Source organism: Parabacteroides sp. MSK.9.14 (assembly GCF_019041495.1).
GTDB classification, from domain to species: Bacteria; Bacteroidota; Bacteroidia; order Bacteroidales; family Tannerellaceae; genus Parabacteroides; species Parabacteroides merdae.
Window position 1 is genome coordinate 1 of the sequence record NZ_JAHPXO010000008.1, and the last position, 57,671, is coordinate 57,671.

The following is a 57,671-nucleotide window of genomic DNA, read 5'->3' on the forward strand; positions in this document are numbered from 1 at the left end:
TTGATATTCAATTGATAAAAGGAAATTAGTGATAGTATGACAGTTGTTTTTCAAATTAATCCTAATGATAGGATAAAGCTGGCCGATGAAGGCTATGCAAAATTTATTTCGGGGAAATTTAAACAGGCTCTTAGTTTAATTCATACCTTTACACCAAGAACAAATAATAATTACAAACATGAATAAAACACTTATGGCTGCTGGACTTGCAGTTGTTTTAGGGGCATGCAATTCATCAAAGAAGAGTGATGGAGTTGATACTTCCGCCGTGAATCCATTCTTTACCGAGTACACGACACCGTTCGGCGTTCCTCCTTTTGAGCAAATCAAAGTAGAACATTACAAACCGGCTTTCCTAAAAGGAATGGAGGAACAAACAGCAGAAGTAGAGGCGATCGTAAACAATCCGGACAAAGCTACTTTTGAGAATACGATTGTTGCACTGGACCGTAGTGGAGAATTGCTTATGAAGGTCGCTTATGCCTTCAGCGGTCAGGCGAGTGTCAACACAAACGACGAGATTCAGGCTCTTGAACAGGAACTTTCACCGTTGCTCTCCAAACATAGTGACGATATTAGCCTGAATCCGAAACTTTTTGCCCGTGTGAAGTCTGTATATGAGAATCAGGCGAAGTTGAACTTGGATAAGGAGCAGAAGAAACTGCTTGAAGAAACTTATAAAGGGTTTGTCCGGGGCGGTGCTAACTTAGATGCCGACGAACAGGCGGAGCTTCGTAAACTGAACGAACAGATTTCCATGTTAGAACTGACTTTCGGACAAAATTCGTTAAAGGAGACGAATGCTTTCCAGCTCGTGGTCGATAAGAAAGAAGACTTGTCCGGTCTGCCTGAAACATTGATTGCCGCCGCCGCTACTACAGCTAAAGAGGCCGGACTGGATGGAAAGTGGGTTTTCACATTGCATAATCCGAGTGTGATGCCTTTCCTGCAATATGCCGACAATCGTGCTTTGCGTGAGAAAATCTATAAAGCCTATGTTTGTCGTGGCAATAACAATAATGCAAACGACAACAAGAATGTAATCAAGAAGTTGGTTGTCGCCCGTTTGGAAAAAGCCAAATTATTGGGCTATGAAGACTTTGCCGCATACGTGTTGGAAGAAAACATGGCGAAGAATGAAAAGAATGTATACGATTTGTTGAACAAGATCTGGATTCCCGCTCTTGTAAAAGCGAAGGAAGAGCTGGCGGATATCAATGCCGAGATTAAGAAAGAAGGTGGAAACTTCGAAGCGGAAGCCTGGGATTGGCGTTATTATTTCGAAAAAGCCAAGAAAGCGAAATTTGACTTGGACGAAAACGAAGTTCGTCCATACTTGGAGCTTAACAATGTCCGGGAAGGTGCTTTCTATGTGGCGAACAAACTGTATGGCATCACTTTTACTTCGTTGCAGGACATGCCGCTTCCCGATCCGGATGCCCAGGTTTTCGAATGTAAGGACAAGGATGGTACATCTTTAGGTGTACTTTATATGGACTTCTTTACTCGTCCGGGAAAGAGTGGTGGAGCATGGTGTGGTGGTTATCGCGACCAAACGTATAAGGATGGTAAGCGCATAACTCCGGTAGTGACGACTGTGTTTAATTTCTGTAAACCGGCAGATGGACAGCCTGCCTTGTTGAGTGTTGACGAGGCTGAAACTGTTTTCCACGAGTTCGGACATGCTTTGAACGGACTTTTTGCTGATGTCCATTATAATGGAGTGGCTGGTGTTCCCCGTGATTTCGTTGAACTTCCTTCGCAGATAATGGAGCATTGGGTGTTCGAACCGGAAGTCTTGAAAGTTTATGCCAAGCATCATGAAACAGGCGAAGTGATCCCGCAGGCTATTGTCGATAAAATAGTGAAGAGTGGTAGATATGGACAAGGTTTTGCGACAACTGAATATGTGGCTTCTTCTTTGTTGGATATGGACTATCATGTTCTGAAAGAGGTTCCGGTGGATTTGAATATAGAAAAGTTTGAATTAGATGCTATGTATGGTCGAGGTTTGTTGAAGCAGATTGCTCCTCGTTATTGGGGCACATATTTCGGTCATACGATGGAAGGTGGTTATACAGCTGGCTACTACAGCTACATTTGGGCGGAAGTGCTGGATTGTGATGCTTTCGAGGCGTTTAAAGAAACGGGGGACATCTTCAGTCCCGAAGTGGCCGCCAAATTTCGTACATACGTTTTGTCTCCGGGCGGTATTGATGAAGGTATGGATATGTACAAAAATTTTCGAGGTAAGGAACCGGACACGGAGCCTTTATTGAAGAACAGAGGTCTTAAATAATCTTATAATCAGATATTAGAAGATGAAACAGACAGGATATAAGATGAAAGAATATGGTATACCAACAAAGCGGTATTGCCAGACATTGGATCTGAAAGATGATCCCGAACTGATCTCTGAATATCGGAAACGGCATACGGAGAACGAAGCATGGCCGGAGATTCTGCAAGGTATACGGAGTGTCGGTATTTTAGAAATGGAGATTTATATCTTGGATAACCGTCTTTTTATGATCGTGGAGACTCCGTTCGATTTTGATTGGGACGAGGCTTTTGCACGGTTGGCTACTTTGCCTCGCCAGGAGGAGTGGGAAACGTATATGTCCATCTTTCAGGTTGCCCGCCCGGGTGCAACATCTGCCGAGAAATGGCGGATGATGGAGCGGATATTTCATTTATATTGATCCCGAAATGGCTGATCTGGCTTAAGAAAATATAGGCGAAATAAAAGAAAAGGGGGCACTTCAATTTTGATGTCCCCTTTTACTTTTTTATTTGGATTTGAATTTATTTTATTGTTACAGTCAGTGGTTCTTTCAGATTTTGCGCGAATTTCTGTACATAATCGAACCATTTGCTGGAGTTTTCAAATCCCCATTTGCTCCAACCGGCACCACTATAATATGTATAGCTACAACCAGGGGTGTAGGTGCTGTAAGCCAAAACATGGCCGTCTGCGCCTCGTTCAGCCTTTTCTTTGTCGGAGAATGTGATAGCTTTAGCTTCGTTAACCTTCTCCGGGAATACGGCTGCTACATAAATTTGTCCGTTTACGGGATCAGCAGGATCGGCATAGGCAATGTAACCTTTTGCTGCATCGGCCTGATAGTCTTTGCTCGGCTCGTGCAAAACGATACCGGTTACAACCGGGGTCGCTTCGGTCAGATTATCGTAAGTGATTGTGAACTTATTCATTTGGGAACCTGCATCGAGAGAAATTATGCGGTTTTCGATCACATTATTGTTTCCTTTCACAGTCAGAGGATTGTAAACCAGCTTTACAGTGAAACGTAACGGACCGTTGTCTAAAATTTGGTAGTCTTTGTAGCAATACGGATAGACGATAGAGTCGTTTGCTAATAGAGCGGAAGTTCCGGCTCCCAATGTTGGGCCTACCTTATAGTAATCCAATCCGTTACCATGATCGATATGATAGGAAACAGATTCGGACAATTGCTGTGCTGCTTTCGGGTCGGTCTTGCGCAGTTCTGCAATCTTAGCTCTTGTTTCCGGATCTAGTTCGGTTTTGTAACGCATGTCGACAATCGGTTCGGATACACATTTTACCCAAATATCGCAACCATAAGCTTTCTCGCCGGTAGCTTGCAAGGCCGGACCGTAGGTACGGAAGGCGATACGGTCGTTTTCCCAGGCAATATCGTCCACTCGTTCGGGATATTGTTTACCGCAGGCAATTGTTTTGAACGCTTCAGGTGTTCCTGGGGTGATCTTGTAGGTCACGTTTTCACCCCCCTTGACGGAGACAGGAAAAATAATCTTGTTGTCATACGTTATCTGATAGGGAACTTGCGAGCCTGTATTGTCAGAAATGATGAATGTCTCACCCTTCAGTTTGGTGATGGCGTCCGAAGTGATTTCGGTGATTTCGTTTGTGCGGTCTGTGGTAGACGGATTACTGATGGTTATCTCGACCACCTTCTCTTGCGTGCACGCAAACGCGGAGGCCGCTAACAATAAGCTGAAAATCTTTTTCATAAATTTGTTATGTGTTTAATTTTAATGTATTTGTTGATACTGGTTTCTCAAAATCCGGTTGTAAAAGTAGGAATATTCATTAAGTTTTCAAAAGTAACCATCAGTTTGTTGAGCCGATTTCGGAAATTATCCGCTTGAGTGAAGAAATTTGTTCCAGAAACAAGAATCTTTTCCTCACTCATCAATGAACGGTAGCTGAAACGGGGTTGATCGTCGATTTCGATTGGTGCAATCTTTCCCGATAGAGTCCGGCATACATCTCCTAACAGAATCTGATCTAAGGTCATAAGTCCGTACAGAATGGAACCCTGTGTTGCCCCTTTTATGGAAACTGTTTTCTCGGATACGGATAACAGGTAATGTCCATCTCCTTTGACTGAAGGATCCAGTATGAGGCGAATGACGGAACTGCCGGATCCGGAAGAGGATAGAGTTGGTGTTTTCCCTGTTCTTTGTCGCAAGATGTCTTTTAACTCTGCAATGCAAAAAGCATCCTCCGGCAGATTCGTTTGTATGGTCGTCTTTCCGCTTATGATGAAATCTTTCTTACTTTCGATTTGTTTGACTTGGTTCGGCATAGGAAGCAATGCTGACAAATTATCTTGCGCCGACAAGCATCCGGCAAACAGCAACATGTATGTGATAAGTTTGTATTTTTTCATGAATTTAATTTGGACATTTGAAAAGCAAAAATACATAAATAAAGCGGGGCGTGATCTTTGGTTTTTGTAAAAAAGTTGAATTAATTGGTCTATTTGATATATTCTTGGCTTTCGAGGGATAATATCTCGGAAATATTTCTATCTTAGAGGCATAATCATTAAATCGAAAGATCATGGGAGCAAAGAAGAATTTTGTGCTTGACACGAATGTCATATTGCACGACTACAAGTGTATTGAGAACTTTCAGGAGAATGATATTTATCTTCCGATCGTCGTGTTGGAAGAGTTGGATAAGTTTAAAAAGGGGAGCGACCAGATCAACTACAATGCCCGTGAGTTTGTACGCGAGTTAGATACGTTGACCAGCAATGACCTCTTTTTGAAAGGAGCTTCACTGGGACCTGGCAAAGGCACTTTGCATGTGGTGACCGGGGACAAGTATCAGGAGAAAATTTACCAGTCGTTTCCGGAAAAAACCGCAGATCATCGTATTCTGTCGTGTACGCTGTCGGTTGCTGAGTCTGAAAAAGACCGGAAGGTGAAAACCATTCTGGTGACAAAGGATGTGAACCTGCGTATGAAGGCGCGTTCGTTGGGTATCGAAGTGGAAGATTATATAACCGACAAGGTTATTAATGTCGATATTTTCAAACGTGCACAAGACATTTACGAGAATATAGATCCGGATTTGATTGATAAGATGTATGCATCTCCTGATGGCATCGATGCTGATCTGTTCGATATAAAGTCGAAGCTGGAGCCGAACGAATGTTTTATTTTAAAGAGTGTGCGTAATTCTGTCCTGGCCCGTTATAATCCGTTCACCAATAAATTCAAAAAAGTGGAAAAAGCCAGCAATTATGGTATTCAGCCTCGCAATGCGGAGCAGAGTTTTGCTTTTGAGGTGCTGAATGATCCGGATGTAAAACTTATCGGGTTGACAGGAAAGGCCGGAACCGGTAAAACCTTGCTGGCTTTGGCTTCTGCATTAAAACAGGCGAATGTTTATAAACAGATTCTGCTGGCACGTCCTATTGTTGCTTTGGCAAATAAGGATTTAGGATTCTTGCCTGGCGATGAGAAGCAGAAGGTGGCTCCTTATATGCAGCCCTTGTTTGATAATCTGAATGTTATTAAGGGACAGTTTGCACCCGGTGGATCAGATGCTCGTAAAATAGATGATTTGCAAAAGAACGGGCAACTTGTGATTGAAGCATTGGCTTTCATCCGCGGTCGAAGTCTTTCGGAAACGTTCTGTATTATCGATGAGGCGCAGAACCTGACTCCGCATGAGATTAAAACGATTATCACCCGTGCAGGAGAGGGAACGAAAATGGTATTTACCGGGGATATCCAGCAGATAGACTCTCCTTATCTGGATGCACAGAGTAATGGTCTCGCTTATATGGTTGATAAAATGAAAGGGCAAGAATTGTTTGCTCACATCAATCTGATCAAAGGAGAACGTAGTCAATTGTCCGAATTAGCTTCTGACTTACTCTGATAAAAGAAATATTGAAAAGGAGGTGTGCCATATTATGAATTTTGTCACACCTCCTTTATTATAGTAGTGTTTTTGGAATGGTTAAAGGATTATAACAGACGATGAAACAATTGATTGCATGTTGCGGGTTGGATTGTGAAGGTTGTGATGCTCGCATAGCCACAGTCGGAAATGACAATGAATTAAGAGAAAAGACTGCCCGGAAGTGGAGTGAGATGAACAACGCACCCGAGATTACGGCTGCAACCATAAATTGTATGGGATGTCGGGCAGACGGTGCTAAATTTGCCTATTGTAGCGATTATTGCGAAATCCGTAAATGAGTAAATAAAAAAGGATTGAATACTTGTGGCGACTGTAAAGAGTTGAATAGTTGCCCGATAGTTGGTGCCGTTTTCCTGCATGCCCCTGATGCAAAAGAAAATCTTCTCTTTCGTTAGATACGGATAATGCGACTGTTAAAAAGGATGAAGTGTTCACCGCCAACCTGTCCCTGTTTATGGTGGGTGAGGCAGCACTGAGAGGAAAACGATTCGGATTTATATTTTACTGTTTTCGTGTTTTTTCGTATTATTGCATATGAATACTTATACAGCTAAAATATAACTATATGGATATCTTTCTTATTATTTTGGGGGTACTTTGTTTGCTGGCCGGGCTGGCAGGTTGTTTTTTGCCTGTATTACCCGGTCCGCCTGTTTCTTATGTGGGTTTGTTGCTTTTGCACTTTACGGACAAAATCCATTTCAGTACTACACATTTGATTTTATGGGCTTTTTTGGTCATTATTGTCCAGGTGATGGATTATGTGACGCCCATGTTGGGCACAAAATACAGTGGAGGCGGTAAATGGGGGAATCGGGGATGTATGATCGGGACGATCGCCGGTCTTTTCGTCTTTCCACCCTGGGGTGTGTTGATCGGTCCGTTTGCAGGAGCCGTAATTGGCGAATTGTTTGGAGGGAAGAAGTCTGCCGAGGCTTTTAAAGCCGGGTTAGGGGCTTTTGTCGGTTTTCTGTTCAGTGTGGTGGTGAAAGTGTCGGTTTGCGGCTATTTTATTTACAGCTTTGTTGCGGCGCTATTTTAATAAACCTTATTTCTGCTTTTTGTGTTACCTTTGTAAATTAATAGGGCTGTGGTAAAAATTATCAAATATGAAAAAGATTATTAATCCCTGGGAAGGATTGGATGGATATATGTGTTTTGGCTGTGCCCCGAGCAATCCGATGGGACTTCATATGGAGTTTTATGAGGATGGCGACGATATTGTAGCTTATTGGGAGCCGGAAGCTCATTATCAGGGGTGGTTGAATACGTTGCATGGTGGAATCCTGACAACATTGATGGACGAATTGGCAGGTTGGGTAGTGCTTAGGAAGTTACAGACTTCAGGAATGACCTCACGCTTGGATGCCCGCTTTCTGAAAAGTCTTTCTACTTGTGAGCCCAGGCTGACAATCAGGGGGCGTATCAAAGACCGTAAACGAAATGCAATCTTTATTGAAACGGAGATCTATAATTCACAAGATGAGTTATGTACGCGTGCCGACTTGGTCTATTTTATAGTTACACAAGAACAGGCGACAGAAAAATTTCATTTTGCAGGATGCAAAGCAGAAGGTGAATAAACAATAAAACATAAATAACATAATGAAGTATATTGGAGCACATGTGTCGGCATCGGGTGGAGTTGAGAATGCTCCAGTGAATGCGAATGCGATTGGGGCGAAGGCATTTGCTTTGTTTACCCGTAATCAGCGTCAATGGAAATCTTCTCCGCTGACAAAAAAGAGTATTTCTCTTTTCAGAGAGCGTTGTGAGGAATTTGGTTATGCGGCAGAATATATTCTTCCGCATGACAGTTATCTGATCAATCTGGGACATCCGGAAGCAGAAGGTTTGCAGAAGTCACGGGATGCTTTCTTGGATGAAATGCAACGTTGTGAGCAGCTGGGATTGAATCGTTTGAATTTCCATCCTGGAAGTCATTTGAACCAGATGGAGGTGGAGGACTGTCTGACGCGCATAGCTAATTCGGTTAATTGGGCATTGGATCAGACTTCGGGTGTATGTGCCGTATTAGAAAATACAGCCGGACAGGGAACCAATCTGGGATATACTTTTGAGCAACTTGCTTACATTATCGATAAAGTGGAAGATAAATCCCGTGTCGGAGTTTGTATAGATACTGCTCATACATTGGCTGCGGGTTATGATATCAAGACTGTCGAAGGTTTTACGGAGACATTCCGACATTTTGACGAGGTAATAGGTTTTTCTTATTTGCGTGGCATGCATATAAACGATTCCAAAAAAGATCTGGCTACCCGTGTGGATCGCCATGATAGTATTGGGAAAGGAGTGATGGGATTGACTACATTTAAGATGCTGATGGATGATCCCCGGTTTGATAACATTCCTTTAATTCTGGAAACACCGGATGAGTCTATTTGGTCGGAAGAAATAGAATATCTGTATTCTATATAATAAAAACGAAAGGAGGGGTCTTTTCAGACTATTCTTTTGTTTAACTAAAATTTATAATGCTTTTTGGTATGCAAGAGCTTGGAATGAAAAATTCTTTCTTTTGTGATTTGATAATAAGTTTAAATATATTGTACTATGTTTATTTTAATGCCTGTCATCTTTGTTTTAGGGATTCTTGCAATCGCGCTGGAAGATAAGATAAAGATAAATAAAGCTGCGATAGCTCTGTTTATGGCAATATCACTGTGGATGATATTGATGTTTGACGCCTATGATATTTTTGTCGAACGCTCCAGTCCTTTGTTTCAAGAGTTTCTGACCCAAAACCCGGAAATGGCAAATGCTCCTCTGAAAGATCAGTTTATTACATTTATTACAAACCGTTCGATTGTTTATCATTTAGGGAATGTATCCGAAACGCTTTTCTTTGTTATGTGCTCCATGCTGATTGTCGATATCGTGGATAAGCATGGTGGTTTCCGGGCTGTTACCGGATATATCCGTACTGCCAATAAAAGGAAATTATTGTGGTATATAAGTTTTGCCGCTTTTTTCTTTTCTGCCTTGTTGGATAACTTGGCTGCTGCTATCGTGATTATGGCCGTGTTACGGAAACTGGTTCCGGACCGGACAGATCGTTTAAAATATGCTTGTATGGTGATTATTGCTGCGAATGCAGGTGGTTCATGGTCTCCGATTGGTGACGTGACGACCATTTTGCTTTGGGTGGGCAAGAACGTCACGGCTATGCACCAGATTTCGCATGTATTCTTTCCGGCATTGATAAACTTGCTTGTGCCTCTGACGATTGCTAATTTTTGGTTGTTTAAGAAAGATGCGACTTTACGTGTGATGAGCGAGGAAGAAATGGCAGACGAATATGCACCGGAAATACCGAATCATTCGCGTCGGGTGATCTTTGTGATTGGTGTACTTTCGTTGGCTTTGGTTCCGGTCTTTCAGATGGTGACAGACCTTCCACCTTTCTTAGGTGTTTTGTTGGGCTTGGTGGTCCTGTGGTTTTATACGGATATCATGTATAGCAAACTGCATATGCACGAATCTAATAAGTTACGTATTTCTCAGTTACTTCCGAACATCGACCTAGCGACGATCTTTTTCTTTTTGGGTATCCTGATGGCGGTAGGGGCTTTGGAAACCTCCGGCCAGTTAGGGTTGATGTCTGCTTTTCTGGATAAGCATGTACATGAACCTTATCTGATCAGCTTTGTGATCGGTGTTTTGTCTTCCTGTGTGGACAACGTAGCTTTGGTTGCGGCAACAATGGGTATGTATCCGATTGTACCGGATGCGGCCAATCTGACTCCTTATGCTCAGTTCTTTGTATCGGACGGAGGTTTCTGGACATTCCTTGCCTACTGTGCCGTGACTGGCGGTAGTATCTTGATTATCGGTTCTGCAACAGGTGTAACGGTAATGGGATTGGAAAAGATCGATTTTATGTATTATACCAAACGATTTTCAATTTTGGCGTTGATCGGCTATTGCTGCGGTGCCGGCGTATATATGTTATTATTTGCATAAACTTTATTTATATGGGAAAAACATGGATTTTGATGGTAACCTGTGCTATTATGCTTTCCGGAATGGAAGCCTTTGCATGTACAGGTCTACTGGTGGGAAAGAAAGCTTCGGTTGACGGCTCTGTTATGATCAGTTATGCGGCAGATTCGCATACGTTATATGGTGAACTGTATCGCTGGCCGGCTGCGACTTGGCCGAAAGGGGCGATGTTGGATATCATCGAGTGGGACACCCATAAACCGTTAGGACAGATTCCACAGGTTGAACAGACCTATTCTGTAGTTGGTAATATGAATGAACATCAAGTTGCGATTACGGAAAGCACTTTCGGGGGGCGTCCCGAACTAGTTGACACGACCGGTATCATGGATTACGGCAGTCTGATTTATGTCACTTTGCAACGTTCCAAAACGGCGCGGGAGGCTATTCGGATTATGACTGACCTGGTGAAGGATTATGGCTACTATAGCAGTGGAGAAACGTTCTCTATTGCTGATAAGAACGAAGCTTGGGTGATGGAAATGATCGGTAAAGGTCCGGGTAATAAAGGAGCTGTCTGGGTTGCTATTCGCATTCCGGACGATTGTATTTCGGCTCATGCCAATCAATCTCGTATTCAGCAGATCCCGTTTGATGATAAGGAGAACTGCATTTATTCACCGGATGTTGTCTCTTTTGCTCGTGAAAAGGGATATTTCAGTGGCAGGGATAAGGATTTTAGTTTCCAGAAAGCCTATTGCCCGTATGATTTCAGTGCTCTGCGTGGTTGTGAAGCCCGTGTGTGGTCTTTCTTTCGCAAATATGATAAATCGATGGATCAATATATGGATCTGATTAAGGGCGATGTAATGAAGAAGCCTATGCCTTTGTATGTCAAGCCTGATCGTTTGTTATCCGTTCGGGATGTGCAGAACGGTATGCGCGACCATTTCGAAGGAACTGATTTAGATATGACGAAGGATGCCGGTGCAGGTCCTTACAAAGTTCCGTATCGTTGGCGTCCGATGACTTTCGAAGTGGACGGTCAGGAATATACGAACGAGCGTGCGATTGCTACGCAGCAGACCGGTTTTGTGATTGTTCCTCAGATGCGTAATTGGCTACCGGATGCCGTCGGTGGTATTCTTTGGTTCGGTGTGGATGATGCAGACATGGCTGTCTTTACGCCGATCTATTGTTCGGTGACAGCTTCTCCCGAATGTTATCGTGTCGGAAACGGTGATATGATGAATTTTTCTTGGACATCCGCTTTCTGGATTCATAACTGGGTGGCTAATATGGCGTATGGCAAATATAGTTATATGATTCAGGATATCCGTCTTGTTCAGCAGGAGTTGGAGAACAGCTATCAACAGACAATTCCGGCTGTCGATAAGGCTGCATCGGAACTGTATGCCAAGAATCCGGCGGAAGCGGTCAAGTTCCTGACCTGGTTTAGTTCTACTACTGCCGACCAGGCAACAGCCCGTTGGAAGAAATTAGGAGAATACTTGTTAGTCAAATATATGGATGGTAACGTGAAGAAGGAAGAAAACGGACATTTTAAGCAGAATGGTTACGGATTATCCGAATATCCGGATTTCCCTGGCTATGATGAAGACTATTATCGTAGCATTGTAAAAAGTGCAGGTGATAAATTAAAAGTAAAGTAATATGCTTTTGTTAAGGAAAAATACTATATTTGGCGATAGATATTGTTGTACTAAATAAGAAAAGTATGAAAAAATTAATTGTTATGTTGATGTTGACGCTGTTTAGTATAGGTGCATATGCACAGACGCAGCAAGGTCAATCCTCGTTTGGCTTCAACTTGGGTTATAATTTTAATGATGTCGGCAATGCTACTATCGGCATCGATTATCGTTATTGTGTAACGGATGCGTTTCGTTTGACCCCGTCTATTACTCATTTAGTAAAGAATGATGGGTTAAGTGCATGGGCAATTGATATGAATGCTCATTATGTATTTAAATTGAGTGAGATGTTCGGTTTTTATCCGTTGGCAGGCTTAAGCCTTTCGTTTTGGAAAGCAGGTCCTTGGGATGCAACTCGTTTTGGAGCCAATATCGGCTTAGGAGGTGAAGTGTATGCGACAGATCGGGTTTCTGTCGGCTTGGAAGCCAAGTATAATATTATAAAGGATTTGGATGCCGCAGCGTTGGCTGTCCGTGTCGGATATAATTTTTAAGTAATCGGATTTTTGTACAATAAGAAGGGGAGTGGCGGCACATCCCCTTTTTATTTTTATGTCCGTTCTACCACTGTTTGTATTCTTCGAACGTAATGTTTTGGAAGTCGGGTATGACCTGATAAACTTTGTCTTTTAAAGACTCTTCGGAATTGGTCGTGCTAAGTCCGATAACCCGCATACCCGCATTGGTCCCGGCCTGTATTCCGGCAAAAGAGTCTTCAAATACCAGACTGTCGGAAGGTGATACATGCAGGTCGGAGGCGGCAAGCAAATAACACATTGGATCGGGTTTCCCTTTTGTGATCCGGTCGGCACTCACGACCGTATCGAACAGATTGTCGAGTTTCAAAAGGCGGAAAGCCCGTTTTAGCTTGGCATCGTCGGAGCTGGTGACCAAACCGACTTTTACATCTTTACTTTTCAGAAGATGGATAAACTCCATCGCACCCGGAACCGGTGGAAAAGGCATCTGCTGTTCGAATTCCATTGATTCGCGGATTACCTTTTCCTTAAATTCTTCAGATCGGTCGGAAAAATACTTCTCCAATATATAAGGTAATGTCGTTCCTTTGATGTGGGATGCGAAATTGGGGATTCCCGTCTGATAGCGTTTTCCTGCTTCATTCCAGTAAATATCGTAAATAGGTTCTGTGTCTACAATCACACCGTCGAAATCAAAAAAGGCAGTCTTCATAAACTGTTGTTTCATAAAAATCAATTCGTTTATAATAAGGTCATTTGTCTGCAAATATACTTCTTATTGGGATACAGGAGAACAAATTTGTAAATCTTATTTACTTTATTCTTTTATTGCGTAATAAAAAATGGCCTTACTGCCATATTATTCTTAAATCAATGGCAGCGACTATGTAATTGGCTGCAGTGATTATATAATCGCCGACTCTGATTTTAAAATAATAGCAGGGAGAGTGGGAAATAGACGGCTTGTAAAGAGCTATTTTAGTGTAGTTATTCTAACTTTTTTGAGATTTAATGCAATGATAGTGCAAAAACTTATATCTTTGTGCACGTACACATGTTTGTTAACTAAAGGAAATTATTGTCTAACTAATTATAGTATCAGAAAGCAAATGAAAGCGTATTTGAAATTAGCAGCTTTGTCTCTGACTTTGCTGTGTGGTGCCTGCCTACCTAACGACGGATGGCAGCAATTGTTTAATGGTAAGGATTTTACTGGCTTCAAGCAGTTGAATGGTAAGGCTCCCTATCGTGTAGAGAATGGATGTATGGTCGGCCAGACTGTGGATAAAGAACCGAACAGTTTTATGGCGACAGAACAAACGTATGGTGATTTTATTCTGGAGTTTGAAGTGAAATGTCATCCAGACTTGAATTCCGGGGTGCAGTTTCGAAGCGAAAGTAAGCCGGATTACAACAATGGACGTGTGCATGGCTATCAGTGCGAAATTGACCCGTCCGACCGTGCTTGGAGTGGTGGGCTTTATGATGAAGCGCGACGCGGTTGGCTGGCTCCTTTAACGAATAACGAAGCTGGACGAGCCGCCTATAAGAAAGATGATTGGAACAAGTATCGAATTGAAGCTATCGGCAACAGTATCCGCATCTGGCTGAATGGTGTGAACACTTCGAATGTAGTAGATGATATGACACCGGAAGGCTTTATCGCTTTCCAGGTACATGGTATTTTCGGGAAAACGGAGAATGTCGGCAAGGAAATTTGGTGGCGTAATATCCGTATTAAGACGGAAAATTTAGAGGCAGAGCGCATGCAAGGCCCGTTAGCTCCGGAAGTGAACTGTATTCCGAATACGCTGACAGAAGCAGAAAAAGCGGCTGGTTGGAAACTGTTGTTTGACGGTAAGACTTCTAACGGATGGCGGGGTGCCGGACAGGAAACATTCCCTGAAAACGGATGGAAGATCGAAAATGGTGAATTGACTGTTATGAAGAATGGCGGTCCGGAAGGTAAAAGAGGGGGTGATATCCTGACAGTCGATGAGTTTGGCGCCTTCGAGCTGAGCTTTGAGTTCAAGTTGACGGCAGGTGCAAATAGCGGTATGAAATATCTGATTCAGGAAAGCAAGAAGAATAAAGGTTTTGTGATCGGTCCGGAATACCAGGTTCTGGATGACAAACAACATCCGGATGCCAAACTGTACACGACTTATCCTGGTAGCCGTACGGTTTCCAGCTTGTACGATATTATCCCTGCGAAAAACAAACGCTTCAATGGTGTCGGACAGTGGAATAAGGGAGTTATCAAAGTATTCCCTAACAAACATGTCGAACATTGGATGAACGGCTTTAAGACCGTTGAGTATGATTGGGCTTCGGATGCATTCTTGGAAGTCGTGAAGGGAAGCAAATTCGCGAAGAAGGAATATGCCGAATTTGGACCTTTTGGTACTGCTGAAAAAGGTCATATCCTTTTGCAGGATCACTGGGACGAAGTCTCTTTCCGGAATATCAAGATTAGAGAACTCAAATAGTTAACTAAAAAATAGGAACCATGACAACACGTAGAGATTTCCTTAAACACAGTGCCTTAGGTGCAGCAGGTCTGACTATTGGCGGACTGGGATTCAGTACAGAGAGTTTTGCTAACATAATGGGCGCAAACGAGAAGATTCGTGTGGGTATCGTCGGCTTTTCAGACCGTGCCCGCCATTCTTTGATTCCTGCTTTTATGGCCTGTGCCGATGAGTTAGGCTTTGAAATCGTCGCTATTTCCGACATTTGGAAACGGCGTAGAGAAGAAGGTGTTGCTTTCTTCCAGGAGAAATATGGAAAGAAAGTGAAAGCATTCCGTAACAACGAAGAACTGTATGACGCAAAAATGTGTGATGCCGTGATCGTTGCCACTTCCGACTTCCAGCACGCCTTGCACTGCATCGAAGCGGTTCAAGCCGGATGTGATGCCTATGTAGAGAAACCTTTTGCTGAAACGATGGAAGATGCTCGTGCCGCCCGCAAAGCTGTGTTGGAAAGTGGAAAGATCGTGCAGATTGGTTCCCAACGTCGCTCGGCCCCAAACTATCATGCTGCCAACGACTTTATCCGTTCCGGTAAGTTTGGCAAGATCACGATGGTGGAAATGTGCTGGAACGTTAACCAGCCCGGACGTTGGCGCCGTCCGGCTTTGGTTGCACAATGTTTTGAGAAGGATACTGACTGGAAACGTTTCCTGCTGAATCGTCCGTACGAAGAATGGGACCCGCGTAAATATTTGGAATACCGCCTGTTCTGGCCGTATTCTTCCGGTATTCCCGGCCAGTGGATGTCACATCAGATCGATACGGTACATTGGTTTACGGGTTGCAACCACCCGAATAGTGTTGCTGCCAATGGCGGAATATATCAATGGAATGACGGACGCCGCAGTTATGACACGATGACGGCGGTGTTCGATTATGGGAAAGCCGGAGAAAATTTCCAGGTCGTATATTCTTCCCGTATGCATAACTCGGCAGGCGGAACAAAAGAATTGTACTTCTCCAATGGCGGTACGTTGAATCTGGACACGAATAAAGTGACATCGGAAGGTGGATTGACCAAGCGTTTCGCAGATGAAATGGGAATGCAACCGAACCTGTTGGAAGAATTCAAATTACCTTCTATCAAGGTGGAAACGGGTTCCAATACAGGAGCCGATCCAATGACAAACCTGCATATGCGTAATTGGATGGAATGCGTGAAAAGCCGCAAGCAACCGAATGCTCCGGTAGATGCCGGCTATAATCATTCTATTGCCAACATCATGTGTACGGCTTCTCTTCGGACAGGAGAAAAAGCTACATTCGATGAAGCAAGACAGGAAGTGCTTGCCGGTGGCAAAGTCTTTAAATATTGATTATTCGTTTCGTAAGAAGCTGCATAGTACGATTCTTTGACGTACGTCGGCAATAACATTCTTTGTGGAGGTAAGTAGACTGAATGTGTACTTATCTCCATAATTTTTTTGTACAGTTTCCAAGTCTTTCACGGTACAGAAAAAGAAGCCGCTTACCGGCTGTTCCTGCCCGAAATTATGGAACTTGTTGCCCAAATAGAAATTCAGCCCGTAAAGATTAGCATATGTCTTCAGATCATTCATTACATACATATTCATGTCGTCCAACGGATATTCTTTCTGAACCTGCTTGGCAAACGGACGGGCGGAGCTTCCTTGGCGTATACCGCGCATGACAACCCCATCGATCAATAAGTTAATGGCAAAGGCCAATGCAATCGTCGCATACAGGATCTTGATGTTGATCTTCTTGAACATCTGATAATAGACAGTCGCCAGAATAGCCAAAAGGACTATCAGGATACAAATTGTCAGCCCGCAGGGATACGCGAACATATTCGACACCAACTCGACCGTTTCCAGTGTCGATTGACGGCTTGTGTACTGGCTTGCGATCTTGACAGGATCGATTGCTCCGGCCATTGTCAGGGCGACGGCAATCACGACGACGGCAGTAATGGAGGCCATGAAAGCGGCAAATACTCGGGTTACCTTCGTCCGGTATTCCGTAATGTATAATGTATATTGAGCCAAGAAAATAGCAATAAACGGATATGCCGGCATCAAGTATACGCTTCGTTTGCTGGATGGTATCGAATAGAAGAAAATTATACAAACCAATGCAACTAAGCTGAACAGTTTCTCTTTTTCCATCGATCGAATATTATTCCAAGTGCTAGCCAGTATCTCTTTCACCGACTTTTCTGGTTTGTGCAGTTTTAATCCGAATAAAGAGAAAAAGAAGAAGATCGTCCAGGGAACAAATCCCGCAGCCAGTGTCATGAAATTATACCAGACTCCGTTTTCATGCCCTAAATTGTAATGGATATCAGGCGTGCTGAGGTGGAAGAAACGACCGAAATTCTCTGCTAACATTACATTCAGGAACGTATCGCCTCCCTGTTTCCAGGCAGCGACATACCACAATAGAGGCAGGAATATCGAAGAAATACCAGCATAAAGAAGTGCTTTGAATATCACTAAATAAGAGTATTTACGAAGCATCAGCAAATAGACACCGAAAACAAATAGCGGCAGAATAATACCTACAGGTCCTTTTGTCAGTACGGCACATCCCAATAAGGCCGGAATAGCGATCGGCACCCCTTTTAACTCCAGTTTGTCTTCCCACCTGTATAGCTGATAAAGCCCGATCACGATAAAGGTTGTCAGCAGCATGTCCACACGCGTGGTCATAGCAGCCCGGTGTATCTCGATACAGGTGATGAGCAATAGCGTGGCGATGAATGCCTGCTGGAACCGCAACCGCTTGCCAAAGAAAACCAGTGTGAAACCGATCAGTATAATAAAAGCCAACGCAGACGGCAGGCGGGAGGTGAACTCTGAAACATATCCCTGCGGCAGGGAAGCGGCTGCCATCAGCCAATGCGCCAACGGTGGTTTGTAGGCAAATTCGTTCGCATAGACCTGTGGCAAAACCCAGTTGCCGGTTTCGAGCATGGAAACGGCAACCGCCGCTTCGCGAGGTTCTCCCTTAGTCGAAAAATCTCCCAGCCCGATCCAGGGAAGGACTGAGATTATGCAAATGACAATAACCATCGTTATCGGCTTTTGCAGATAAAGATATTGAAGAGTAGGTGTGCGCATAGTTTAAATCGGTAAGGAGCTTCCGCCCCGTTGCATATATTTTTCTAAGTTACAAAAGAACGACTTTTTACGGACTTTTTGTTCATTTCGGGAAACTTTTTTATGTCCCTAAACATTCTTTGATGGAAGTCCGGATGACAATCGCATCTTCTTTATTCTCTTTCAGAATGGAAAGGACGAGGTTTAAATAACTCTCCTTATTGCTGATACCACAATATTTGCAGAGTTGGGACTGAGGCAACATCCCTTTCTGATTGTAAACGCGAAGGATGTTTTTGTAATCTCCGGTTTCGGCAAACCGAATGAATTTCTCCTTGATTCCCGCATATATTTCGTCTACATGTACGGTGTTGTGGATGCTTTCCACATGTTCGGTCAGTTCATCCACCGTACTCATCTTCCGGTTCAGAGCCGTTTCCAGCTTTTTCTGTACGCGATGGCGGGCATGAAGCAAAACCTGGCTTTCGAGATCTTTTAGGAAAAGCTTGATGACGTTTTCTTTGACCTGGCTGAAGACCTGTTCCGGATCTTTCATCAGACGGGCGGCAACGGTCTTGATAACAGGCTCCAGCATCAGCAGGTTTTCCACTTCGGCAACGTTAGGAACATAGATATGCTGTTCGCGCAGGTAAGCTATTTCTCCTTCCGTGCGACGGTCACGGTCAACGATCCCTTTGGAATCCAGCGTATGGAAATCTTTCAACTGGGCGAATGCCTTTGTTGTTTCGATTACTTTCTGGCAACCTCCCATCGGTTTTACCTTGTAGTCGGGAAAGATAAGCGGGTAGAGGCGGCTGTCTATGCTGTTGGAGTCGGTCCCTTCGATGAATAAGATTGGTTTGCGGCTGCCTAAGATCTCCATATAGACCTCTTCCGGGAAGCTGTCATTGTTTTCGATCAGTTCGTAGTCCCATATCCGGGCGTCTCCATTGTAAGAACGTATCCAGAGGCGCTTGCTGTTGTCGCGGGAGGCGGCGAAGTCGATGTCGTGCGTCAGATACACGTATGTGCAGTCCGGGCGCATGGCTTCTACCTCGTCCCACAAAGGATTTTTGATGGAGTCGTGGAGCAGGACTTCCGGCTCTTCAATGATTAATAATGCATTTTCAGGAGCACAGAGTACGGCTCCTATCAGATAGAATACCAGCTTTTCGCCGTCGCTCATCCGGCCGGCCGTATAAGAGTCTCCGTCGATGCTGGTGGAGGCCAGTTCAATAAAACCCGATTTGCGTACCAGGCGGTTATGCGGGAACATCTTCTCCCAAATCGTCTGGATACGATCTATCTTGGTGACCGGCGGTAATAGATCGGGTGTCAGCTTGCTTTCTTCCTTATACTGGACGGCAGCTTCAAATTCTTCTGTTTGCAGGTGCAGGATCAACTTTTCATATTCTGACATACGTGGTATGAAAAGTCGCTCCGCAATCATGGACTGAAGCCGTGTTAGCTCGTTGCCGTTGACAGGAGCCTTGTTCTCTTCGCTGCTAAGGAAGAGGGAATGCATTCCGGATATCCATACGCTTTGCCCGGCGTAGCGTTGGTGTAAGTTTCTGCCGAAGGAGCTTTTACCGGCTCCGTTAGCCCCGATTACGACCAGCACTTTCGTGTCAAGGGTAACGGGGGCTGAAGTATTTTGATTGGTAGGAAGAATTAAATCCATAACAGGTCTCCAATTAGTTTCCCCAAAGGTAAATAAAAATTTCATTGGTAGGAAACAAAAATTCCATAAGCATGGAACAAGAGTTTCGTGCTTATGGAACTTTATTTTCTTTTGTATGTACGGACGGTTTAGTAAGCTCGTGCGAACAATACGCGCTGTGCGGAAGGTCTGCCGGTCACCATGCATTTGCCCGGAGTCTTGTCGCCTTCCAGCGGAATACAGCGGATCGTGGCTTTCGTTTCGTTCTTCACCTGCTCTTCCGTTTCGGGAGTTCCGTCCCAATGAGCCATGATGAAGTAACCTTCTTCGATCTTTTCCTTGAACTCTTCGTAGGTATCGACTGTAATTGTTTTTTCCGTACGATGATCGAGTGCTTTCTGGAAGATGTTCTTTTGGATTTCTTCCAGCAGGTTCTGAACGTATGTTTCGATGTTGTCGCAAGTCACAGTTTCTTTTTCCAGTGTATCGCGACGCATCACTTCTATCGTGTTGTTCTCCAAATCGCGTCCTCCCATAGCTAAACGTACGGGAACGCCTTTCAGTTCGTATTCGGCGAACTTCCATCCTGGCTTCTTGTTGTCGGCGTCGTCGAATTTTACGGAGATACCCAACGCTTTCAGCTTGGCAACGATGCCGTTTACCTTTTCGCTGATCTGCGCCAACTGCTCTGTGCTGCGGTAGATCGGGATGATTACCACCTGGATAGGAGCGAGGTGAGGCGGCAATACCAGACCGTTGTCGTCGGAGTGGGACATGATCAGGGCGCCGATCAGACGGGTTGAAACCCCCCATGAAGTCGCCCAGGCGTAGTCGCTCTTTCCGTTCTTGTCGATAAAGGTAACGTCGAACGCCTTGCCGAAATTCTGTCCCAAGAAGTGGGAAGTTCCAGCTTGCAGCGCTTTTCCGTCCTGCATCATCGCTTCGATCGTGTAGGTGTCCAATGCACCTGCGAAACGTTCGCTTGCAGATTTGACACCTTTGATGACCGGCATCGCCATATAGTTTTCGGCAAAGTCGGCATAGACTCCCTGCATCTTCTTTGCTTCGATTTCGGCTTCTTCGCGTGTCGCGTGAGCAGTATGTCCTTCCTGCCACAGGAATTCTGCGGTACGGAGGAAGAGGCGGGTACGCATTTCCCAACGCATCACGTTTGCCCATTGGTTGCAAAGAATAGGCAGGTCGCGGTAAGACTGGATCCAATTACGATAGGTGTTCCAGATAATTGTCTCGGATGTCGGACGGATAATCAGTTCTTCTTCCAGCTTGGCGGCCGGGTCGACCACGACACCTGTACCGTCATGATTTGTTTTCAGACGATAATGTGTTACAACGGCACATTCTTTGGCGAAGCCTTCTACATGTTCGGCTTCCTTGCTCAGGAATGATTTCGGGATCAGCAAGGGGAAGTAAGCGTTTACGTGGCCTGTTTCCTTGAACATATCGTCGAGGATACGTTGCATCTTTTCCCAAATTGCATATCCGTAAGGCTTGATCACCATACAGCCGCGTACTGCAGAATTCTCTGCCAGATCCGCTTTGATTACCAGATCCTGGTACCACTGCGAGTAGTTCACACTTCTCGGAGTCAGTTCTTTCAGCTCTTTTGCCATTTCCTTATAATTCTATATGTTTTTCTATTAATTCCAAAATATGACGCGCAAAGGTACAAAATTGGATTGACAATTGATAATTGACAATTGACAATTCATGCAATTCAATACGTCGTTTTGATAAAAAGCAATAAAAAAGGCCACTCCGTGAGAAGTAGCCTTTTATTTATGGATAAGGATTATTCTTATTTGTATGCTTCGCCCTTAACGGCAGCGATGCCCGGAAGAACTTTGCCTTCGATGGCTTCCAGCAGAGCGCCACCACCTGTAGAAACGTAAGAAACGCCGCTTGCCAGGCCGAACTTGTTGACACAAGCTACAGAGTCGCCGCCACCAACTAATGAGAATGCACCGTTCTTGGTTGCTTCAACGATAGCTTCGCCAACTGCGCGGGAACCGTCTGTAAAGTTTTCGAATTCGAATACGCCGGTAGGACCGTTCCACAGGATCGTCTTGGAGTTCTTGATAACCTCGGCATAAAGAGCGATTGTCTTCGGACCGATATCAAGGCCTTCCCATCCGTCGGGAATTTCGTTTACGTCAGCATAAGCAGTCTTGGCATCGTTGCTGAAATCGTCAGCGATCTTAGCGTCGATGGCCAATACCAAGTTTACACCTTTTTCTTTTGCTTTCTTCATAAGATCGAGCGCCAGGTCCAGCTTATCATCTTCGCAGATTGATTTACCGATCTTGCCACCCATAGCCTTCGTGAAAGTGTAAGTCATACCGCCGGTGATGATCAGGTTGTCTACCTTGTTTAACAGGTTCTCGATGATTTCGATCTTGGAAGAAACTTTGGAACCACCCATGATTGCAGTAAACGGACGAGTGATGTCGTTCAATACCTTTTCAACAGCTTTTACTTCTTTTTCCATCAGGTAGCCGAACATCTTGTGGTCAGTGTCGAAGTAATCGGCGATCAATGCCGTAGAAGCGTGAGCGCGATGAGCTGTACCGAATGCGTCATTTACATAGCAGTCGGCATAAGATGCCAATCTCTTTGTAAATTCTTTCTGGCTTTCCTTAACGGCTTTCTTGGCTGCTTTCTTTTCTTCGTCTGTAGCATCTTCAGCCAAACCTCTCGGCTTGCCTTCTTCTTCTGCATAGAAACGAAGGTTTTCAAGCAACAATGCTTCGCCTGGTTGCAGGGCGGCAGCCTTGGCGCCGGCTTCTTCGCCGATACAATCGTTAGCAAACTGAACATCAACACCCAACAGTTCGGAAACGTGTTTCAGGATGTGTTTCAGTGAATATTTGTCAGTAACGCCTTTCGGACGTCCTAGGTGAGAACCGATAATTACACTGCCGCCGTCTGCCAAAATCTTTTTCAAAGTAGGAAGGGCGGCACGGATGCGAGTGTCGTCTGTGATGTTGAAGTTTTCGTCCAGAGGAACGTTGAAGTCAACTCTTACAAATGCCTTTTTGCCGGCAAAATTGAAATTGTCAATTGATTGCATAACTCTTATATTTAAGTTCTATATTAAAATATCACGCTTAGCGGACGCAAACTTACATAAAAATATTTTATTTCGTTGTTTCATATTCTATAATTATTGGCTTGAATGTAAAACTTCCTTACGCTTCGGTCAAAACATATGGGGAAGTGGGGAGCAGGGGCGTAATTTTTTTTTAATACTTTTAATAGACAGTAATAAAGAAGACTTCTATATTTGTCGCCAGCTATTGATAAACAATTTTGTACTAAAATTTTTTATAGTAATGCGAACGAATCATCTTAATCTATTACTTGTACTCGTACTTGTATTATTTCCGATGAGTACACGCGCATATGGCGCTGATGAATGTGTGATGTTGTATACTCCCTACACTAAGATTGCGGTTCCGCCGGGAGAGTCTATCAATTACAGTGTTGACGTCATTAATAATTGTGGCGAAGTGAAGAATGCCTCTATTTCCGTCTTAGGAATGCCGCGAGGTTGGAAGTATGAGATGAAAGCCGGAGGTTGGACAGTCGATCAGATATCCGTTCTGCCGGGTGAAAAGAAGAATTTCTCTTTCAAGGTGGATGTCCCGTTTAAAGTAAATAAAGGAACGTACCATTTTACGCTGACTGCCCCTGGCGTGGCGGAATTGCCGTTGACTGTGACTGTCTCCGAACAGGGAACTTATCAAACTGAATTTGTGACAAAGCAACCCAATATGCAAGGCAATTCGAAATCAACCTTCAATTTTAACACGACGTTGAAAAATCAGACAGCAGACCAGCAGCTATATGCATTGATGGCAGACGTTCCGAGAGGATGGAATGTCACTTTCCGGGTAGCGGGCAAGCAAGCCACTTCTGCACAAGTGGAAGCCAATGCGACGGAAAATATCAGTATCGATATTAATCCGGCGGCTAATGTGCAGGCGGGCACTTATAAGATTCCGGTCCGTGCGACAACTAGTTCGACCTCTGCCGATATCGAGTTGGAGGTGGTTGTCACTGGTTCCTATGATATCGAGCTGACGACTCCGAGGGGATTGTTGAGCGCGGAGATTACGGCAGGAGATATGAAACGTATTGATCTGCTCGTACGCAACAATGGGTCTGCCGAACTGAAAGATGTCCAGTTGACAGCCTCTAAGCCGGTTGACTGGGAAGTTACCTTTGAACCTTCTAAAATAGAGAAACTGACGGCCGGTGGCACGACGAATGTTACTGCGACGATAAAAGCATCCGGAAAGGCCCTTCCGGGCGATTATGTGACGAAGATGACGGCCAAGACGCCTGAAGTCAATACGACTGCGGAGTTCCGCATATCCGTTCATACTCCCATGGTTTACGGTTGGTTGGGGATTTTGATTATTATGCTCGTGTTGGGCGGTGTGTATTATCTGTTCCGTAAATATGGAAGGAGGTAAGTCATGTGCCAGTATGTGATCGAACTTACCGGTTTGACGAAAAAGTATGGAGACTTTACTGCCGTGAACGACTTGAACTTGCAGATTCGCAAAGGTGAGATATTCGGGTTGCTGGGGCCGAACGGGGCAGGGAAATCGACGACCATACTGATGATGCTGGGCCTGACCGAACCGACAACTGGTTCCGTAAAGGTATGTGATATCGACTCCACCACTCATCCGATAGAAGTGAAGCGCAAAGTAGGATATCTGCCGGAGGATGTGGGTTTCTATGAGGATATGACAGGAATCGAGAACCTTGTTTATACAGCCGCCCTTAATGGTATCCGGAGGAAAGAAGCGCGTGCGAAAGCAGAGCGGTTGCTTGATCGGATAGGATTGGTGAAGGAAGCGGATAAAAAGGCCGGTAAATATTCCAAAGGGATGCGTCAACGCCTTGGATTGGCCGATGTGCTGATAAAAAGCCCTGAAGTAATTATTCTGGATGAACCGACTTCCGGGATAGATCCGGCCGGTGTGCAGGAATTTATGGATCTGATCCGGCAGTTGAGCCGGGAAGAGGGATTGACCGTCCTGTTTTCTTCCCATCATCTGAACCAGGTCCAACAAGTTTGCGACCGGGTAGGATTGTTTGGAGGGGGAAAGTTGCTGGCGGAGGTCGAACTGACAGATTTGCATAAGACTGAGCATGGGCTTGACCATATCTATAATCAATATTTCGGGGGAGGACGCGGCCATGAGTAATACGAATCATCCTTTTTGGGTTATTGTCAATAAAGAAATCTCCGATTATGTGAGAAGCTGGCGTTTTATTATCCTGATCGCTATCATTGCACTGACATGTATGGGTTCGTTGTATACGGCTCTGACAAATATCCGTGAAGCGATAAAGCCGAATGATCCTGATGGAGCGTTTCTTTTTCTGAAACTGTTTACGGTTTCGGACGGGACGTTGCCTTCTTTTGCTGTGTTTATCAGTTTTTTAGGGCCATTGTTAGGAATTTCATTAGGGTTCGATGCCATTAATTCGGAACAAAATAAAGGGACGTTGAGCCGTATATTGTCTCAGCCGATTCACCGGGATTATCTGATTAATGCGAAGTTTGTGGCGGCTCTGGCTGTAATTGGCATCATGCTGTTCATGTTGGGATTCTTGGTTATGGGATTCGGACTGATTGCGATCGGAATCCCGCCAACGGCTGAAGAGTTTATGCGTGTCGTCTTCTTTCTGTTCGTAAGCCTCTTTTATGTGGCATTCTGGTTGAACTTGTCGATATTCTTTTCAATCCGTTTTAAACAAGCGGCGACTTCGGCATTGGCTTGTGTGGCGATCTGGTTGTTTTTCAGCGTGTTCTATAATATGATTATCAACCTTGTCGGAAAGGCATTGAGTCCTTCGGCTTGGGCTTCTGACTATCAGGTGATCGCTTACCAGCGGTTTATGTTGAATTTGCTGCGTTTTGCACCGAGTGAGTTGTTTAATGAAGCGACGATGACATTGCTGATGCCTTCCGTGAGGAGTTTGGGGCCGCTGACGATGGAGCAGGTGCATGGCGCGATTCCAAGCCCGTTGCCTTTTGGCCAGAGCCTTTTGGTCGTTTGGCCGCAACTGACCGGATTGATTGCTGCGACAGTTGTATGTTTTGCTTTGTCGTATGTCTCTTTTATGAGGAAAGAAGTACGGTCAAGGTAAATAATATGCCAATTCGTAAAATGTGCCGATGAATAGGAAACTCCTGTTGATCGGCACATTTTACGAATTGGCATATTCTCATTATTTATCGTTCTGTTAATTTGAAACGCAGGCGTAGCCGTCCGTCGGTGTAATCGTATGTGAGCATTTTGAAATGTCCGATTTCTGACGTGTTATTGACATGTGCTCCGATACACGCGCAAGTGTCATAGTCTCCGATGCGGACAATGCGCAATGTCTCGCTTGCGTCTTCCGGCAACTTGCTGAGATCGACGATCTTTCCGGCTTCCGCTTTCGGCACAAATTCGATTGTAACCGGCAGATGCCGGTCGATCACCTCATTTATCCGACGTTCTACTTCTTCCATCATTTCGGCGGTCGGTTCTTCCTGCAATTCGTAGTCGCATTTGCTCTTTTTCCGTTCTATGTGCGCATTCTTTGAACGGGGACAACCGAACATGCGAACCATTGTCTGGTTCAATATATGTTCAGCCGTATGCATAGGAGGATATTCCTGTTTGTTGTGCTCGTTTAATTGGATTTCCTGTTCCATTGTTCTATTTCCTTCTTTAATATACTATATACATTAACATTCACGTATTCACCGGAAGTCAGCAATTCGCCTTCCCGTTCCGTACCTTCCAGTGTGAATCCCAATCGCTTCGGGACAGCGTTGCTCGGAATGTTGCCGACGGCGCACCGGATTTGGATGCGGTTCATGTTCCGTTCGCGCACGGCCCATTGGCAGAGATAACGGACGGTATTCGTGACGATCCCTTTTCCCCGATAGGCGGGAAGCAGCCAGTAGCCTATTTCCGTTCGCCGGTTAGGGGCATCGGAGAAGTGGAACCCGGCCAGCCCGCAAATAGCTTCTCCTTGTTCCAAAATGTAGACCGGATCGCGCTGTTCGTAAGGGACAGCCAATACGGATTGCAGGAATCCTTGTTCATCTGCAACACTCTTGAGCCCGTCGACAAAAGGCAGCCAGATGCGCAGATCTTCCCGGTTTTTATCAATCGCTTCGAAAATCAGGGTTGCATCTTCAAAAGTTGCTTCCCGAATCGTATAATCGGAAATGCCTATCGGGTGGGAGTAAGGGCGGATTGTCTTTTCGAAAGCTTTCCTTGCACTGTTGTTCCGGTAATACACTTCGCCACAGTATTTGAATCCCAACGTGTCGATCAGGCGAAGCATATAAGCATTGTCATATTTCGTATCTACGCGGAAATTGTAGACACCTTTCTTTCGGCTTACTTCTTCCGCTTGCAACATAAACTGTTTTGCCATGCCCTGCCGTTTCATCTCGTCGGCAATGGCCAGGCGGTGGACGATGACATAAGGCAGATCGTTCGACCATTTGCCTTCTATATCTTTATAGACAGGTTCACCATCGAATGAAATGACTCCGTATGCAACAACCCGGTCTTCCCGGCAAATGACGTATCCGTTTCCGTCTTGTATGTCTTGACGGATATGTTCGATTGCAGGGTAGTTCTCGTCCCATTGTTGACTTCCAAGGCGTTGCATTTGGGCTTTTGCTTGTCCGATGATTTGCCAGATTCGTTCGATATCTGTCTCTTCTGCTTTTCGGAATATGTCAGATGGTATACTTGAGATTGCCATTTGTCTTTTGATTTTATTGTAATGAATCCTCAAAGATAGTTTTTATTTTATTATTCCAAATAGAGGCAATCAGTCCTTGTCTTTAGCACGGGCATTTCTATATAAAGTCTTTAGCAAAACAACTATCATACTATCATAATTGAGTTTATGTGCTTGTAAAACAGTATGTTATTCTATGATAGTTCTTGGTTTTTAACTATCATTCATCTATCATAACTATCATGGGTAAAAAGTAATAAGGCATTATATATCAATGTTTTATCAAATGAAGGATATGTTCTGAAGCTGATACAAAATAGATTAAAGAGGCTCGTTTTTTCATGAAGACAAGCTACTTTTTATCTAAAAACAACTTGAAAAGTTTCTTCAGACCCGGGTGGAAGGGCATGGGAGATCCGGGTGTGGAGGAGGTGGAGACCCGGATCTTCGTGAAACCGGAACGGGGATGTGGAGCTGTTTATCTGCCTTGTTTGAGGAGATTTTATGCACTGTTTCTGATTATAATCCAGTGGATTACCTTGTGTATCCTCCCATGGCATGATCGCTTCCTTCTTTATTGGAAAGAGAATGTTAAAAAGATAAGTCGGTAAGGTCGTTTTCATAAACATTTGCTATTCTTAACCTGGTAATTCCAATCAAAACAGTTTAATTTTTGTTATAAAGATAGATTTAAGTCTAAAACGGTCTAAACAAATTATTAGGTATGATACGAAAACTTTTGATTCGGGATCTGACTCTCCGGGATGGTCAGCAATCTGCTTTTGCAACGCGAATGTCACAAAAACAGATAGACAAAGTGCTTCCTTTTTATAGGGAAGCCGGTTTTTATGCGATGGAAATATGGGGTGGTGCCGTGCCCGATTCTATCATGCGATATTTGGGAGAAGATCCCTGGGAGCGGTTGGAGAAAATAAAAGCTTCGGTAGGGAATACCTCTAAGTTGACGGCCCTTTCACGCGGACGTAACTTGTTTGGTTACAATCCTTATCCCGATAAGATTATTAAAGGCTTCTGTCGCAATTCTATAGAATCCGGATTGGATATCATGCGCATATTTGATGCGCTGAATGATGTGGAGAATATAAAATCGACAGTCAAATATGTAAAACGCTTCGGAGGAATGGCTGATTGTGCCGTCTGTTACACGATTGATCCGTATCACTCGGCTGTTGAAAGAATTGTCGCAGCTTTACACGGGCATCCGTTGCATAAGCCTGTTTTTACAAATGAATACTTCTTGGATAAAGCGCTTCAAATGGAGGCTTTGGGAGCCGATATGATCACGATTAAGGATATGAGTGGCCTGATTCCACCGGGAAGAAGCGCTGAAATAGTACGTTTGTTCAAAAAACATCTCAAAGTTCCGGTAGATTTTCATACTCATTGTACGCCAGGATATGGTCTGGCTTCGGTTTTGGCCGCTATTGTCAACGGGGTGGATGTTGTCGATACCAATATCTGGTATTTCGCTGGTGGAACGGCTGCTCCGGCAATCGAACTGGTGTACGTGTTCTGTAAGAAAATGGGGATCGAGCTGGATATCAATATGGAGGCGATCGCGAAAATCAATGCTCATCTGTTGGATATCCGCAAAGAGTTGTCTGTTTTCGATATGGCAAAACAACTACCTAAGCCATTTAACCCTTTGACAGACAGAATACCGACTGAGATCGACCGTTTTTTTAACGATGCGATCGACGCAGCCCGGAAAGACAAAGAGGAAGATTTGCTTATCTTCTGCCGTGCCATAGAAGAATATTTTGGTTTCCCTGAACCGAATGAACTGGTGAAGAAGGCACAGATACCGGGAGGAATGTATACGAATATGGTAGCTCAGTTGAAGCAATTAGGACAGTTGGACTTGTTGGAAAAAGCAATGTCGTTGATCCCCCAGGTGCGTATGGATGCAGGTTTGCCGCCTTTGGTAACGCCGACAAGCCAGATCATCGGGGCTCAAGCAGTATCGTGCGCGTTGGATCAACTGAAAGGACGTCCGATGTACAGTAATCCGTCCAACCAATTCGTCGCTCTGGTAAAAGGAGAGTATGGAAAGACGCCGGTTCCGATTGACCCGGAATTTCGTTTGAAGATTACGGGTTCGCGGGATGAGGTCCCCTATGATCCTTCCGATTATGAAATGCAGGAGAATCCCGTAATAGAAGAAGTTGGTGTCCAATTGGCTGAGAACGAAAAAGATGTCTTGCTTCTGGAGCTTTTCCCGATGATGGCGCATAATTTCCTGGCGAAGAAGAAGCAGAAACAAGTGCATGTTGCCACATGATATCAGATTGTTTTTATGTATTTAAGAGCTTTTCCCCGGCTATTCGTCCGGAGGAAAGCTTTTTTGTTTTACATTTGTCTGCCGGAAATAAGCTGGAGTCGAAATGGGAAAGAGGTACAGGATAATTCTGTTTTTGTTTTTTACTGCAAATATGGTTTTTGCGGAAAGTAACCTCGACTCTTTATTAGTCAATTTGGATCAAACGATTCTCCAGCATGAGATTTATAAAGACAGGAGAGAAGCCCGGATCCGTGAATTGAAAGGAAAAGCAACCAAGACAGCTCCGAACTCTATTGCCGCTTATCAGCTCAACGATAGCATTTATCGGGAATATAAATCTTATATGTGCGATTCGGCTGTCCTCTATCTGACCAAAAATATCAGGATCGCCCGTAATTTGCGTGATCAGGAGCGGGAGTACAAAAGTAAATTGCTGTTAGCCTCCCTGCATGCTGCAACTGGCATGTACCAAGAAGCGATCGATGTATTGGAGGAAGTCCGCCGTGAAGATTTGCCAGCTTCTCTTACCCGTGATTATTACGCCTGTAAAGAACAGGTATACAGGGAGATCTCCGGTAATTCCCGTGATCCGCAAAGTATACGCCGCTATGAAGATAAATCTTTCGTCTATCGGGATTCTTTAGCGATGATGTTGCCGGAAGATGCCGGCAAGCGGGTTGAGTTGCAGGAACTGGCTTTGAGGGCTGACGGATGTACTGATGAAGCCCTTCGGATCAATGATACACGTTTGGCAAAAATTCCGTTCGGAACTCCTGAATATGCACTTACTTCTTATCAGCGTGCGATGATCTACCGCCAGAAAAAAGATCGGGAAAAAGAAAAGTATTATTTGGCCCTTTCTTCCTTGTCAGATATTCAGTCGGCTATCACAGATCATGCTTCCTTGTGGATGTTGGCTGATTTATTGCTTAAAGATGGCGATATCGAGCGTGCTTATCATTATATCCGTTTTTCTTGGGATGAGACGAACCGGTTTCGTGCCCGCTCAAGAAGTTGGCAGAGTGCGGATATCCTTTCGTTGATCGATAAGAACTACCAGGCTACGATAGAAGGGAAGAACCGGATACTGGTCACATATCTGACGCTGATCAGTGTACTTACCTTGTTATTGATCTCTGCCATCGTCTATATATATCGGCAGATGAAGCGACTGGCGGAGGCCCGCAATCATTTGCAGGAGACAAACGAGCAGTTGAAGGTGCTGAACGGCGAATTGTATCAGATGAACGATCGTTTGCAGTCCGCCAACCTCGAACTGTCTGAATCCAACCGGATCAAGGAGGAATATATCGGGCGTTTCATGAGTCTGTGTTCTTCTTATATCGATAAACTCGACGGTTATCGCCGTATGGTTTATAAAATGGTTTCTTCCGGACAGATCGGGGAACTGGTTAAAGTTACCCGATCGTCAAAGGGTTTGGAGGCGGAGCTGAATGCACTTTATAAGAATTTTGATACTGCATTTCTCCATCTGTTCCCGAATTTTGTGACACAATTTAATTCACTTTTGCTTGAAGATGAGCAGGTGGTACTGAAAAGGGACGAGTTGCTGAATACGGAACTTCGTATTTTTGCGTTGATCCGTTTGGGGATAAACGACAGTTCTCAGATAGCCGAATTCCTTCGCTATTCGGTGAATACCATCTATAATTATCGGGCAAAAGTAAAGAACAAGGCATGCGTTTCCAGAGATGATTTCGAGAATTTAGTCCGGGAAATTCATTAATCCTTTTATATTTGATCCACTTTTTTAGTAATATAAAAGATTTGTATCTTGTTGTTAAATAGATGTTTGAGTGTTTTGTCTGTCCACTTATTTATTCACCGTCTCCTTTAGCTTTCCTTTTCTTCTTAATTTTGAATCACACATTTCAGGTCAGCAGATTATTCATTAAAAAAGTAATACGCATGGAAAAGAACATAGGGGAGTATCTTTCCCGCAAAAGTACGGAAGTGATTGCTATAGTGGCTTGTATCGGTTTGATCATAACTATTATTCTGGCTGCCGGGTCAATCAGGACTGAGCAGGAGAAGGCTCATATGGTCTTGCATTCAAGCTGTCTGCAAACGAAATAGGCAGATGCTTGTTTTCTAAAAAGAGTGTTTTAATTTCTCTATATATAATTTATATCCGGTTCCTGTGCATAGTAGTAGGAATCGGATTTTTTTATGTGTCTGAGAATCAGAAATGGAGGAATGAAATACGAAAAAAATAAAAAGAAATGAAATGAAAAACTTGCATAATTCAAATAAACCATCTACTTTTGCACCCGTCTTAGAGACAAGGAGAGATGGCAGAGTGGTCGATTGCGGCGGTCTTGAAAACCGTTGAACTGAGAGGTTCCGGGGGTTCGAATCCCTCTTTCTCCGCTGAAAGCAGCAAAAGCTGCTTTTTACGTTTTATGGAGGCAGGTTGCTTCTTGATATACATAATCAACCGAAAAGGAGAGATGCTCGAGTGGTTGAAGAGGCACGCCTGGAAAGCGTGTAAACCCCTAAAGGGTTTCGCGGGTTCGAATCCCGCTTTCTCCGCAAAGTCCTGATGATTTATTATCGTCGGGACTTTTTCTTTATGGGATTAATTAACGGTATTTTGAAATAAGATATGGATTCTTTATCTTTGCAAAAAGTTTTTTAGGGAAGGAATGTTAGTAACTACCGTGGATAAAAAGATAAAGTTTTACCAGCGTGTGATTTTGATGATCATGTTGGTCTTTATGCCGTTTTATTCAGTTGGCAGCGATTTCTTTCTGGAAGGTTTCCCAAGTTCTTCCATCGAGGTGGTAGAGAATGGAGTGCATGATGTACTTGATTTTGACGATAATGCCTCGTTGCGTACTGTCCGGCAGGAACAGATTCAAATCCAACAGTTTGTTGCAGACTTTATAGCCGACTGGCTGACTATAATAAATGTGCATGAGCTGATTCATTCTCTTGAATTGCAGCAATGTGCATTCTTACCTATATTTTATCAACTTCATAAAACCCAGAGTTTTGTCTGGTTTTGTTCCTATCTGATTTAGGTCTTATCCGATTCTTTTTATTTTTCAGAGCGTGTATGGGTATGTTGTGCCGGTATGCGGAAGGCTTTGTCGTATCCCTGATATTGCACGCTTTATCATGTTTATAATTATAACCTAAAAATAAACTAATCAGAAACGATTTATGACGAGAAGATTATTTTTTAACTATTTACCTTTTTTGTTTTTAATAGCCAGCTTTTTTACCTCTTGTAACCGGAGTCATGAAAAAAAATCCGGAAGTAAAAACAATACGCTGGTGGTGAAGCTGGTAGCTACGAGTATCGAAGTGGCCCAATCGTATGTGGCTGATGTTCAGGCTGTCCAGTTTGTGGAGGTTAAACCGAAAGTGGAAGGGTTCGTTGAAGATGTCTTGGTTGACGAAGGAGAGCACGTGAAGAAGGGACAGGTCTTGTTCAAGCTTTCCTCTGCCGAACTGTATGAAGAGGTCAAAGAGGCGCAGGCCAATTATAAGCAAGTGCAGGCCGAGTTGAAAATGGCGGAAGTCGAAGCGGACCGTGTAAAGCGCTTGGTGGAAAAGGACATCATTTCGCCGATCCGCTTGGAACAGGCATTGGCGGAAGCCGATGTCGCCCGTTTGCGGGTACAGCAGGCCAAATCGCGTTTGCTTCGTGCGGAAACGAATTATTCATATACGACCATCACGTCTCCTTTTGAAGGGTATGTGGACCGTATACCGTTTAAGGTCGGTAGCTTGGTCACGCCGTCCAGCTTGTTGACCTCCCTGACGGATGTTTCGGAAATGTTTGCCTATTTCAAGATCAACGAGAAAGAATATCTTGAATATAAACGTACGCAGTTGAGCGGAGTGGAGCAACCGGAGTATAATAACTTGGAATTGATCCTGTCGGATCAGACAACCTATCCGTACAAAGGAACGGTCGAAACCGTAGAAGGTGATTTTGAACGTGGTACGGGTTCCATTGCTTTTCGTGCGCGTTTTGCCAATCCGGACCGCCTGTTGCGACATGGTGTTTCGGGTAAAATCCGTATGCTGACAGAAATGGAAGACGTGATACTGGTCCCGCAACGTTCGACATTCGAGATTCAGGATTTTACTTACGTGTATACTGTTGATGAAGAAGGCAAAGTGAGTGTCCGCAGTTTCGAACCACTCTCTCGTCACGGTGCCTATTATGTAACGAAAGACCTGCCTGACAATACGCTGATCGTTTATGAAGGAGTCCAGCAAGTGAGTGACGGGATGGTTATTACGCCTGAGATTGTGGATGCCGAAACGGTCCGTAAACAATTGGAATTGTCTGATGAAGTCGAAAATAATAAGTAAGCCGTATGTTTGAAATATTCATCAGACGCCCGATTCTGTCCGGTGTCATTTCTGTTGTGATTGTTTTTCTGGGTTTGCTGGCTATTACCTCTTTGCCGATTACCCAGTTTCCCGATATTGTTCCGCCTTCCGTTACGGTGACGGCCCGTTATACGGGAGCCAATGCCGATGTGATGGCTAAAACTGTGGCGACTCCCTTGGAACGTGCTATCAATGGTGTGCCCGGAATGACCTATATGACGACCGTTTGTACGAATGACGGTATGTCGCTGACGACGATCTATTTTAAGGTAGGAACCGATCCGGATGTCGCCTCCGTGAATGTGCAGAACCGTGTGACGACAGTCCTCGATGAACTTCCCGAAGAAGTGATCCGTGCCGGTGTGATTACCGAGAAAGAAGTAAACAGTATGTTGATGTATCTGAACATCATGAGCACGGACAGTTCGCATACCGAGAAGTTTGTGTACAATTTTGCCGATATCAATATCCTGCGTGAGCTGAAGCGAATCGACGGTGTCGGTTTTGTCGAGATCATGGGAAGCCGCGATTATGCGATGCGCGTGTGGCTGAACCCCAACCGGCTGGCAGCCTATAATATGTCACCGCAGGAGGTGACTGCCGCTATCCGTTCGCAAAATATCGAAGCTGCTCCTGGGAAGACAGGTATCAGTTCGGATAAGATTCCGCAGCAGTTGCAATATGTATTGCAATATAGCGGGAAATTCAGCACTCCCGAAGAATATGGCGAGATCGTGTTGAAGGCTTTGCCGGACGGTTCGGTTCTCCGGTTGAAGGATGTGGCGACGATTGAGTTCGATTCGGAAGACTATAATATGATTTCCATGACCGACGGCAAGCCTTCCGCCTCTATCATGATCAAGCAGCGTCCGGGTTCGAATGCCCGTGAGGTGATTCAGAATATCAAAGCCAAGATGGAGGAAATCAAGGAAAGCAGTTTTGCCCCCGGAATGGATTATAATATATCGTACGATGTTTCGCGATTTCTGGATGCTTCGATTTCGGTTGTGCTCCGGACGTTGTTGGAAGCCTTTTTGCTGGTGTTTATCGTGGTATATTTGTTCCTGCAGGATTTCCGTTCGACGTTGATTCCGGCGATAGCCGTTCCTGTTTCGCTTGTCGGGACTTTCTTTTTTATGCAGATGTTGGGTTTCTCCATCAATATGCTGACACTGTTCGCACTGGTGCTGGCAATCGGTATCGTGGTCGATAATGCCATTGTCGTGGTGGAGGCGGTACATGTGAAGATGCACAACGAAAAACTTCCACCGGCAAAAGCCACCGAAGCCGCCATTCGTGAAATCGGCGGGGCGATTATTGCCATTACCCTGGTGATGTCTGCCGTGTTCGTCCCGGTAGGCTTTATGTCCGGTACGGTCGGTATTTTCTACCGTCAGTTTTCGTTGACGCTGGCAGTGGCGATTGTCATTTCGGGCGTGAATGCCTTGACGCTGTCTCCCGCACTCTGCGCCTTGATGCTGAAGCCTGTCTCGCATGACAAAAAGGTGAAGAAAAGTTTGTTGGCGCGTTTCTTCGACGGATTCAATAAGCGCTACGATCATCTGGAACGCCGTTATAAGATCAATCTGCGTTTGTTCCTGAACAGGCGTTTCCTGACCTATGCGTCGTTGATTATTTTCTGTCTGGCAACATGGGGTATGACGTTTGTGTTGCCTTCGGGTTTTATCCCTAATGAAGACCAGGGAATGATCTATGTGAATGTCGATGCGCCTCCCGGAGCGACTCTCGAACGTTCGGAAGCTGCTTTGAGCAAAGTGCAGGCCGCTCTGTTGCCGTTGGAAGAAGTGGAAACGGTTTCCACATTGGCAGGCTACAGCTTGATGACGGAAACGGAAGGAGCCAGTTTTGGCATGGGGATGATCAACTTGAAGCCTTGGAACGAACGCGAGCAGACGGCCGAGGAACTGATGCGCGTCTATGCTGACCGCGTGTCGCATATCAAGGATGCGGATATCCAGTTCTTCCTTCCACCGACGGTTCCCGGTTTCGGTAATGCCAGCGGTTTCGAACTTCGTTTGCAGGATAAGACTGCCGGGACATTTGCCGAGTTGGACGAAGTGGCCAAATCGTTTGTGGCCAAGCTGAATGCCGATCCTCGTTTGTCGGGTGTCACATCCGGTTTCAATCCGAACTTCCCGCAATATCTGTTGCGGGTCGATCTGGCCAAAGCGGCAAAACTGGGAATTGATGTGAACGAGTCGATGGAAACTTTGCAATCCTATGTCGGGAGTTTCTATTCTTCCAACTTCGTCCGTTTCGGGCAAATGTACAAGGTGATGTTGCAGGCTGCTCCCGAATATCGTATGAATCCGGAGGATCTGTTCGGTTTGTATGCTAAAAATAAAGAGGGGAACATGGTTCCGTATTCCAACTTCATGACAATGGAGCGCGTGTATGGTCCGAGTCAGATTACCCGTTATAACCTGTTTACTTCGGCCATGATTACCGGTGAACAAGCACCGGGAGTCAGCTCGGGGGAAGCCTTGGAAGCCGTAGAGGAGATTGCTGCCGAAGTGTTGCCGAGAGGCTACGATATAGAATGGTCCGGCGTTGCCCGTGAGGAGAAAGAATCCGGTGGACAATCCTTGGTTATTTTCGCGATCTGTCTGGTCTTTGTCTATCTTCTTCTGGCGGCCCAGTATGAAAGCCTTTTGCTGCCGCTTCCGGTTATCCTCTCGCTTCCGGCAGGTGTGTTCGGATCATTCCTTTTACTATATGTGGTGGGACTGGAGAATAATATTTATGCTCAGGTGGCACTCGTGATGCTGATCGGCCTCTTAGGTAAGAATGCGATCCTGATTATCGAGGTGGCGAACCAGTGCCGCAAGGAAGGCGTCAGCATTATGGGAGCGGCCATCCAAGGGGCAACCAGCCGTTTGCGTCCGATTCTGATGACTTCTTTTGCTTTTATCAGCGGTTTGATCCCGTTGGCGGTAGCCAGTGGCGCTGGTGCTTTGGGCAATCGTTCCATCGGGACGGCGGCGGCCGGAGGTATGCTGATCGGTACGTTCGTGGGGATCTTCCTGATACCGGGGCTTTATGTGATATTTGAATCGTTGGCAACTTACTTAAAGGAAAAGAAACAAAAAGCAAATGAAGAAGAATATGAGTTTTAAGATAATTGCTACAGTTGGCTTGTGGGCGGCGATCGGCCTTACAGCTTGCAAGGCTCCGCAGCTCTCTCCGGATGGGGAACGTGCCGTACTGCCAGAAGGAGATGGGCATACCTATGACACTGCATTTGTAAAGCCGTTGGAGTGGAATGTGTTTTTCCAGGATTCCATCTTACAAGGATATGTGGAGGTCGCCTTGCAGAATAACTATTCGTTCAAGCAAAGCATGGAACGGGTGACAATGAGCCGGGCCAACCTGCAACGGGCAAAAGGCTTGCTATTGCCTGAAGTTGGCCTCGGCATCGGGACTTCGGTCAACCGTTTCGGCGAATATACGATGGACGGAGTGGGGAATAGCGAGACTAATGTTCCTTCCTTGGCGAAAGACAAACATATCCCGGACCCTTACCGTGATTTCGGACTTTTCCTGAATTTCCAGTGGGAAGCGGATATATGGGGGAAGCTGACACGTAAGAAACAGGCGGCTGTAGCTCGTTGGATGGCTTCGGTTGAGGCAACCCGTTTTGCGCAGTCGGTTCTGATATCCGAATTGGCTGTCCACTATTATGAACTGATCGGTTTGGATAAGCGTCGGGATGTCTTGGAAGAAGCCCATATCAGTTCCAAACGTTCGTATGAGCTAACTCGCCAGCTGAAGAAGGAGGGGGCCGAGACGCAGTTGGCTGTCGACCAGTTTCATGCCCGTATGCTACTGATAGAAAGCAAACTGTTGGAAAATGATCAATTGATCGGGGAGAAAGAGCGTGCGATAGCCTGCCTGTTAGGTGTCTTTCCGTTTGAAATCAGGCGTATGAGTTTTGAAGAGCTGCGTCAGATCCCTTTCCCGCTATCAGACGGTGTTCCGGCGAACATGCTGACCTTACGTCCCGACGTACGGGCCGCCGAGATGGAATTGCTGGCTTCAAAGGCGGATGTAATGGCGGCTAAAGCAGCCTTCTATCCTTCGTTGGTGTTGGGTGCGGGAGGTGGCTTCAATAGCTTTGATCTTGGCAAATGGTTCACAGCGCCTGCTTCGCTGGTTTACGATTTGGCAGCAGGAATTACTGCACCAGTCTTCCAGCGGAACCAGATTCGTTCGATGTGGAACGAGGCGCGTGCTTCGCAACGGATTGCCTTGTCGCAATATCACGAAACGGCCTTGAAGGCCTATACGGAAGTATTGGATTTGTATTGTGCCGGTCTAAACCAAGTGGAGCGTGTCCGCCTGAAAGAAGTGGAGACCGTAGCTCACCAACGTTCGGTCACCAATGCCAATGAACTTTTCAAATTGAATTATGTCGGCTTCCTCGAAGTGCTCTCTGCCAATGAACGTTATCTGGATAGCGAATTGGAACGTATCGACATCATCACCGATCTTTGCCGGAAAAAGATCCTTCTCTACCGGGCGTTGGGCGGTGGTTGCTAAAGCTTTTAGACGAAAAGACGGATGTAGAAGGTTTGCATCCGTCTTTTTGGTTATCATGGAATTTTTGTTTCATCCAGATGAAACTTTTTATACTTTTGCATCGTTCTTAAAAATTGAAATGAGAAATGGAACATGCTCCTAAGATTAACAAAGTAGAGGTCCGTACTTTGCAGATGGCGGACTACCGACAATTATCTCAATCTTTTACAAGAGTTTATTCAGACGGCTCGGATGTGTTTTGGACACGTGAGCAAATCAAGAAGTTAATCACTATTTTCCCGGAAGGGCAGGTGGTTACGGTCGTGGATGATAAGATCGTGGGGTGCGCCTTGTCTATCATCGTCGATTACGACAAGGTAAAGAACGACCATACTTACGCCTTTGTTACTGGAAACGAAACCTTTAATACGCATAATCCAAAAGGCAATATCCTGTATGGAATAGAGGTCTTTATCCATCCCGATTACCGGGGCCTGCGTTTGGCACGGCGTATGTATGATTATCGGAAGGAATTGTGTGAAAGCCTGAACTTGAAAGCGATTATGTTCGGCGGACGTATCCCGAATTATCATAAATATGCGGATACGATGCGCCCGAAGGAATATATTGATAAGGTCCGTAAAAGAGAAATTTATGATCCGGTGCTGACTTTTCAAATATCGAATGATTTCCATGTTCGTAAAGTGATGACGAATTATTTGCCGAACGATGAGGAATCCAAACATTATGCAACCCTGCTGCAATGGGACAATATCTATTACCAGCCGACTCCGGAAATCGTTTCGACCAAGACGACCGTCCGCGTCGGTCTTGTCCAGTGGCAGATGCGACCTTACAAGGGGCTCGATGACGTGTTCGAACAGGTGGAATTTTTCGTGGATGCCGTATCTGACTATAAGAGTGACTTCATCCTTTTCCCCGAATACTTCAATGCCCCTCTGATGGCTAAGTTCAACCACATGAGCGAGTCGGAGGCGATCCGCGAGCTGGCGAAATATACGGACGAGATGCTGAACCGCTTCATCAACTTGGCGATCAGCTACAACATCAATATCATTACCGGGAGCATGCCGTTGATCAAAGACGACGGGTTGTACAACGTCGGTTTCCTTTGTCGCCGCGACGGTAGTTATGAGACGTACGAGAAAGTGCATATCACGCCCGATGAAGCGAAGAGCTGGGGACTTTCCGGCGGTAAGATGGTGCAGACTTTCGAAACGGACTGTGCCAAGATCGGTGTCCTGATCTGCTACGATGTCGAATTTCCGGAACTGTCGCGTATCATGGCGGACCAGGGGATGCAGATTCTGTTTGTGCCCTTCCTTACCGATACGCAGAACGCCTATTCGCGTGTCCGTGTTTGTGCGCAGGCACGTGCGATCGAAAACGAATGCTTTGTCGTCATAGCCGGTAGTGTCGGTAACTTGCCCCGTGTCCATAACATGGATATCCAGTATGCGCAGTCCGGTGTCTTCACCCCGTGTGATTTTGCTTTCCCGACAGACGGGAAAAGGGCGGAGGCGACCCCGAATACGGAAATGATCTTGGTGTCGGATGTGGATCTCGATTTGCTGAACGAATTGCATACGTACGGAAGTGTCCGTAACTTGAAAGATCGCCGGCACGACCTGTATGAAGTGAAGATGAAGCGGAAGTAGCAGAAAGGTGGCGAATAGGTTCCTTGTTTTGTCATTTTGTTGTGATTCGCAAGACTTTTAAGATGTTTTATAAGTAGCACGCTTTTGATGATGGGAGAAAAATGTTATATTTGTAGACAAATGACTTCAAAATAACATTCAATAACCCTTCCTAAAAAGTATTTGCTTATGATTAAAAGAAGATTACTATCGTACGACATTCCGCAATTGACAAAAGTATTTAAAAAAGATTTTCCCCAACTGGTAACGATGGCGGAAGAGAGTGAGAGCGCAGCGCTTTTTAAAGAAGCCTTGCGCTCTTTTGTTTTTTCCCGCATCGACAAGACGGTTGGCGGGAGCAATATGGGAAATGCCGTGGCGAAGCGTATTCTTCTGTTGATCGAACATGACGGTATGATGGTCTTCGAGCTTTCGACAGGTGAGGAGATGCCGGTACGGACGATTACCTGCCTGTGGCAGTTCCTGGCCGGGAAGCTGGAGGAAGATGTTTCGCCGGACTTCTTTATCGACCTGTACTGGCAATTCGAATTGCTGGAGAAGCCGGAGGAAATCGTTCCGGACCGTTCGCTTGTCAAACGGCAGATGAACCGTTGGCCGACCGGGCTGGACGAGGAGGTGATGGCGATCCGTTACTCCAACAAGGAGCGGATCATTGCCGGGTTGATACGTAAGATCGAACGGCGTCATGCCCCGACCTCTCGGTTCCAGTTTACGGAAGGGATGAGCTATGCCGAGAAATACGTCAAAGTGCAGGAATGGTGGAATATCGGCCGTTTCCATCTTGCGATGGCTTTCAAAAGCCCGACGGAACTGAACTATTTCCTTGGCGGTTCCCTGTCGGCTGGAACGATGGACCTGTTGGCACGTGCTCGTAAGAAAGGCATGCCGTTTTTTGTGACTCCTTATTACCTTTCCCTGCTGAACACGAATACAAGCGGATATGACGACGCTGCCATCCGCTCTTATATCCTTTATTCGGAAGAACTGGTCGATACATATGGCCGGATCAAGGCGTGGGAGAAAGAAGACATAGTCGTGGCCGGACAGCCAAATGCTGCAGGATGGTTGTTGCCGGAAGGACACAACATACACCGCCGGTATCCGGAGGTGGCGATCCTGATCCCCGATTCGATGGGGCGTGCCTGTGGCGGGCTGTGCGCTTCCTGCCAGCGGATGTATGATTTCCAGAGCGAGCGCTTGAATTTTGATTTCGAATCTTTGAAACCAAAGGAAACATGGGATAAGAAACTGCGTCGGTTGATGCGCTATTTTGAAGAGGATGCGCAGCTTAGGGATATCTTGATTACTGGAGGCGACGCGTTGATGAGTCAGAACGCGACGCTCCGCAACATACTTGATGCCGTCTATAAGATGGCAGTCCGGAAACGAAAAGCCAACGAGAGTCGTCCCGAAGGGGAGAAGTACGCTGAGTTACAACGGGTCCGCTTGGGCTCTCGCCTGCTTGCCTACTTGCCTCTCAGAATCACGGACGAACTAGTCGGTATCTTGAGGAGTTTCAAAGATAAAGCCTCACGTGTCGGTGTTACGCAGTTTATTATCCAGACACATTTTCAATCCCCGTTGGAGGTCACGCCGGAAGCAAAAAAGGCGATCGAGGCGATTCTCTCCGCCGGTTGGATCATCACCAACCAGTTGGTCTACACCGTTGCCGCTTCTCGGCGTGGACATACGGCAAAACTTCGTCAGACGTTGAATGCGATGGGAGTGGTGTGCTATTACACTTTTTCGGTTAAGGGTTTTCACGAAAACTATGCCGTGTTCGCTCCTAATAGCCGTTCTTTACAGGAACAGCAAGAAGAGAAAGTTTTCGGCCTTATCCCCAAAGAGAAGCAGAAGGAACTGTATCGGCTGATCCGCTATGAGCGACCCTTAGGAAAGAAATTGTCCGGTTTTTTGAAAGAGAACCGTCTTCTTTTTGCTGCCACCGACCGCAGTGTGTTGAATCTTCCAGCCATCGGCAAAAGCATGACTTTTCAGATGGTCGGTTTGACAACAGAGGGAAAGCGTATCCTGAAATTCGACCACGACACCGGACGCCGTCACAGTCCGATTATCGATCGGATGGGAGAAGTCTACATTGTCGAGAACAAGTCCGTCGCCGCCTACCTGCGCCAATTACAGGATATGGGTGAAGATGTGCGGGAGTATATTAGTATTTGGAATTATTCCGAGGGGAGGACTGAACCTCGTTTCAGTATTTACGAATACCCCGACTATCCATTTGATGTTACAGAAAAGATGACAAATCTTGAGCTATAAAACGAGTAATTATTATCTTTGTTCGTGCTAAACCAATATAAAATGATACAGAACGAAAGAGAAATACGACACGAGTATGTGTTACAGGCTGTTCGTCAGATGATGACAGCCGCTCGGACAGCTCCGAAAGGGAAAGGCATCGATATTATTGAAGTGGCGATGGTGACGGATGAAGATATCAAACGCCTTTCCGAAGAGCTTGTCATCATGTCCGGCGAAACCGGTTTAAAATTCTTTTTGCGTGATGCTGACAATATTCTTCAGGCTGAAGCTATCATGATTGCTGGTACACGCCAGCAGGTTCAGGGTTTGAATTGCGCGCACTGCGGGTTTCCGACTTGTGTGGAGAAGCCGAAAACCGTCCCTTGTGCGATTAATTCGGTGGACTTGGGCATTGCGGTCGGTTCGGCTTGTGCCACGGCGTCGGATTTGCGCCTGGATACGCGTGTGATGTTCAGTGCCGGTATGGCTGCACAGCGTTTGGGAATGTTGGGCGACTGCAAATGTGTGATGGCGATTCCGGTAAGCGCGTCCTCGAAAAACCCGTTCTTCGATCGAAAAACCAAAACAGAGTAAGTCATGATAAAGTTTGATAACAAACTCGAACTGCGGTACTACTTCAATGATAAGTCAAACTACATGGATGCCATGATCAAACATCGTTCAGAAAAGGAGGTACTCTCGCTTGTTCGGACGTTAGCAGACATGTTGGATATCAAAATGACTGTCTATTGCGAGTCTTTTGCCCAACAGGAGGGCTTTCGCGAAATCTGGTCGGTGGCAGGTGAAAACAGCCGTCTGATCTCTGTTCTTCTTAACTTGTTCATGCAGGTATGGACGCGTCCGTCCCTTTTGGTCGGTGGACAACCGGTTGTGGACCGTTCGGTGACCGACGAGGAAAAGATGCAGCGCGAAATTGCCTTATTGCGTAGTAATTTGAGAAAAAAAATGCCCGGTATTACCGTGACGCGCGAGTTGGTGGAACTGCTCAGCGCATCGCCGCGTTTTTGTAAATGCAAATCGAACTTTTACGAAGCTGTACGCGGTTATCCGAAGGTGACAAAGTTCACTTTACGCGAACTGAACGAAAATAACCGCAGCCGTTCGGGATCGTTGGAGGTCAAACGCGAACAGTTTGACTATTACATCCTCCGTTCTGACGAATTGCCTCCTGTTAAAGACAACAAAGCAACGATAGAAATCATCTCACCTGTGCTGAAAGATGCCCGTTACCGTTGGAAAGGCATCTACAACAAGGGCGGCGAGACAATCGACTTTTACATGTGCGACGAAGATTTCAAGAAAGATATGTTCGATGAAAAGATTGCCTTCAAGAGCGGTATGTGTATAGATTGTGTGCTAGAGATACAACGGAAGATGAGTGAACTAGGTGAAGTGGTTAACATCAGCTACACGGTCGAGACGGTGATCCGTACCCGCTTCGATAAGATGGAAATCATTACGCCGCAAGGGAAACGCCACCTCAGGAAGCTCGAAGCTGAGAAAAAGCAGTTGACGCTTGATCTTTTCGGATAATAAACCGTCTTTTCGTCCGTGAATTGACAGTTTTATAATCTTAAAAAATGGAATGTTTTTTATGTCTCCAAAGCGTCCATGTAATTAATAAATAAGAGAATGGTAAAAGCAAAAACGGTATATGTTTGCTCCAACTGTGGGGCTGACTCTCCGAAATGGATCGGGAAATGTCCTTCCTGCGGGGAGTGGAACACGTATGTTGAGGAGATCGTGGTAAAGGAACCGGTCGGAAAGCGGGCACTTTATGGCGTTTCGGATGGTGGCAAAGTGCGTCCCGTCCTGCTTCGAGATATTACTTCTGAAGAGGAGACGCGTGTCGACCTCGGAGACCGGGAGTTGAACCGTGTTCTTGGCGGCGGTCTGGTAAAAGGATCACTGGTCTTGATCGGCGGGGAACCGGGTATCGGGAAATCGACCCTCGTCCTGCAAACCGTTTTGGGGTTGAAGGGACTCCGCACGCTTTACGTCTCCGGCGAGGAGAGCAGTCGCCAGTTGAAACTCCGTGCCGACCGCATCGCGCACGAGAATCCAGATTGTTTCATTCTCTGTGAGACCAATCTCGAACAGATATTCGTACAGACCAAGAACGTTCAACCCGACCTCTTGATTATCGACTCGATACAAACCATTTATACGGAGGTGGTCGAATCTTCTCCCGGAAGTGTTTCGCAGGTACGCGAGTGCAGTGCGGCTATTCTGAAATATGCGAAGGAGAGCGGCACACCTGTTCTTCTGATCGGCCATATCAATAAGGAAGGGAGTATTGCTGGGCCGAAGGTGTTGGAACATATCGTTGACACCGTGCTTCAATTTGAGGGCGACCAGCATTATATGTATCGTATCCTCCGCAGCATCAAGAACCGTTTCGGAAGCACAGCGGAATTAGGTATTTACGAGATGCGCCAGGATGGTCTTCGCGAAGTCAGTAACCCTTCTGAACTACTCCTAACGCAGAATCATGAGGGATTGAGCGGCGTGGCGATCGCGGCTGCGATTGAGGGCATCCGTCCCTTCCTGATCGAGACACAGGCGTTGGTGAGTTCTGCTGTCTATGGGACGCCTCAGCGTAGCGCGACAGGATTCGATCTTAGGCGTATGAACATGTTGCTCGCGGTGCTCGAAAAGCGTGCCGGATTTAAGCTGGTTCAGAAAGACGTCTTTTTGAATATTGCCGGTGGGCTGAAGGTGAATGATCCGGCGATCGACTTGGCGGTGATCAGTGCAATTCTTTCTTCTAGCCTCGACATTTCGATCGAGCCGGGTATCTCGATGTGTGGCGAGGTGGGGCTTTCGGGAGAGATCCGTCCGGTGAACCGTATCGAGCAGCGCATCCTAGAAGCGGAAAAATTGGGTTTCTCGCGCATTATCATCCCGCACAATAACCTGAAAGGTTTCGACACATCCAAATGCAAGATGCAAATCGTGCAAGTGCGCAAGGTGGAAGAGGCTTTCCGGCAATTGTTCGGATAAGTTTATATGTATATGAATAAAAGTGTTGTTTATCTATTTGTAAGTGTTTTCTTCTTGTTTACAAGCTGCGAGTATCGGCTGGGGGAGAATTTTATGGATTTTGAAAAGTGGCAGGCTGATTCGGTTGCGATGAGTGTGGACTTCTATGGTCCGTTTATCCATGATTGGGAAAACAAAATCTTTGTGGTGGAACATAGTGGTAATGCTGCTTGCCAAATCAGTCCGTTGCCCGGATTTGAGGTTGAGAAGCAGATCGTCCGCATTGGAGAGATGGAATGGGAAAGCGATGGGACACGATGTGATTTCATGCTGGATGTGGATCTGATTCCGAATGGCTCTTATGAGTTGTCGTGCGAGGTTTTCGCCCGGACGAATAATGGGACGGTTGCCGGACAGGTCGGGGTCGAGCGATATGTGGAAAAGCGTAGTTGGCCCCTCAAGATAAACGCGCGTACCGAGTCGGAGTTCTCTTTGCGGCATCGTGTGAATGAAGAAGGACTGATCGAAATATTTTGGGAGGTAGACGGGGCACTCCGTGCCGGATTCGACCATTACCAGATAGAGTTCAGTACGATTGACGAGAATGCTCATTCAACCTATATCACGCAAAGGTCGGATTTCGACAAATGTTTTTATACCGATAAGCGATATGCTGGGGAGAAGGGGGAATATAAGGTCTATATTTATTTCAAGTCGGAAGCCGACCGTCCCCGTTCGCTTGGATCGCTTGATTTGGAGCAAGCTGAACCAGAGGTGCAGGTAGAATATATGAAGGAAGATCGCATACGCTTGTCCTGGACATATCCTTACCGTTCGGCAGTCGATGTCGTCTATGGTGGTGAAATCGTGGCGGAGAAGGTGACGGACGGCATTGCGGAATTTTCTCTTGCCGGGCAGGAAGAGCGTGTGGTTGAATTGCGTTTTTCTCCCGTCGATGACTGGGGTTATAAGAATGCGAATTATTCGTTTAACCTCGAAAACTGTCCGAATATATGAAAAAGGTATTATTATTTATAGCCATTCTGTTCTTTTTCGACCGTTTCGGGCAGGCTCAGTCGTTGACAATCGAATATAATATCGGTCACGGTTCGTATCAGATGTCCGATATGAAAGATATATTGAAAAATCAGATGCTTCCTGTTACCAATGCACAGGTTACAGATAATTTCCCCGGTTATGTGACGCAGGATGCCCGTGTCGGAGTCGAATGGCGGCGCCATCATGTGGGATTTCTTTTTAACTATATGAATACGGCGGGCAAGAATGGAGTAACGGATTATTCCGGCTCTTGCGACTACAAGTTGCGTAACAAAGGATATAAGCTCGGTGCTTTTTACCACTTCTGTCTGGTGAAGGAAAAAGTCAGTATCTTTACATTCGAGCCGTATGTGGGGCTCTCGACAGGTTTTGTGCTGAACAAGGTGAACGAGATAAACCGCCTGTTCGTCGAGTCCGACCCGGAAGTTGGATACCGGAAGGATAATACTTTTTCCGGCAGGAACTTCTTTGTGGAGCCTACTTTTGGCATCAAGTTTAGCCTATGCCGCTATGTTGCATTAAACATGAGTATCGCTTATGAATGGGATGCTGTGATGCAGAAGTGTCAGAGTCGGAATCCAGATTTTCCATCGACTTTCAAAGTGGATTGGAGCGGATACAGGGCACAAGCCGGTTTGATTTTTTGTTTGAATTTAAAGAAGTAACAATGATACAAGAATTACAACTCCGTATATTGCCTGAAGAAGCAGTCAGCGAACAGTCGCTGAAGCAGGTGGTGGCTCGCGAGACGGGAACATCTGTCCCGTACATCCACACCGTTCGGGTACTAAAACGTTCTATCGATGCACGTCAGCGTACGATCTATGTGAATGTAAAACTGCGTGCTTTTATCAATGAGCAGCCAGATGAACCAGAATTTCAATTGGTGGAATATAAAGACGTATCAGCAGGGAAGCCTGTCGTGGTGGTAGGAGCGGGGCCGGGTGGTTTGTTTGCCGCTCTTCGTCTGATTGAGCTCGGCTTACGTCCGATCGTGATCGAACGTGGAAAGAACGTGCGCGAACGTAAAAAGGATATCGCTCTGATCAGCCGTGAGCATAAGGTGGACGAAGAGTCCAACTATAGTTTCGGTGAAGGGGGAGCCGGTGCCTATTCTGACGGCAAACTTTACACTCGCAGCAAGAAACGGGGTTCGGTTGACAAGATTCTGAATGTCTTTTGCCAGTTCGGGGCGAGCACTTCGATTTTGGCGGACGCCCATCCGCATATCGGTACGGACAAGTTGCCGCGTGTGATCGAGAATATCCGCGAACAGATTATCCGCTGTGGTGGGGAGGTCCATTTCGAGACACGAATGGATGCCTTGGTCATCCGGAGTGGGGAAGTCGTAGGTGTCGAAACGAATACGGGCGAGAACTTTCTGGGACCGGTCATCCTGGCAACCGGTCATTCCGCCCGGGATGTGTATCGCTACCTCCATGACCGGCAAATCCCTATCGAAGCCAAAGGCATTGCTGTCGGCGTCCGTTTGGAACATCCGCAGATGCTGATCGACCAGATACAATATCATCGTAAGGAGGGTAGAGGAAACTATCTGCCGGCAGCCGAATATAGTTTTGTGGCGCAAGCCGGCGGACGGGGAGTCTATTCTTTTTGTATGTGTCCAGGCGGTTTCGTCGTCCCGGCGGCAAGTAGTTCCCGCCAGGTGGTAGTCAATGGAATGTCTCCTTCCAATCGTGGTTCCCGCTGGGCGAATTCCGGCATGGTGGTGGAGATACGCCCGGAAGACTATTCCGAATTGATGAAACACGAAGAAATGGCGGTCAGCAAGGATTCGCCGCTCGCTTTGATGGCTTTCCAAGAACGTTTGGAAGAACTTTGCTGGCTGAATGGCGGGATGAAGCAAACCGCCCCTGCACAGCGGATGGTTGATTTCGTGAATAAGAAAAACTCTTTCGATCTTCCCGAATCCTCTTATACGCCCGGTCTGCTGGCTTCCCCGTTGCATTTCTGGATGCCGGAGTTCGTCACCGGCCGCTTACGTGAGGGCTTCCGCCATTTCGGTAAAGTCTCCAGAGGCTTCCTGACCAATGACGCGGTGATGATCGGGGTGGAAACCCGGACCTCTTCGCCCGTCCGTATCCTGCGCGACAAGGAAAGCTACCAGCATATAACCTTGAAAGGTCTTTTTCCTTGTGGAGAAGGCGCCGGCTATGCAGGCGGAATCGTCTCTGCTGCTATTGATGGTGAACGGTGTGCGGAAGGGGTTGCCGGATATTTATCCCTTGTTTAAAGCATATATGTTAATAAGTAAACAACTGATTCCATTCAAATGTTATTTTGCATAATGAAAACAGTGGGATAAATACGTTGGTTTTACAGGATGCGAGGACGGAGTACGTTTTCTGTTTGTGACAGGACTGGGCATTTGATCTGTTTTCGTATCTTTGTAGCGTAATGCTTTTACGTTATGAGGAAAACATACTTGATCACTCTTTTGCTTTGTTGCTTTAGTGCCTTGCTGAATGGGGCTGTTTCACCTTTTTCTTTTTCTTCTTTAAAAATGGAAGAAGGTTTGTCGCAGCTTTCCGTCTTGAAAATACATCAGGATAAGAGCGGTTTCATGTGGTTTGCCACGCGTAACGGCTTGAATCGTTATGACGGTAATTCTTTTGTCGTGTATAAACATAGTAATGGCGACTCATTAAGCTTGTCCAGTAATCATGTGACAGCATTGGCTGAAGATGACCGTGGAAACTTGTGGGTAGGCACGATGAACGGTCTGAACCGGATGGATTTGAGGGTGGATCGTGTATATTCTCTCAACGATATGGCTGCTTATAAGCAGTCTCCCCTTTATCATACGTGGATTTCAAGCTTGTATGTGGATAGACAAAAGCGTTTTTGGGTTGGAACAAATAAAGGTCTATACTTGTATGATTATGAGAATGATTCGTTTATCTTGAACGACTTGGAGGGAGAACTGCCACGTGACCAGATTATGGTTATCAACGAAGACCATGATGGCAATCTGTTAGTCGGAACTTTACAAAACGGACTTTATATCTGTGACAGTAAGTTGAATCTCTTGTCTCATTATTTTAAAAATACGACTCCCTTTTCATTAACGGATAATAATATATCTGCTATCCATGAAGACAGTGAAGGACGTCTGTGGGTGGGAACCCGTTCGGGTGGATTGAACCGGATCGACACGGAGACAAATGCTGTTACGCATTATACTGCTTGGAACGGCAGACTGGGAAATAATTCGGTTCGTACAATTAATACTTATAATGGTCAACTGGTGGTCGGAACTTTTAACGGATTAAGTCTTTTGAATTTGGTGGACGGTTCATGTACGACCTATACGAATTTTGACGAACAAAAAGGAGGTCTTAGTCATTTTTCCGTCTTTTCTGCTTTCGTAGATAATGCGAATACGTTATGGATTGGCACATACGCTGGAGGTGTCAGTTACAGTAATCCTTTGAACAGCCGTTTTACTTTTTACGATTTGCAGGGTGGTTCAGACAAGCTGTTTGGAATCTTTGCCACGATGGCCTATCAGCCGGACCATACTTTGTGGATTGCTTCGGAAGGGCGAGGCCTACTTTCACTGGATTTGAATACAGATATGTTTGAACGTTTCCTGCTGGATGCTCGGCCGAATGCTCTGAATGATCGGAATATTATCAAATCTCTGTTTGTGGAGGGTGATTTCGTTTGGTGCGGAACGCAGAAAGGCACTTTATACCGATTCGATACCCGGACAAAGAAATTCTCTCTTTTTTATACTTTTCATAAGGAGGTTAGTATTTATACGATCACGCGTTGCAGTGATGGTGTATTGTGGTTGGGAACGACAGACAACACGGGAATTGTCCGTGTGTTTCCGGACGGCAGGATCGCTCCGTCGGATTCAGTTTTCGCCTTGTTGCCAAGTGTACGCAGTTTCCTGGAGATACGGGACGGTGTTTATTTGGTAGGTATGCATACCGGCGGACTGGCGCTCTACGATTCCCATACGCATAAGTTGATAAAATATAATACTCGTGAGGAAGGTTCCCGGAAGTTATACAACGACCAGGTAAGTAATATCGTAAAGGATAGGGAGGGGCGAATCTGGATCGGTACTTTCGGTGGAGGTTTTTGTCGCTTTGACGAAGAAAAAGGCATTATGGAGTGGTTGACGGCCGTCGAGGGGCTGAGCGACGATAATATCAATTCGATAATTCCCGGAGACGACGGGAAACTTTGGATCAGTACCGGTAACGGTATTTCTGCCTACGATCCTGAATCGCGCCAGTTTACCAATTATATGGGTAGAAGCGAGATCCCAGTTAATGAATTCAGCATGAAAGGCGGCATCAAATTGCCCGGTGACCGAATCTATTTCAGCGGAAGCAACGGCCTTGTCTCCTTTTACCCTGAACGGTTGATAGAAAACCGTTTTATACCTCCGGTCGTACTGACCTCTTTTACGGTTAACAATAAACCGGTTGTTCCCGGCGACCCTTCGGGGTTGCTCGATAAAGTTCTTGATTATACGCAGGCGATAGATCTTGATTATAATCAGAATAACTTCTCTGTTGGGTATGCCGCTTTAAACTATCTTTATCCGAATCAGAATAAATATGCTTATATGCTAGAAGGGTATGATACGGACTGGAATGATGCTGGTTCTCGAAAGGAGGCTTTCTATACGAACTTGAAACCGGGAGATTATGTTTTTCGTGTTCGCGCCTCCAATAACGACGGTCTTTGGAACGATGAAGGGCGGTCGTTGTCGATTCATATTCGGACTCCATTCTGGCAGACCTGGTATGCCTATATGTTGTATCTGTTGATTATAGGTGGCATCCTTTATGTGGTCTGGTATTATCTGCATATGAAGCGTAAGCTGGAACAGGACCTGGTCGAAAAGCAGAAGGAGCAGCAGCGGCAGGAGGAGTTCCATCAGTCCAAAATACGCATGTTTACCAATTTTTCGCACGAATTGCGTACACCGTTGATGTTGATCCTGTCTCCTTTGGAAGAGGTGTTGCAACGGGTAGATATGAACCCGAACTTGAAAGGTTCGTTGCGTCTAGTCTATGGAAATGCCCAGCGTCTTTTGTTGCTGGTGAACCAGTTAATGGATCTGAGGAAGAACCAGAGTGGCAACCTGCAACTACGTGTTTCGCATAATGATCTGTATCTGTTTACGCAGGAGATATATATTGCCTTTAATCAGATTGCGGTCAAGGAACGGATTACCTTTCGTTTGGAATCCGATGAGTCGGGAATAGATGCGTGGTTCGACCGTGTTTTATTGGAGAAGGTATTTTTCAATCTTTTGTCGAACGCTTTCAAACATACGGCTCCGGATGAGTCGATAACCATTCGTTTGCAATTGTTCTCAGTTGCCGGATTGCAGGAGCAATTTCCCGGCAGGATAAGTGGGGAAGTTCGGGGGACTTCTCGATATGTTTGTCTGTCTGTAGAAGACACAGGGAAAGGGATAGACGATTCCGACAAGTTTCATATATTTTCCCCTTTTTACCAGGGAACGGATGAAAGTGAGTCGAATACGGCTGGAACAGGTATAGGGTTGAGTCTGGTACTCTCTATCGTGAAATTGCATAAAGGGGTTGTATGGGTAGAAGACAACAAACCAAAAGGGGCTGTATTCCGTGTCTTGATTCCGGTAAACCGCGAAGCATATGCTCATGAGCAATTTGCAGAAGATGACTCTTCTGCGAGGAATCCCTATGGAGGAATTGAAGTAGCTGAGGATGAATCCAAAGTCCCTGACAATATGCAGGAACAGCTGCCTGTTTCCGGTCGGCGTTATACCTTGTTATTGGCCGAAGATAATCCGGATGTCCGTCGGTATATCTGCAAACATCTCGAACCTTATTTCGATGTGCTTGAAGCGGAGAACGGAGTAGATGCTTTCAATAAAATTGCAGAAACCTTGCCGGATCTGGTGGTAAGCGATATTATGATGCCGAAAAAAGACGGCTTGCAACTTTGTTCGGAGATCAAGCAGGATTTGCGGACCGGACATATCCCGGTTATCATCATTACGGCGAAATCGATGGTGATGCATATCAAAGAGGGATTTCAGTGTGGTGCGGACGATTATATCGTGAAGCCTTTCAATATGGAGGTCCTGCTGTGTCGTATTCGGAATATCTTGGCTTCTCGTGAACGGTTGAAGGAATTGTATGGGAAAAAATTTTCGTTGGAGTCATTGGGTTTCGAGACGACATCGGCGGACGATACATTTATGCAAAAATTGTTCGGGGTGATTGAGCAGAATCTTTCCAATCCGGGGTTGAATGTGGAGATTCTATGTAAAGGAGTCGGTATGGGACGTGCCAACTTCTATAGGAAGCTGAAAGCGATAACCGACCTTTCGCCGGTGGATTTGATCCGTAACAAACGTCTTGAGATTGCTGCAAGGATGCTGCTGGAAACGGATATGAACATATCTGAAGTTTCTGCCAATATCGGTTTCAATTCCCATGCTTATTTTGCTACTTGTTTCAAAGCGATGTACGGCATGTCGCCGACCGAATATGTGCAACAAAATAAAAAAAATCTATATCATGTATAAATTATTACTTTATGTTATTCTTTTGTTATTTTGCCAATGCAAGAGAGACCATTCTTTAAAGGAAGAAGTGACGGATTTACTCCGAACTGAAATTGTTATTCGTGGAGATAAAGCCTTGGCAGAAGAACCTGTGACCATTACTGCATATAGAGCGGAAAGGAGTGCCGGAGGGATTCATGATTTCTACTCCGAAGGCGATTATTGGTGGCCCAATCCGATAAATCCGGATAGTGCCTATATACGTCGGGATGGGCAGACAAATCCCGATAACTTTGTTGCTCACCGTCATGCCATGATCCGCTTCAGTTCGCTGGTTGGCGACTTGACCTCCGCCTGGCTGGTGACGAAAGACGAGAAATATATTCGGCAAGCGGTTAAGCATATCCGCGCCTGGTTCATCGCCCCCGAAACTCGGATGAATCCAGACCTGCAATACGCGCAGGCGATCAAAGGGATCGTGACAGGACGGGGGATCGGTATCATCGATACGATCCATCTCTTGGAGGTCGTGCAATCCCTTATCAGGATGGAAGAGGCCGGCGTTCTTGCTGTCGAGGATGTGGCTGGTAGTCGTGCTTGGTTTTCCGATTATCTGAAATGGTTGACAACGCATCCTTACGGGGTAGACGAGATGAATGCTAAAAACAATCATGGAACTTGTTGGGTGATGCAGGTAGCCCAGTTTGCTAAATATACCGGCGATAAGGAGATTCTCGACTTTTGCCGGAACCGTTACAGGTCTGTTCTGCTTCCTTCACAGATGGCGGAGGACGGCAGTTTTCCGCTTGAACTGAAACGGACGAAACCGTACGGCTATTCCTTGTTCAATCTGGATGCCATGGCTACGATCTGCCATATTCTTTCGGACGGGGAAGATGATTTGTGGCAGTACTCGATGGACGACGGTCGCAATATGCAAAAGGCGGTTGCTTGGCTGTTCCCGTATATAGCAGATAAATCGAGCTGGCCTTTTGCCGAAGATGTCATGTTTTGGGATGAATGGCCGGTTGCCCAGCCTGCCCTTTTATTCAGTATTTGTAACACTTCTAATAGGACTTATCTGGAAATTTGGAAAAGTTTGGAACATTTTCCGACAAACGATGAGGTAATCCGTAACTTGCCGATCCGACATCCGTTATTGTGGCTATGAAAACGGTTTAAAAAATGAATCTATTTTCTTTCAATATTGTATCTATTTTCTGAAACCCGCTTTGAATGCGGGTTTTTAATTTTTGCCAGAGCTGAATTTTAAAGTAAAAGAGATAAATTTTAAATAGTTCGAAACCTCTATCTCATACATTTGCAACTAAAGAAAAACACAAAAAGTTTCAATCTTAATAACAATATTATGAATTACACGTACATGAAAGGTTGTGCTCTGTGCATGACATTGTGCCTGACTTCGGCTGCTCTGCCTGGCAGGGCGAATGCAGAAAGTTCGGCTATCGTGAATGAAGTCTTGCAGTCATCTGTTGTGAAAGGGGTGGTAAAAGACTCGAATGGTGAACCTCTGTTAGGGGTTAATGTCCTTGTAAAAGGTACGACTATCGGTGCCGTCACCGATATAGACGGAAACTTTTCTTTTGAAGCTCCTGCCGGTTGTACATTGGTTATCTCTTACATTGGATTTGAATCGCAGGAAGTAAAAGTAAAAGGCAATGCTCCTCTGAACATTATTCTGAAAGAAGATTCCGAAGCATTAGACGAAGTGGTAGTGGTCGGTTATGGTGTACAAAAGAAAAGTGACGTGACTGGAGCTCTTTCTTCTGTGAAAGGCGATGATCTGACAAAATTGTCCATATCACGTACCGATCAGGCTTTGCAAGGACAGATGGCCGGTGTGATGGTACAGAATAGTGTGGCTGCACCAGGTGAATCGCCTAACATTATTATTCGTGGCGGTAACTCCTTGAAAGGCGAAAATGCTCCGTTGGTTGTGATTGACGGTGTTCTCGGTGGTGATCTTTCTTTGATAGACCCGAATGACATTACTTCTATCGAAGTATTGAAAGATGCTTCTTCTACCTCTATTTACGGTTCCCGCGGAGCGAATGGTGTCATCATGGTGACGACCAAACGTGGGCAGACTGGTAAACCGACCGTTTCTTATAGTGGTTATGTTTCGCTTTCGCAGGTATCAAAGAAAATGGATATGCTGAATGGTCAGGAACTATATGGCTTATTGAAAGAAGCACAGGAGAAATATCCTACGACAGCATTGAAAATACCGGAGTGGATAGATCCTAATAACTTGAATAATACCGACTGGCAGGATGAAGTGTTCCGTACGGCCCCTATCACGGGCCATTCGTTGTCTGTAAGTGGCGGAACAGAAACGACACGCTATAGTTTGTCTGGTAACTACTTGATGCATCAGGGTATTGTGAAGAACTCTGATTTCAATCGTGCCGGCATACGTGCCAATATCGAACAGAAACTGGGAAAGAAGGTGACGGTCGGAGCTCTTATCAATGCTTCCCGTTCGTCATCTTCCAACGCCAGTGTCAATCAGATGAACGGTTCTGATGGTGGTGGTGTCACGTTCTCTGCTTTAGGTTTTGGGCCATTGGTCCCTGTCTACAAGGAAGACGGCAGCCTTAGCGGTCCGCTAAAGGATGGAGCACAGATGAATAATCCGGTAGCTCTGATTAATGATCAGGTTGTGGATAAATTCCGTAATTATTTTCAGGGTACTGCTTTCCTGGAATGGGAAATCTTGAGCGGCTTGAAATTTAAGACAGCTTGGACTTACACATATAGCGACCGTAAACAACGCCAGTTTACTTCCGGAGAGAATCTTCTTTCTTATAAAGGGCAGGGATATGCTTACATGAACGATCAGGAAACCACAAACTGGCTTGGTGAAAACACGTTGACTTATTCCAAGACATTTAATAAAGATCACTCTTTGAATGTTGTTGCCGGTTTTACTGCTGAGGCTTCCGAGTATTTCAACAATAACAGCAGTGGTAAAGGGTTCGACATCGAATCGCTTGGTTATTGGAATATGGGACTTGCCAATAGCAGTCTGTTGTCTGTCGCTTCCGGTGGAAACCATTCTGCCATTGCTTCCTGGTTGGGCCGTGTGAACTATGCTTATAAAGGTAAATATTTGGCATCTGTTAGTTTCCGTGCTGACGGTTCTTCCAAGTTTGCGAAGAATAATAAATGGGGATATTTTCCTTCTGCTGCTTTGGGATGGCGTATCAGTGAGGAAGATTTCATGAAAGACATTTCTTGGATACAGAACCTGAAACTGCGTGCCAGCTATGGTGAAACAGGTAGCCAGGCGATTACAGCCTATCAGTCGTTGGCTAGTTTCAGTACGACCAGTTATGTCCTGAACGGAAGTTCTGCAGTGGCTCTTGTTCCAGGTCGTGTACCGAATCCCGACTTGAAATGGGAAACAACTAAACAGACGGATATAGGCATTGATTTGAGCGTATTGGGCGGACGTATATCTTTGGTTGCGGATTATTATTATAAAAAGACAGTCGATCTGCATTATGACAAGATCCTTCCGTACTATACAGGTTATTCTTCACAGACACAGAACATCGGTAGTAAATCCAATAAAGGTTGGGAATTCTCTCTGAATACACAAAACTTAGTGGGTGACTTCAAGTGGTCTACTTCTTTGAATATCGCTTTGAATCGGGAAAAAGTGCTTGACCTTGGCGATGATGAATACTTTTATACAAATGGTTCCGGAGGTGCTTTGGGAGCTGGTTTCAATGAAACTGGTATTGTGAAGGTCGGTGAGCCGTTGGGGAACTTCTACGGATATGTCTTTGACGGTATCTATCAGAATGAGGCAGAAGCCAAGGCTTTGGGGCTGACAAAAGATGATGTCGGTAGCGTGAAGTTCAAGGATTTGAATGGTGATAACAAGATTACGACTGAAGACCGTACGATCATCGGTAATGCCAACCCGGACTTTATCTTTGGTATTGGTAATGACTTTTCGTATAAGAATTTTGATCTGAGCTTTATGTTTCAGGGAACCTATGGCAATGATGTCTATAATTTGTTGAAAGTGACTTTCAGCGAATTACCGAGCAACTCGAACAATACCGGAAATGCTTTTGCGTTTGTAAAGGATTCCTGGAGAGGTGAAGGAACTTCGAATACGCAACAGGCATTTAACAAGGGTGTGGGTCCATCTTCATCTCGTTTTGTGGAAGATGGATCTTATATTCGCTTGAAAAATTTGACGTTCGGCTATACTCTTCCTAAATCAGTTACATCCAAATGGGGCATTTCTAACTTACGTTTCTATCTGAGCGGACAGAACCTATTTACAATTACCGGCTATTCCGGTTATGACCCTGAAGTCAGTTCCCGTACAGGTAACTATAACTTAGGTTTTGACGGTGGTAGTTATCCGGCAACCCGCTCTTATACCTTCGGATTGAATCTTACATTATAATTGAACCATTAATATAAAGACGAAAATGA

General features: G+C 45.4%; 43 protein-coding genes, 2 tRNA genes and 1 pseudogene (1 of these 46 running past the window's edge). 36 read left to right on the forward strand and 10 right to left on the reverse strand.

Annotation, left to right across the window (positions count from 1 at the left end):
• Positions 1-178: 178 nt before the first annotated feature.
• Entirely contained in the window at positions 179-2,299 is a 2,121-nt protein-coding gene (locus tag KTG12_RS06030; RefSeq protein ID WP_138272902.1) for a M3 family metallopeptidase, read from the forward strand.
• 22 nt (positions 2,300-2,321) lie between these two features.
• On the forward strand, positions 2,322-2,702 hold the full coding sequence (locus KTG12_RS06035; RefSeq protein WP_005639024.1) for an L-rhamnose mutarotase: 381 nt from the start codon (positions 2,322-2,324) through the stop codon (positions 2,700-2,702).
• 103 nt (positions 2,703-2,805) lie between these two features.
• Here the strand turns inward: KTG12_RS06035 and KTG12_RS06040 are convergent, their stop codons facing one another.
• Entirely contained in the window at positions 2,806-4,014 is a 1,209-nt protein-coding gene (locus tag KTG12_RS06040) for a DUF4861 domain-containing protein (protein ID WP_005650068.1), read from the reverse strand.
• Between the two features lie 47 nt (positions 4,015-4,061).
• Positions 4,062-4,676, reverse strand: coding sequence for a glycoside hydrolase family 20 zincin-like fold domain-containing protein (locus KTG12_RS06045; RefSeq protein ID WP_046451508.1), 615 nt, complete (start codon positions 4,674-4,676; stop codon positions 4,062-4,064).
• Between the two features lie 173 nt (positions 4,677-4,849).
• On the opposite strand from KTG12_RS06045, the gene KTG12_RS06050 reads away from it, so the two are divergent.
• The 8 genes and pseudogenes from KTG12_RS06050 (at position 4,850) to KTG12_RS06085 (ending at position 12,401) form a co-directional block, all read left to right on the forward strand.
• On the forward strand, positions 4,850-6,181 hold the full coding sequence (locus tag KTG12_RS06050; RefSeq protein WP_005639028.1) for a PhoH family protein: 1,332 nt from the start codon (positions 4,850-4,852) through the stop codon (positions 6,179-6,181).
• A gap of 101 nt (positions 6,182-6,282) precedes the next feature.
• A pseudogene (locus tag KTG12_RS06055) lies at positions 6,283-6,621 on the forward strand (DUF3795 domain-containing protein).
• A 170-nt stretch (positions 6,622-6,791) separates the two neighbouring features.
• Entirely contained in the window at positions 6,792-7,268 is a 477-nt protein-coding gene (locus KTG12_RS06060) for a DUF456 domain-containing protein (protein ID WP_005639030.1), read from the forward strand.
• A 67-nt stretch (positions 7,269-7,335) separates the two neighbouring features.
• Positions 7,336-7,809, forward strand: coding sequence for a PaaI family thioesterase (locus tag KTG12_RS06065; protein WP_005639031.1), 474 nt, complete (start codon positions 7,336-7,338; stop codon positions 7,807-7,809).
• Positions 7,810-7,831: 22 nt separating this feature from the next.
• Positions 7,832-8,668, forward strand: coding sequence for a deoxyribonuclease IV (gene nfo / locus KTG12_RS06070; protein WP_005639032.1), 837 nt, complete (start codon positions 7,832-7,834; stop codon positions 8,666-8,668).
• A gap of 135 nt (positions 8,669-8,803) precedes the next feature.
• On the forward strand, positions 8,804-10,213 hold the full coding sequence (gene nhaD / locus KTG12_RS06075) for a sodium:proton antiporter NhaD (RefSeq protein ID WP_005639034.1): 1,410 nt from the start codon (positions 8,804-8,806) through the stop codon (positions 10,211-10,213).
• 11 nt (positions 10,214-10,224) lie between these two features.
• Entirely contained in the window at positions 10,225-11,865 is a 1,641-nt protein-coding gene (locus tag KTG12_RS06080; RefSeq protein ID WP_022321651.1) for a dipeptidase, read from the forward strand.
• 65 nt (positions 11,866-11,930) lie between these two features.
• Entirely contained in the window at positions 11,931-12,401 is a 471-nt protein-coding gene (locus KTG12_RS06085; RefSeq protein WP_022321650.1) for an outer membrane beta-barrel protein, read from the forward strand.
• A 67-nt stretch (positions 12,402-12,468) separates the two neighbouring features.
• Here KTG12_RS06085 and KTG12_RS06090 read toward each other — a convergent pair whose 3' ends face one another.
• Positions 12,469-13,113, reverse strand: coding sequence for an HAD family phosphatase (locus KTG12_RS06090; protein WP_022321649.1), 645 nt, complete (start codon positions 13,111-13,113; stop codon positions 12,469-12,471).
• 382 nt (positions 13,114-13,495) lie between these two features.
• Between KTG12_RS06090 and KTG12_RS06095 the strand changes: the two genes are divergently transcribed.
• Together KTG12_RS06095 and KTG12_RS06100 are read left to right on the forward strand one after the other, a co-directional pair.
• On the forward strand, positions 13,496-14,875 hold the full coding sequence (locus KTG12_RS06095; protein WP_138272901.1) for a DUF1080 domain-containing protein: 1,380 nt from the start codon (positions 13,496-13,498) through the stop codon (positions 14,873-14,875).
• 20 nt (positions 14,876-14,895) lie between these two features.
• Positions 14,896-16,236, forward strand: a complete 1,341-nt coding sequence (locus KTG12_RS06100; protein WP_046451491.1) for a Gfo/Idh/MocA family oxidoreductase — start codon at positions 14,896-14,898, stop codon at positions 16,234-16,236.
• On the opposite strand, the gene KTG12_RS06105 is transcribed toward KTG12_RS06100, so the two are convergent.
• From KTG12_RS06105 to pgk, 4 genes are all read right to left on the reverse strand, one after another.
• The gene (locus tag KTG12_RS06105) at positions 16,237-18,003 is read right to left on the reverse strand and encodes a glycosyltransferase family 39 protein (RefSeq protein WP_022321727.1); all 1,767 of its coding nucleotides are present in this window, start codon (positions 18,001-18,003) and stop codon (positions 16,237-16,239) included.
• Positions 18,004-18,103: 100 nt separating this feature from the next.
• Positions 18,104-19,663 (reverse strand): DUF4435 domain-containing protein, encoded by a 1,560-nt coding sequence (locus KTG12_RS06110; protein ID WP_022321726.1) that lies wholly within the window; start codon positions 19,661-19,663, stop codon positions 18,104-18,106.
• 128 nt (positions 19,664-19,791) lie between these two features.
• Positions 19,792-21,273: a proline--tRNA ligase gene (gene proS / locus KTG12_RS06115; RefSeq protein WP_138272900.1), complete on the reverse strand. Its 1,482-nt coding sequence runs from the start codon at positions 21,271-21,273 to the stop codon at positions 19,792-19,794.
• A gap of 185 nt (positions 21,274-21,458) precedes the next feature.
• Positions 21,459-22,730 (reverse strand): phosphoglycerate kinase, encoded by a 1,272-nt coding sequence (gene pgk / locus KTG12_RS06120; RefSeq protein ID WP_005642635.1) that lies wholly within the window; start codon positions 22,728-22,730, stop codon positions 21,459-21,461.
• Positions 22,731-22,992: 262 nt separating this feature from the next.
• Between pgk and KTG12_RS06125 the strand changes: the two genes are divergently transcribed.
• Genes KTG12_RS06125 through KTG12_RS06135 form a run of 3 tightly spaced genes read left to right on the forward strand, consistent with a single transcriptional unit; the run spans position 22,993 to position 25,831 of the window.
• Positions 22,993-24,138 (forward strand): NEW3 domain-containing protein, encoded by a 1,146-nt coding sequence (locus tag KTG12_RS06125; RefSeq protein ID WP_022322121.1) that lies wholly within the window; start codon positions 22,993-22,995, stop codon positions 24,136-24,138.
• Positions 24,139-24,141: 3 nt separating this feature from the next.
• Positions 24,142-24,882 (forward strand): ABC transporter ATP-binding protein, encoded by a 741-nt coding sequence (locus KTG12_RS06130; protein WP_005639058.1) that lies wholly within the window; start codon positions 24,142-24,144, stop codon positions 24,880-24,882.
• On the forward strand, positions 24,875-25,831 hold the full coding sequence (locus KTG12_RS06135; protein ID WP_046452731.1) for an ABC transporter permease: 957 nt from the start codon (positions 24,875-24,877) through the stop codon (positions 25,829-25,831). The genes KTG12_RS06130 and KTG12_RS06135 overlap by 8 nt, the downstream gene beginning before the upstream one ends.
• An 85-nt stretch (positions 25,832-25,916) precedes the next feature.
• On the opposite strand, the gene KTG12_RS06140 is transcribed toward KTG12_RS06135, so the two are convergent.
• A complete protein-coding gene (locus tag KTG12_RS06140; RefSeq protein ID WP_005639062.1) occupies positions 25,917-26,384 on the reverse strand; it encodes a hypothetical protein in 468 nt (155 codons plus the stop codon).
• Entirely contained in the window at positions 26,363-27,454 is a 1,092-nt protein-coding gene (locus KTG12_RS06145; RefSeq protein WP_055284450.1) for a GNAT family N-acetyltransferase, read from the reverse strand. Before KTG12_RS06145 ends, KTG12_RS06140 begins: the two co-directional genes overlap by 22 nt.
• Before the next feature lie 320 nt (positions 27,455-27,774).
• Between KTG12_RS06145 and KTG12_RS22260 the strand changes: the two genes are divergently transcribed.
• The 6 genes from KTG12_RS22260 to KTG12_RS06175 all read left to right on the forward strand — a co-directional run bounded on the left by KTG12_RS22260 (position 27,775) and on the right by KTG12_RS06175 (position 32,288).
• On the forward strand, positions 27,775-28,044 hold the full coding sequence (locus KTG12_RS22260) for a hypothetical protein (RefSeq protein ID WP_082430205.1): 270 nt from the start codon (positions 27,775-27,777) through the stop codon (positions 28,042-28,044).
• 113 nt (positions 28,045-28,157) lie between these two features.
• Positions 28,158-29,735: a carboxylase gene (locus KTG12_RS06155; protein ID WP_122116106.1), complete on the forward strand. Its 1,578-nt coding sequence runs from the start codon at positions 28,158-28,160 to the stop codon at positions 29,733-29,735.
• A gap of 103 nt (positions 29,736-29,838) precedes the next feature.
• Entirely contained in the window at positions 29,839-31,482 is a 1,644-nt protein-coding gene (locus tag KTG12_RS06160) for a DUF6377 domain-containing protein (protein WP_122204179.1), read from the forward strand.
• 182 nt (positions 31,483-31,664) lie between these two features.
• Positions 31,665-31,832 carry a hypothetical protein gene (locus tag KTG12_RS06165; RefSeq protein ID WP_005639074.1) on the forward strand — a complete coding sequence of 56 codons (168 nt, stop codon included), beginning with the start codon at positions 31,665-31,667 and terminating at the stop codon, positions 31,830-31,832.
• A gap of 209 nt (positions 31,833-32,041) precedes the next feature.
• Positions 32,042-32,126 (forward strand) — tRNA-Ser (locus tag KTG12_RS06170).
• 74 nt (positions 32,127-32,200) lie between these two features.
• Positions 32,201-32,288: transfer RNA gene (locus tag KTG12_RS06175), tRNA-Ser, on the forward strand.
• Between the two features lie 197 nt (positions 32,289-32,485).
• Here the strand turns inward: KTG12_RS06175 and KTG12_RS06180 are convergent.
• On the reverse strand, positions 32,486-32,674 hold the full coding sequence (locus KTG12_RS06180; protein WP_172676521.1) for a hypothetical protein: 189 nt from the start codon (positions 32,672-32,674) through the stop codon (positions 32,486-32,488).
• Between the two features lie 247 nt (positions 32,675-32,921).
• Between KTG12_RS06180 and KTG12_RS06185 the strand changes: the two genes are divergently transcribed.
• From KTG12_RS06185 to KTG12_RS06255, 15 genes are all read left to right on the forward strand, one after another.
• Entirely contained in the window at positions 32,922-34,085 is a 1,164-nt protein-coding gene (locus KTG12_RS06185; protein WP_005642646.1) for an efflux RND transporter periplasmic adaptor subunit, read from the forward strand.
• Positions 34,086-34,090: 5 nt separating this feature from the next.
• On the forward strand, positions 34,091-37,243 hold the full coding sequence (locus KTG12_RS06190; protein WP_005642648.1) for an efflux RND transporter permease subunit: 3,153 nt from the start codon (positions 34,091-34,093) through the stop codon (positions 37,241-37,243).
• Entirely contained in the window at positions 37,221-38,666 is a 1,446-nt protein-coding gene (locus KTG12_RS06195) for a TolC family protein (protein WP_022322114.1), read from the forward strand. The genes KTG12_RS06190 and KTG12_RS06195 overlap by 23 nt, the downstream gene beginning before the upstream one ends.
• A 125-nt stretch (positions 38,667-38,791) precedes the next feature.
• Positions 38,792-40,324 carry a carbon-nitrogen hydrolase family protein gene (locus tag KTG12_RS06200; RefSeq protein ID WP_008148451.1) on the forward strand — a complete coding sequence of 511 codons (1,533 nt, stop codon included), beginning with the start codon at positions 38,792-38,794 and terminating at the stop codon, positions 40,322-40,324.
• A 168-nt stretch (positions 40,325-40,492) separates the two neighbouring features.
• On the forward strand, positions 40,493-42,604 hold the full coding sequence (locus tag KTG12_RS06205) for a KamA family radical SAM protein (protein ID WP_138272892.1): 2,112 nt from the start codon (positions 40,493-40,495) through the stop codon (positions 42,602-42,604).
• 42 nt (positions 42,605-42,646) lie between these two features.
• Positions 42,647-43,180 carry a ferredoxin domain-containing protein gene (locus KTG12_RS06210; RefSeq protein ID WP_138272891.1) on the forward strand — a complete coding sequence of 178 codons (534 nt, stop codon included), beginning with the start codon at positions 42,647-42,649 and terminating at the stop codon, positions 43,178-43,180.
• A gap of 3 nt (positions 43,181-43,183) precedes the next feature.
• Positions 43,184-44,140, forward strand: coding sequence for a hypothetical protein (locus KTG12_RS06215; RefSeq protein ID WP_022321663.1), 957 nt, complete (start codon positions 43,184-43,186; stop codon positions 44,138-44,140).
• Between the two features lie 99 nt (positions 44,141-44,239).
• A complete protein-coding gene (gene radA, locus KTG12_RS06220) occupies positions 44,240-45,610 on the forward strand; it encodes a DNA repair protein RadA (protein ID WP_005639091.1) in 1,371 nt (456 codons plus the stop codon).
• Between the two features lie 12 nt (positions 45,611-45,622).
• The gene (locus tag KTG12_RS06225) at positions 45,623-46,606 is read left to right on the forward strand and encodes a hypothetical protein (protein ID WP_046452445.1); all 984 of its coding nucleotides are present in this window, start codon (positions 45,623-45,625) and stop codon (positions 46,604-46,606) included.
• Positions 46,603-47,313 (forward strand): hypothetical protein, encoded by a 711-nt coding sequence (locus KTG12_RS06230; RefSeq protein ID WP_046452425.1) that lies wholly within the window; start codon positions 46,603-46,605, stop codon positions 47,311-47,313. Before KTG12_RS06225 ends, KTG12_RS06230 begins: the two co-directional genes overlap by 4 nt.
• A 2-nt stretch (positions 47,314-47,315) precedes the next feature.
• Positions 47,316-48,902, forward strand: a complete 1,587-nt coding sequence (locus KTG12_RS06235) for an NAD(P)/FAD-dependent oxidoreductase (protein ID WP_022321666.1) — start codon at positions 47,316-47,318, stop codon at positions 48,900-48,902.
• Between the two features lie 177 nt (positions 48,903-49,079).
• Entirely contained in the window at positions 49,080-53,213 is a 4,134-nt protein-coding gene (locus KTG12_RS06240) for a two-component regulator propeller domain-containing protein (RefSeq protein WP_155143668.1), read from the forward strand.
• Positions 53,206-54,363 (forward strand): alginate lyase family protein, encoded by a 1,158-nt coding sequence (locus KTG12_RS06245; RefSeq protein ID WP_122204213.1) that lies wholly within the window; start codon positions 53,206-53,208, stop codon positions 54,361-54,363. The genes KTG12_RS06240 and KTG12_RS06245 overlap by 8 nt, the downstream gene beginning before the upstream one ends.
• 198 nt (positions 54,364-54,561) lie before the next feature.
• A complete protein-coding gene (locus KTG12_RS06250; protein ID WP_022321669.1) occupies positions 54,562-57,642 on the forward strand; it encodes a TonB-dependent receptor in 3,081 nt (1,026 codons plus the stop codon).
• Positions 57,643-57,667: 25 nt separating this feature from the next.
• Positions 57,668-57,671: the start of a RagB/SusD family nutrient uptake outer membrane protein gene (locus tag KTG12_RS06255; protein ID WP_005639102.1), read on the forward strand. The gene runs 1,478 nt beyond the window's last position; the window shows 4 of its 1,482 coding nt (coding positions 1-4); its start codon is at positions 57,668-57,670; its stop codon lies off the right edge, out of view.

Bases quoted from the DNA above. Each gene is read 5' to 3' on its own strand.
- KTG12_RS06030 (WP_138272902.1), top strand. From the start codon at position 179: ATGAATAAAACACTTATGGCTGCTGGACTTGCAGTTGTTTTAGGGGCA.
- KTG12_RS06035 (WP_005639024.1), top strand. From the start codon at position 2,322: ATGAAACAGACAGGATATAAGATGAAAGAATATGGTATACCAACAAAG.
- KTG12_RS06040 (WP_005650068.1), bottom strand. From the start codon at position 4,014: ATGAAAAAGATTTTCAGCTTATTGTTAGCGGCCTCCGCGTTTGCGTGC.
- KTG12_RS06045 (WP_046451508.1), bottom strand. From the start codon at position 4,676: ATGAAAAAATACAAACTTATCACATACATGTTGCTGTTTGCCGGATGC.
- KTG12_RS06050 (WP_005639028.1), top strand. From the start codon at position 4,850: ATGGGAGCAAAGAAGAATTTTGTGCTTGACACGAATGTCATATTGCAC.
- KTG12_RS06060 (WP_005639030.1), top strand. From the start codon at position 6,792: ATGGATATCTTTCTTATTATTTTGGGGGTACTTTGTTTGCTGGCCGGG.
- KTG12_RS06065 (WP_005639031.1), top strand. From the start codon at position 7,336: ATGAAAAAGATTATTAATCCCTGGGAAGGATTGGATGGATATATGTGT.
- nfo (WP_005639032.1), top strand. From the start codon at position 7,832: ATGAAGTATATTGGAGCACATGTGTCGGCATCGGGTGGAGTTGAGAAT.
- nhaD (WP_005639034.1), top strand. From the start codon at position 8,804: ATGTTTATTTTAATGCCTGTCATCTTTGTTTTAGGGATTCTTGCAATC.
- KTG12_RS06080 (WP_022321651.1), top strand. From the start codon at position 10,225: ATGGGAAAAACATGGATTTTGATGGTAACCTGTGCTATTATGCTTTCC.
- KTG12_RS06085 (WP_022321650.1), top strand. From the start codon at position 11,931: ATGAAAAAATTAATTGTTATGTTGATGTTGACGCTGTTTAGTATAGGT.
- KTG12_RS06090 (WP_022321649.1), bottom strand. From the start codon at position 13,113: ATGAAACAACAGTTTATGAAGACTGCCTTTTTTGATTTCGACGGTGTG.
- KTG12_RS06095 (WP_138272901.1), top strand. From the start codon at position 13,496: ATGAAAGCGTATTTGAAATTAGCAGCTTTGTCTCTGACTTTGCTGTGT.
- KTG12_RS06100 (WP_046451491.1), top strand. From the start codon at position 14,896: ATGACAACACGTAGAGATTTCCTTAAACACAGTGCCTTAGGTGCAGCA.
- KTG12_RS06105 (WP_022321727.1), bottom strand. From the start codon at position 18,003: ATGCGCACACCTACTCTTCAATATCTTTATCTGCAAAAGCCGATAACG.
- KTG12_RS06110 (WP_022321726.1), bottom strand. From the start codon at position 19,663: ATGGATTTAATTCTTCCTACCAATCAAAATACTTCAGCCCCCGTTACC.
- proS (WP_138272900.1), bottom strand. From the start codon at position 21,273: ATGGCAAAAGAGCTGAAAGAACTGACTCCGAGAAGTGTGAACTACTCG.
- pgk (WP_005642635.1), bottom strand. From the start codon at position 22,730: ATGCAATCAATTGACAATTTCAATTTTGCCGGCAAAAAGGCATTTGTA.
- KTG12_RS06125 (WP_022322121.1), top strand. From the start codon at position 22,993: ATGCGAACGAATCATCTTAATCTATTACTTGTACTCGTACTTGTATTA.
- KTG12_RS06130 (WP_005639058.1), top strand. From the start codon at position 24,142: ATGTGCCAGTATGTGATCGAACTTACCGGTTTGACGAAAAAGTATGGA.
- KTG12_RS06135 (WP_046452731.1), top strand. From the start codon at position 24,875: ATGAGTAATACGAATCATCCTTTTTGGGTTATTGTCAATAAAGAAATC.
- KTG12_RS06140 (WP_005639062.1), bottom strand. From the start codon at position 26,384: ATGGAACAGGAAATCCAATTAAACGAGCACAACAAACAGGAATATCCT.
- KTG12_RS06145 (WP_055284450.1), bottom strand. From the start codon at position 27,454: ATGGCAATCTCAAGTATACCATCTGACATATTCCGAAAAGCAGAAGAG.
- KTG12_RS22260 (WP_082430205.1), top strand. From the start codon at position 27,775: ATGAAGACAAGCTACTTTTTATCTAAAAACAACTTGAAAAGTTTCTTC.
- KTG12_RS06155 (WP_122116106.1), top strand. From the start codon at position 28,158: ATGATACGAAAACTTTTGATTCGGGATCTGACTCTCCGGGATGGTCAG.
- KTG12_RS06160 (WP_122204179.1), top strand. From the start codon at position 29,839: ATGGGAAAGAGGTACAGGATAATTCTGTTTTTGTTTTTTACTGCAAAT.
- KTG12_RS06165 (WP_005639074.1), top strand. From the start codon at position 31,665: ATGGAAAAGAACATAGGGGAGTATCTTTCCCGCAAAAGTACGGAAGTG.
- KTG12_RS06180 (WP_172676521.1), bottom strand. From the start codon at position 32,674: ATGCACATTTATTATAGTCAGCCAGTCGGCTATAAAGTCTGCAACAAA.
- KTG12_RS06185 (WP_005642646.1), top strand. From the start codon at position 32,922: ATGACGAGAAGATTATTTTTTAACTATTTACCTTTTTTGTTTTTAATA.
- KTG12_RS06190 (WP_005642648.1), top strand. From the start codon at position 34,091: ATGTTTGAAATATTCATCAGACGCCCGATTCTGTCCGGTGTCATTTCT.
- KTG12_RS06195 (WP_022322114.1), top strand. From the start codon at position 37,221: ATGAAGAAGAATATGAGTTTTAAGATAATTGCTACAGTTGGCTTGTGG.
- KTG12_RS06200 (WP_008148451.1), top strand. From the start codon at position 38,792: ATGGAACATGCTCCTAAGATTAACAAAGTAGAGGTCCGTACTTTGCAG.
- KTG12_RS06205 (WP_138272892.1), top strand. From the start codon at position 40,493: ATGATTAAAAGAAGATTACTATCGTACGACATTCCGCAATTGACAAAA.
- KTG12_RS06210 (WP_138272891.1), top strand. From the start codon at position 42,647: ATGATACAGAACGAAAGAGAAATACGACACGAGTATGTGTTACAGGCT.
- KTG12_RS06215 (WP_022321663.1), top strand. From the start codon at position 43,184: ATGATAAAGTTTGATAACAAACTCGAACTGCGGTACTACTTCAATGAT.
- radA (WP_005639091.1), top strand. From the start codon at position 44,240: ATGGTAAAAGCAAAAACGGTATATGTTTGCTCCAACTGTGGGGCTGAC.
- KTG12_RS06225 (WP_046452445.1), top strand. From the start codon at position 45,623: ATGAATAAAAGTGTTGTTTATCTATTTGTAAGTGTTTTCTTCTTGTTT.
- KTG12_RS06230 (WP_046452425.1), top strand. From the start codon at position 46,603: ATGAAAAAGGTATTATTATTTATAGCCATTCTGTTCTTTTTCGACCGT.
- KTG12_RS06235 (WP_022321666.1), top strand. From the start codon at position 47,316: ATGATACAAGAATTACAACTCCGTATATTGCCTGAAGAAGCAGTCAGC.
- KTG12_RS06240 (WP_155143668.1), top strand. From the start codon at position 49,080: ATGAGGAAAACATACTTGATCACTCTTTTGCTTTGTTGCTTTAGTGCC.
- KTG12_RS06245 (WP_122204213.1), top strand. From the start codon at position 53,206: ATGTATAAATTATTACTTTATGTTATTCTTTTGTTATTTTGCCAATGC.
- KTG12_RS06250 (WP_022321669.1), top strand. From the start codon at position 54,562: ATGAATTACACGTACATGAAAGGTTGTGCTCTGTGCATGACATTGTGC.